The following is a 57,671-nucleotide window of genomic DNA, read 5'->3' on the forward strand; positions in this document are numbered from 1 at the left end:
CGCGAACCTTGCCGGCGCCGATGCGCTGGCCAATGGCACGGCCTTCAACCAGAACGGTGCCCTTTTCCTTCAGCAGGTAGCGTTCCATGACGTTGGCGCTGGAGCGGCTCTTCACGGTTTCAGGACGGGCCTGAACGATGTACAGCTTGCCGTCGTCGCCGTCTTTGGCCCACTCGATGTCCATCGGACGCTGGTAGTGCTTCTCGATGATCATCGCCTGCTTGGCCAGTTCGGCCACTTCGGCATCGCTCAGGCAGAAACGCGCGCGGTCGGCGCGGTCCACGTCGACCACCTTGACCGAACGACCGGCCTTGGCTTCGTCACCGTAGATCATCTTGATGGCCTTGCTGCCCAGGTTGCGGCGCAGGATGGCCGGGCGACCGGCTTCGAGGGTGTTCTTGTGAACGTAGAACTCGTCCGGGTTGACCGCGCCCTGGACCACGGTTTCACCCAGGCCGTAGGCGCCGGTGATGAAGACCACGTCACGGAAGCCCGATTCGGTGTCGAGGGTGAACATCACACCCGCCGTTCCGGTTTCCGAACGGACCATGCGCTGCACGCCGGCAGACAGGGCGACCAGTTTGTGGTCGAAGCCCTGGTGCACGCGGTAGGAAATGGCACGGTCATTAAAGAGGGAAGCGAACACTTCCTTGGCCGCGCGGATCACGTTGTCCACACCGCGGATGTTCAGGAAGGTTTCTTGCTGGCCGGCGAAGGAAGCGTCCGGCAGGTCTTCGGCGGTGGCGGACGAACGCACGGCGACGGCCATGTTGTCGTTGCCCTGGGCCATTTCGGCGAAGGCGGTACGAATTTCTGCGTCGAGACGCGCCGGGAACTCGGCGTCCATGACCCACTGACGAATCTGCGCACCGGTCTTGGCCAGAGCGTTGACGTCATCCACGTCCAGCGCGTCGAGCGCGGCGTGGATCTGATCGTTCAAACCGCTCTGTTCGAGGAAATCACGGTACGCCTGAGACGTAGTGGCAAAGCCGCCGGGGACCGATACACCGGCGCCCGCGAGGTTACTGATCATCTCGCCGAGGGATGCGTTCTTGCCCCCCACGTGCTCCACATCATGGACGCCGAGCTTATCGAGGGAAACTACGTACTCTACCAAGGTGATCTCTCCACTAACTGTGTTGGAAAAGCTCAGGACGCCGGCGTACCCCTGTGGGATCGACCGGGCGCTTGTGGCCTGGACCTGGAAAATAAGTGAGAATGCCGACGATCTCGTTCGGCAAACCGAACCTATCATATCCAAGATTCGTCACCAGCTTAAGGCCCATGGCGCAAATGAAACGATCTGCTTTCTTCATTTCCGACGGCACCGGCATCACTGCGGAGACCCTCGGGCAAAGTCTTCTGGCGCAGTTCGAGAACATTCCGTTCAATAAATTCACGCGACCCTACATCGATAGCGTGGAAAAAGCGCGCGTCATGGTACAGCAAATCAACGCCGCCGCTGAGCGTGACGGCATGCGCCCGATCATCTTCGACACCATCGTCAACCAGGACATTCGCGAGATCCTGGCGACCTCGAACGGGTTCATGATCGACATCTTCTCGACCTTCCTGGCCCCGCTGGAGCAAGAGTTGACTGCCCATTCGTCGTACTCGGTGGGCAAATCCCACTCGATCGGCGGCAACTCCAACTACATGGAGCGCATCGAAGCGGTCAACTTCGCCCTCGACAACGACGACGGCGCCCGCACCCACTACTACGACAAGGCCGACCTGATCCTGGTTGGCGTGTCCCGCTGCGGCAAGACCCCGACCTGTCTGTACATGGCAATGCAATTCGGTATTCGGGCGGCGAACTATCCGCTGACTGAAGATGATATGGAGCGGCTGCAACTGCCAACGGCGCTGAAGAATCATCAGCACAAGCTGTTTGGGTTGACGATTGATCCGGATCGGCTGACTGCGATACGGCATGAGCGGAAGCCGAATAGCCGGTACGCCAGTTTCGCTCAGTGCGAGTTTGAGGTGCGGGAAGTGGAGAATCTGTTCCGGCGGGAGAATATTCCGAATATCAATTCCACGCATTTTTCGGTGGAGGAGATTTCGGCGAAGATTTTGGTGGAGAAAGGGGTGGAAAGGCGATTTAAGTGAATGGCACTGCAAGAGCTGGAGCACTGCGAAATAGCCGTTGAACATTAGTAGCATGGTTATTGGCTAGCATGACAAGCAGGGATGATTAGAATGAAAGATATTGCAGGTAGCGAGGGAGATGTATCAGAAATTTCTTCGTCGAGTCTCGACCTTATCAGAAGCGTTCTCGCAGCGGAGAAAGATGAGTTTGCAGTTTTCAATTCAAAACTCTGCAATGATGTAATGCAGGACATGAGCGGAGAAAGCGCTCAGGAAACTGACTCGTTCTTCTACCTGATGACAGAGCGCTTGGAAGCTGTCGGCGAAATCGAAACCTCTGAACGTGCATCTTTTAACGTTTCAATTGGCAACAAAACCTTACGAGTCGATGGTAGCGGCGGCGACCCGCGGGACTCGGATGGTGTTTTAAGTCTAATCATCGCTGACTTTCATGGAGATGAGCTAAGAACTATTAATGCACAAGATGCAAAGAAAGCTTTTGGGCATTTGAAGAACTTCATATCATCCGCATGGAAGGCTGACTTCCGCATATCCCTGCCTAGCGGTAGCCCGGCCGCAGGACTCGCATCCACAATAGCGGAGGCATGGAGTTCAACAATAAAAATCAAGCTGATTTATATCACCAATGCAAATTACAGCTCCCGCACAGACGCCGTCACCGCTGGAGAAATAGGCGGGATACCTGCAACTTATAACGTGTGGGATCTTTCGCGATTCTACCGTTATGAAAACTCTCTGCAGGCACGAGAGGTATTGAACATAAATTTCCGTGATTCATTTGGTGGTTCAGTGCCTGCCTTGGTGGCGTCTAAAAACGGCGGAGAGCTGGAAAGCTACCTCCTAGTCATACCAGGCATTCAGCTCGCGGAAATTTATGAAAAATGGGGTGCAAGGCTATTAGAGTCTAACGTCAGAAGTTTCTTGCAAGCCCGCGGCAAGGTAAACCAAAATATACGTGACACTATAAAAACCGACCCCGCCTTATTCTTTTCTTACAATAATGGCTTATCGGCGACCGCCGATAGCGTTGAGTTGGAAAACTCCGCACTTGGCGGAACCCAAGTGATTTCCATGAAAAACCTGCAAATTGTCAACGGAGGACAGACTACCGCCTCAATTCACGCGGCGAAGCGAATAAGCCCTGATACCTTGAAGGAAGTTTACGTCCAGATGAAGCTGACGGTTGTTCCGGCAGCGAGGGCTGAAGAGCTGGTCCCCAAAATATCCGAGTTTGCCAATAGCCAAAACAAAGTAAGCGCGGCCGATTTTTTCTCCAATCACCCATTCCACGTTCGCATGGAAGAGTTCTCAAGACGAACACTCACCCCTATAGGGAGCGCGTCTAGGGACTCTAAATGGTTCTATGAGCGCGCACGAGGTCAGTACCTAGTCGAGCGGGCGAAAAGATCAGATGCAGAGAAAAAGCGCTTTGACATTGAATATCCTAAAAATCAATTTTTCTCCAAGACAGACCTTGCCAAAGCAGAATTTAGCTTCCGCACACTTCCTCACGTGGTCAGTCGAGGAGCCCAGAAAAACTTCTCGGAATTCGCCAAAGAAATTGGTACGCAGTGGCTAAAAGGAGAAGGCTCTTTCAACGAGCTGTGGTATAAGCGCTTAGTTGCAAAAGTGATAGTTTTCAGGCACATGGAAAAGATAGTTCCCAAGCAAGAATGGTATCCAGGTGGATACCGTGCGAACTTGGTTACCTATGCCATTTCCAAATTATCATCAGATTTAACCGAAAAAAAGTTAGCGATAGACCTTGACTCGGTGTGGGCGGCGCATGTGGTTTCGGAAGAACTGCAAAACACATTGCTATCCGCCGCAAAATACGCAGCAGCGATAATCATGAATCCTATCCATGGATTGACAAACATCAGCGAATGGGCAAAGAAACAAGCCTGCTGGGAAGGCCTGAGAACAACGAGTATCGAGTATGGCTCTGCGCTTGAAAAGTGCACTGTTTCTCTAGAGAGCCTTAAAACTGTGGAGAAGGATCTTAAACGCGAAGCGTCCATGATCTCAGGCATCGAGGCCCAATCGCAGGTTATTTCATTGGGTGGTGAGTATTGGGCACGTCTGAGAGCGTGGGGGCAGCACAACAGTGCAATATCAGACAAAGAAGATGGGATATTGAAAGCATGTGCGGCTCTATCGACCCGCTTACCATCTGAACGACAGTGCATCGTCGCCGTCAGAACACTGGAAAAATTCCGAAATAGTGGCTATCGGGACGAAGACGAGCCTCACCGAGTCAAAATCAGGAAATGGATACGCGACCATTAAAAAGAGAAACCGTCGAAACGTGCCCTTCTTTTTCAGACCATCCTAAAAAGAAGGGCAACCGCTATCGCATTTAGTGGAATTAGCAGCCAACGGGCATGCTAGCTCAAGCTATCGAACACTCCATACATAAAGCTATAGGAATTTAATCGGAGCAATCACTCTCAAAATACCATCGCCTGCTTCGACTCAAGCACACTCTCGACCGCTACTTTACCTTTTGCTGCAAGAACCCGGCTCACCATCATTCGTGCCACCGCCTCGAATACCGGAACCGCTACAGAGTTCCCGAACTGCCGGTATGCCTGAGTATCCGACACAGGGATAATGAAACTGCTTTCACCTGGCTTGTCGAAGCCCATGAGTCGTGCGCACTCATGAGGAGTAAGACGCCGAGGCCGACGTTCATGGTTGAACTCCCCATCCAAGCCATGTCTTTCTGAAAAACCACGATCAACAAGAATTTCGGAACCGTCCTTATGATAGCGAGCAGACAACGTACGCGCCACACTGTTTGGGCCAGTCAACCCAAAGCCGAAGCCATTACCCTTCTCCTTATGCTTCTGGGCGTACCTATAGAGATACTCCCACAGTTTGGGAGTAAGGGTATATTTGCTGTCAACATGTTCATCCAAAAGCGCCCCAAATGTAGGCCTGACCTCAGGATAGTGTTTAGCTATATCTTTTAGCGTAAAACCCTGATGGACATTAAGGTCACGCCTAAAACCTACAAGTACTATACGCTCACGATGCTGAGGAAGAAACTTCGCCGCATCAATCACTTTTGGATCTGCACCCTTCGGAGCATTTACATCTGCTACTTCGTAACCAAGCTCATCCAGAGCCTCACAGATAATCCTGAATGTGTTTCCCTTATCGTGACTTTTTAGATTCTTAACGTTCTCAAGCAAAAAAGCCGCTGGACGTTTAACCGCGATGATGCGGGCCACATCAAAGAATAGTGTGCCTTGAGTTTCGCACTCAAATCCATGCTTGCGGCCTAGTGAGTTTTTTTTCGATACTCCAGCCAGAGAGAATGGCTGGCAGGGGAAGCCAGCGAGTAACACATCATGATCGGGGATCTCTCTATCGATATTTCGATATGCCTCTTCCTCACCCACCTCCGGTTTATCAGAGAGGGTCACAGATCGGATATCAAGATTGAATCGATGTCGCGCTGGATCGCAGTAGTGGTTGGCCTTATACGTCCGAACCGCATATTTGTTCCATTCCGAAGTGAACAGACATTCGCCGCCGACTGCCTCAAAGCCTTTACGAATTCCTCCAATGCCTGCAAACAAATCAATGAAGGTGAAGGTGCGTTCACCCTCTACCCTTTGGGGTAACAGAGCACTCAGCCGCGCATACTCCATATATGAGAGTTTCGGCGACGCCTTACCCTTGTACCAACGATTTATGGTCTCGCGGCACCAGTGTCCCGGGCTGGCTTCGTTGAGTACTCCCGCGAGGAACCCTTGGTCATAAATACCCAGCAGTTCCTGAAGCAACGCATGATCGTCGACGTAATTGCTTTCAGCCCGTTCTTGGGAATGCTCGGGGAGGCTCCGAGAGATCGATGGCTCTTTTTTGACGAGGTTCATAGGTGCTCTTCTGGGTCAGATCTGTGACGAAAAATCACTATTTTATCCCACCAGCTCTGAGTGTGAAGCGCTTTCTTCGTGAGACTGGTGTAGCAGGGGGATGCAAAAAGCGAGAACACTGTTTATACGTACAGCATCGTGACAAATCAAGGTTCTTCAAATGACACCCCTCAACCACCTCTAAGCCTGGGAAGCAGGATTCGGAACTAGGGTTTCGTGGACTTTGTCATAATTCGGCCATCAAACGTGGACAAACCGGCTCTCAGGATACCGAAATGGACATTGTGGACACCGCTACCCGCTCCAAGATGATGTCTGGCATTCGCGGTAAAGACACTAGACCTGAAATGATCGTGCGCCGCTTTCTGCACAGCTTAGGTTACAGATACCGTCTTCATCGCAAGGATCTGGCTGGCAAGCCCGACATTGTCATTCCAAGGCTGAAGGTTTGCCTCTTTGTCCATGGATGCTTTTGGCACCGTCACTCAGGGTGCCGGTTCGCCACGACCCCCAAGACGAGGCCGGACTTTTGGAAGGAAAAATTTGAAAAGAATGTTGCAAGAGATGCGACCAACAGAGCAGCCCTCGAAGCAATAGGATGGAGAGTACTTGTCATCTGGGAGTGCCAACTGAAGACTGCCACCTCGACACTCAGCGGCCTTGAGCAAACACTTCAGTTACTGTCCTCAGAGCGGGCGCTATGATCGAAAGCGGACTGGGGCTGACCTGGACCCATCTGGATGTGATTTTCTTTGCTTAAGGCAATGGACACGGTAGCTAGGCTGGCAGAATGCAATTATAGTCGGCTACATAGTGGCCTGCGCAAATGCGACCGCCCCGCTGCCTAAGGGCAGCCGTCTAGGAAAAAGGATTTAGAAGTGAGTAATTTGATCAATGAGCCCGATGCCCCCCGCCTTATCTTCGGCCTAAGGGATACCGGCTACAATGTCAAAACTGCTGCTGCGGATATTATTGATAATTCAATCGCTGCGAAGGCTGATCAGATAAACATTGAGATCACGCTAACCGCAAACGGACGCAAGCTTGTCTACTTTGGCGATAATGGTGAGGGGATGGATGCTGCCGGCATTCATCGTGCAATGCGATACGGCGCACCGGAGCGCGAGAACCTCGAAAGCCTAGGAAAGTTTGGCCTCGGTTTAAAAACGGCTTCTAGCTCTGTTTGCCTCAGATACACTCTAATCTCTCGTAAAGGCCCGGACCAAGAGCTAGCAAAGCTTACGTGGGATTTGGATTATGTAGCTCATAAGAATGCTTGGGAGATGCTCAGAGAGCCCATCACTTCTGACGAAAAAGAAATGTTTGAGGAGCTGTGCGGAGAAAAAGGCACTCTTCTTATATGGGAAAAATGTGATCGAATCCTCACAAAGGACTATGAGCCAGGATCTACTCAAGAAAAGGCAGCAATAAAGCGCTTGGCCGACAACCTATTAGAACATCTATCTCTTGTATATCACCGTTTCCTTGATACTGCGGACCAACGTGAACGGAACATTTCTATTTTCGTTAAAGGGACTGCAGTTCAACCGTGGAACCCATTTTATCCCGCTCGCTCTGAGCAGGTTCTTGCGGAAGCGAAGCAAAAACTCGTCATAGAAATGCCAGACGGCTCCGAGGAAATCGCGAATATTCGAGCATGGATACTGCCTCATCGCAATGATATGACCAAGGAAGAAGAAAAGAAGCACGCAAGAATATCCAACCGCGCCCAAGGCTTCTATGTTTATCGTGAAGGACGATTGATCCAGGATGGTAGCTGGATGAGCGTCTTCGGAGCTAACGAGCCTCACACCAGCTTGCTACGAGTGGAATTTGATTTCGGATACAAACTCGACGACGCATTCCGCATAGATGTGAAGAAGTCCCGCATTCTGTTCCACCCAGATCTTGAGGATGGACTCAAGGAGCTGTTATTTCCGATCTACCGGGAAGCTGGCCAGCGAGCGAGAAGGCACAATCGAGAACAGACCAACACCAACAACATTGACCACACAAGCGCAAATAAAAACATCAGCGACACTAATGGCGCAAGTAAGGCGCAAGTAACTTCTGTAGATACCGAGAACCAGTCCGCTGTTATTTCCAACAACATGGGCCCCAAGATACAACTAAAACTTACAATACAGAGCAATGTAAGCCCAGAAACTGTTCACATCGACGCCGTGGAAAACATTAACACTGGCGAGTTGTGGCAGCCAGCACTTCGTAGTGCAGGAGAAAACGGGCACGTACCCGCTGTGTTGCTGAACAAACATCACGATTTTTATCAGAAAATCTATAAACGCGCTGCGAGCAACGGGTTTGCTGTAGAAGGCATGGATCTTCTTCTCTGGGCATTTGCGGCAGCTGAGCAAAACAATACGAACGAAGAGCTAGAGCCTATCTTTGAGGATATCCGTGCCGAGATCTCTAACAACCTTCGTAAGTTGCTGCGAAATATTGCTGAGCCCAGCCTCGCAGAGCTGGCGAGCGATGAAGATATATAAGGATGATTGCCGGAAAGAAAAGCCTCATCCTTAGAGAGCTGGAAGAAGGCACCGGAGCCGCTATTGAAGCGGCGGTTGACACTAGCGGCCTGAGATCTGCGCTGAAAATCTGGTTTGGGGATCTCGACGAAAAGCACGGTCCAGTCGCAGAGCTTCGGCCTTTTGGACTGAAGGGACACAGCATTGTCCTTTCATTTGGAAACTTTTCTGGTGAAATTATTGACCAGATACGGAGAGCGGCTCCGGAGGACGTCCAACTAGCACGCGCGCTAATCGCATCCATCAAGCCCGATACAACAGTTACTGTCGCTGGTCAGGATATCTCTGAGTGGAGCATAACGTCGGGCTCTTTCCGCATGACCGCGCGAGTCCGCGACCAAAATCATCCACACGAGGACTTCGCAATCATCGCCATTTGTCGGGATGTGATCGTCCCGATGATGGCGGCTATGGCCGAACTCATCGGCTACGACGTAATTGAAGATGAAGTTGACAACGAAGTTCCGGCCTTTGAAGGTGCGGTCCTTCAATCAGTCGTTAAGCGGCGAGAGCGAAATCCACGCAACAGGCTTCTGTGCATTCGCATCCATGGTGAACGATGCCTCGTATGCGGGCTAGAGCCGAGGCGGGTTTATGGGGATGCTGGAACATTCATCGAAGTTCATCACCTGGAGCCGTTAGCGTCGCTTACTAAGCCACGGCCCTACGATCCACGGACTGATCTAGTCCCGCTATGCCCAAACTGTCACCGTGCGCTCCACACAAGGCGACCGATACCCTTGAGCATAGAGGAGCTGAAAGCACTGAGAGATTGCTATCATGACTGAGCCCGTCGAGCTGCCTACCACTTTCGACGCATTGCGCGAATGCCCACCACCAGGTTTTTCGCTTTCGGATCGTTTGGTTGACCCGATTATCATACTCAGCAGGGTCGCCGACCGCATCGTTGCACGACTTGGCGGTTTTCGACTGATCAGGGGTAGTCGGTTCCTGTATCTCGCGCCCAGCAGCCGTCATGCCTGGATCATTGATGGATCCACAATTCGGCCACTTCCGCATGATGCTGTTTGCCTTTTCGAGAGAATGCTCAAGAGCTTATCCCCCGATAACCTTTCGTACAGTCAAGCGATCAACCTTCTTCGAAACCCAACAGACCTGCTAGTCGAGGCTGACAATGAGCTTCTTCAGGCAGGCGGAACCAGCGCTGATACCTTCGATAGTGAAATCACGGTTCAAGGGCTAGCTGCTACGCTTTTCCCCTACCAGGCGCGCGGTGTCCGCTGGATGTGGGCCACAATTAGACGCACCGGTGGATTGATCCTCGCGGATGAAATGGGTCTGGGAAAGACACTTCAGATTATTGCACTGCTGCTCATAGACCCTCCCAAAGCAGATGCTCCCGCATTAATAATTTGCCCTACCAGTTTGATAGCAAATTGGGTTCGCGAATTCGAGCGCTTCGCACCTGGGGTCACAGTGATGGTACACCGTGGCGCCAAAAGAGCTGGTATCTATCGAGAACTCCAAAGAACCAGTGTAGTAGTGACAACCTACGACACTATGGTGAATGACATCTCGATATTCACTTCGTTTGAGTGGTCGTGGGTAATCTGCGACGAGGCACAAGCAATCAAAAACCCAGACTCGAACCGCAGAAACGCAGCCATCTCAATACCACGTCGGCGAACGATTCCTATGACCGGGACGCCCGTGGAAAATAGCCTTTTGGATCTTTGGTCGTTAGCAGACTTTGCGATACCTGGTCTACTAGGTTCAAGACGAGAATTTGAAGCAAACTACCCCGACAGCCTTGAGGCTGCGCAAACAGTAGGCCATTTCACAGACCCAATCATTCTTAAACGCAGAGTGGTTGACGTAGCAGGAGATCTCCCCGAACGAATCGATATCGATGTTCCACTGGAGCTGGACGATGCACTCGCCAATCATTACCTCACGGTACGCGCAGCTACCCTAGCGAAATATCCTGTAGCAGGTGCCCTAGTTGCAACGCTGCAGCTGCAATTGGTCTGCGCACATCCTTGGCTACGGCGAGATGACGAAAGCGGCGATGAATACGAAGACTCCAACCTAATCCGGTCAGACGCCTATCCACTTATTACGCCTAAAATGGAGCGCGCCGTAAGCTTGCTGCGCGAAGCATTCTCAAACGGACGAAAGGCACTTGTATTTGCGATGTTCAACAAGATTGGCGATCTGGTAATGGAGGCTACCAAAAGCGCTACAAACGTTTATTGGGGTGCAATCAATGGCTCGACCCCACAGCAAGAACGTCAAGCGATCATTGACGAATTCACAAATCACGATGGCCCTGGGTGCTTAGTATTGAATCCCAAAGCCGCAGGCGCTGGTCTAAATATCACAGCAGCTACGGTAGTAGTCCATTTTACTCCGGTATGGAATCCTGCTTTGGAAGCTCAAGCCAGCGCTAGGGCACATCGCCGAGGCCAGACGCTGCCCGTGACAATCTATCGGCTTTTCTATAAAGATACCGTAGAAGAAGTTATGATCGAAAGGTCTCTCTGGAAAAGCGAGTTAGCGAACGAAAGCGTGCCAATTTCAACCAGAGATGTAAACGACCTGAAACGAGCCCTAGAGATAGCACCGGAAAAAACATGACTAACAAAGCCTTTCGTAAGACATTGAGCGCCAATGATGTTGGCTCTACTGGAGGGCACCAGGGTGGTATCCTTATTCCTAAATCGGAAACAGAGCTTTTAGCATTTCTTCCTCCACTCGACCCTGACACCAAGAATCCAAATGCGTGGATTGATTGTGAAGACGAGACAGGCAAAATCAGAAGATTTAGGCTTGTTTACTACAATAACAAATTTCATGACGAACGCGGCACGCGTAATGAGTACCGTATAACTCATATGACAAAATACCTTCGCGAAGTTGACGCCAAAGAAGGCGAGGCAATAGAGATCTATAGAAACGGACCATTGCCCCCTTACAGAATCCGCCTAATACGCTCGAGGCAACTAACTGAAACAATTGATAACAAGGACGGCTTTAGAATAAAATTAAAGTCAAATTGGTCGCGAGCCCATTGACGGTAACAGGATTAAGAAACAGCGTCACACAACCAAAAATTCCCGATTCAAATTTTTCATCACCATATCGAAAACTGACCAACCCAGCAACTCATGGGAATACCCTGCACAATCACTTAATAAGTTACTCCAATCCCAAAAAAACCAGAAGACCAAGGAGAGTTAAGATTGACTAGCTTTAAAGACAAAGGGAAATGTCCTTTCTGCGAAAAAACCATGACACCAGATATTTCCGAGAAAAATAATATCCGCCGAGACAAATGCGAATGCACCAACTGTCGCCGAGTAATTTACGTGTGCCGCGCGCCAGGATGTCGAGATTACGCCAGAGGAGGGAGCCTCTATGATGATGAATTCTGCATTTCATGCTCAGATAAAATTGCAGAGTTTGGTAAAAAATCATCTGAACAGTTCGGAGCGGCAGTTGTATTAGGTGGTGCTGCCTTAGTCACCGGCTGGTTAGCATCACTAAATAAAAAATAACTCCAAAATAAATCAAAATATCGGACCAGATAGTAAAAGTCTTCAATATTTTTGTAGTTACTGATTGAAAGCTGCTCTAAGCCTGTCAATTGACAATGGGCCTGGCCCAGTTAGAAAACGCGAAAACTCCGCCAACACCTCGATCTTTTTGAGTGCCTGTAGAGGTGCCACCCTTTAGCATAGGACTCTACCAAGCCCGATCAGCGATACGAAATTTCTGTAATTGCCCACAGTTCTACCGCCCCAAAGCACTTGCTGCTCTCGGCCTACTATAGACGCGGAGGGAGTAACCTCACCCTCCGCCTCAACCCACTTTCAGCACGTCTCCCAATGAGCAATGCCTGGTCGGTGCCCAGCACTGCCATTACGAATCAGAATGCAATGAAGCCGGCGTTGCCCGTCATAGCCAATGATGACGTTATCCCCTGCTTGGGCATGCTCCATAACACAGTTATTTTGGAAGTAGAGTCGATACTCGGAACGAGTGGGGTGCTCCTCACGTGCATCGTACCAAGTGACATTAGCCTGCTCAGAAATGTTTTCACCTCTCACTGAGAATTGGACACTGAATTCCGCCCGATTGGGCCCGAACACGTTTTTGAGCGCAGACACTCCGTTAAACTCATGCTGGTTGGAATGCTCAGTACTAGCCTCCACAGCAGACAAGGTCTTGATACAAGCAGGGTTCAGCACCACAGGCCGAGTCGACATCGCCTTCAATCCTTCTGAAAATCAAACAGGGAGTTTATCGCCAAGCCCCTCCACAGCTCGCAGCCTGGCAATGTGCCGCTAGTACATGATGGCAGCATGACACCATTTCAAGGGGCAAGTGCAACAAATCCCCCGCGACGGAGGATTGACACTAAAAACCGCGCCCAACAAAATTTCCACAACTGAAACCTACTGATCAATACCGAAATCAAACCAACTCAAAAAGATGACAAAAGCGCACCAAGCACTTCATTTGAAAACAAAAGGACAAAGTTTTTGGAACATTCGGCTTCGACCCGCTTGAGTCGAAGACAGAGTCCGTTGCGCTCCAAAACCACGCCTTAATGTAATTACGAGCTTTATGAAAAATGGCAAGCTCGGGATCGAACACGGCAACTTTCACACTCACCTCGACCTAGCCCTATACGAAATGTATTCGAGCGAAGGCCAGGCAAGGCGAAAACAGGCGAGGAAGCGCCAAGATACGTAGCACCAGCTCAATCACCCCGACTCGGACAAATCCAAGTCGAGAGGTCGATTTAAGTAAACATGGAGAAACACCTCAACCCAAGAAAAAAAGCCCCGACATCACTGCCGGGGCCTCTTCATTTCACTTCAATGGATCAGGACGGCAACACCGTCGCCTGCCCACTCAACGCCAAATCCACCAACTCCCGATTCGCCACCGCATACATAGCGTAATCCGTCCCAGTAGCAGCCCTCAGCTCATCAAGCATCGCCTTCCACCGCTCCACCATCACCCGGTGCTGCTCCATCCACAGCGCCACCCGTGCATCCATATCCTCCGGCGCATCCGCCATCTGCAATACGGAAATGGTGATCGCGCGCTGTTGCAGGTCGATGTCGTCGCGGAAGGCTTCGCGGGCCAGGGCCTGCCAGTTGTTTTCCACCGGCAGGTTGCTGATTTCCTGCAGGTACCAGGTCAGCTCCAGCGCGCTGCCCACGGCGAAGAACGCCTTGGCCACCTGTGCCGGATCGTGGCCGGTGACATCCGACGCCTCGATGATCGGCAGCAAGGTGTACAGGTGCGTGGTGCCTGCGACCATGCGCGCCAGCAATTCCGGCACGCCGGCTTCGACGAAGCTCTGGTAGCGGGTCTGCCAGCGGTCGCGGGTCGGGCCTTCGAGCAGTTCGTCGAGTTTCAGGCCCAGCGCGGCGATCTGTGGACCGAAGTGCGCGACATCACGCCCGGCGTCCTGTTCGTTGCGGCGGCTGCGCAGGAACCAGCGGGTCGCACGGCGGCCCAGGCGCATCAGTTCGTCCATCAGGGTCAACTGGACTTCGGCCGGCACCTGGTAATCCAGCGCCTCGATCTGACGGAACCAGTGCGGCAGGTGGAAGATGTCACGCACGATCACATACGCCCCGGCCACGTTCGCCGGGCTCATGCCGGTGGACTCTTTGAGGCGCTGGACGAAGGTGATGCCCATGTTGTTGACCAGGTCGTTGGCGATCTGGGTGCTGACGATCTCGCGTTTCAGGCGGTGACGACGCATGGCGTCGGCAAACTTGTGCACCAGCGACGGCGGGAACGCGGTTTCCATGTCGCGCGTCAGGTAGTCGTCATCCGGCACCAGCGACTTGAGCAAGGCTTCCTTGAGGTCGATCTTGCTGTAGGAGATCAGCACCGACAGTTCGGCGCGGCTCAGGCCCTGGTTGGCCGCCAGGCGCTCGGCCAGTTGTTCTTCCGACGGCAGGAACTCGATCGCCCGGTCCAGCTTGCCGCGGCTTTCCAGATCGGCCATCAGGCGCTTGTACTCGGCGATGCGCTCTCTGGCCCGACGCGCAGCCAGGGACAGGGCCTGGGTCTGCTTGTAGTTGTTGCCCAGCACCAGCGCAGCCACTTCGTCGGTCATGCTGCCGAGCAGCTGGTTGCGCTGCTTCTCGGTCATGTCGCCAGCCTGCACCACTTCGTTGAGCAGGATTTTGATGTTGACCTCGTGGTCGGAGCAGTCCACGCCACCGGCGTTGTCGATGAAATCGGTGTTGGTGGCGCCGCCGTTGAGGCCGAACTCGACCCGGCCCAGTTGGGTCATGCCCAGGTTGCCGCCCTCGCCCACTACCTTGCAGCGCAGTTCGTTACCGTTGACCCGCAGCGCGTCGTTGGCCTTGTCGCCGACATCGGCGTGGCTTTCGCTGCTGGATTTGACGTAGGTACCGATACCGCCGTTCCACAGCAGGTCCACCGGCGCTTTGAGCAGTGCGTTGAGCAGCTCGGTCGGGGTCAGCTTGTCGGCTTCGATGGCGAAGCGTTCCTTCATCTGCGGGGTGATGGCGATGCTCTTCGCGCTGCGCGTGAAGATGCCGCCACCCTCGGACATGATGCTGGTGTCGTAATCGCTCCAGGCCGAACGCGGCAGGTCGAACAGGCGCTTGCGCTCGGCGAAGCTGGTGGCCGGGTCCGGCGTCGGGTCGATGAAGATGTGCAGGTGGTTGAAGGCCGCCACCAGTTGCAGGGTCTCGGACATCAGCAAGCCGTTGCCGAACACGTCGCCAGCCATGTCGCCGACGCCAACCACGGTGATGCTGTCTTTCTGTACGTTGATGCCGCGTTCACGGAAGTGGCGCTGCACACCGACCCAGGCGCCACGGGCGGTGATGCCCATTTTCTTGTGGTCATACCCGGCCGAGCCGCCCGAGGCGAAGGCGTCGCCGAGCCAGAAGCCGTAGTCGATGGCAATGCCGTTGGCGATGTCGGAGAAGGTCGCGGTGCCTTTGTCGGCAGCCACCACCAGGTACGGATCGTCTTCGTCATGCCGCACCACGTTGGCCGGTGGCACTACGCCGCCGTCCTTGAGGTTGTCGGTGATGTCCAGCAGACCGGAGATGAAGATGCGGTAGCAGGCGATGCCTTCGGCGGCGATGTCATCACGACTGCCGCCCAGCGGCAGGCGACGCGGCAGGAAGCCGCCCTTGGCGCCCACCGGCACGATCACCGAGTTTTTCACCTGCTGGGCTTTTACCAAGCCCAGCACTTCGGTGCGGTAGTCTTCCTCGCGGTCCGACCAGCGCAGGCCGCCCCGCGCCACGTTGCCGAAGCGCAGGTGCACGCCTTCGACCCGCGGCGAGTAGACGAAGATCTCGAAGCGCGGCACCGGTTTTGGCAGTTCGGGGATCAGCTTGGGGTTGAACTTGAAGCTGAAGTAGGACTTGTTCTGACCGTTGGCGTCCGGCTGGTAGAAGTTGGTACGCAGGGTCGCCTTGATCAGGTCCAGGTAGCGCCGCAGGATGCGGTCTTCGTTGAGCACCTGGACGTCGTCCAGCGCCGTGAGAATCGCCTGCTCCAGACGCTGCTGCTTGTCATCGAGGTCTTCGCTGGTGAGCTTGCGCGCCAGGTAGAAGCGGGTCTTGAACAGGCGGGTCAGCTCGCGGGCGATGTCGGTGTGGTTGTTCAGGGTGCTGGCGATGTAGCCGAGGTCGAAGCCCAGGCGGATCTGCTTGAGGTAGCGCGCGTAGGCACGCAGCAGCGCCACGTCGCGCCATGGCAGGCCGGCGGTCAGGACCAGGCGGTTGAAGGCGTCGTTTTCCGCATCGCCGTTGACGATGTGGACGAAGGCGTCCTGCAGGGTGTCGTTGAGCTGCTGGATATCCAGCTCGACGCCTTCGGCAGTGGTGAAGGCGAAGTCATGAATCCAGAACTCGCGGCCATTGCTGTGGCGCAGGCGATACGGGAACTCGCCCAGCACGCGCAGGCCGAGGTTTTCCAGGATCGGCAGCACGTCGGACAGGGCCAGCGGGGTATCGGCGTGGTACAGCTTGCAGTGCAGTAGCTGTTTACCGGTCTGGGTCAGCGGCTGGTAGAAACTCATCACCAGCGGCTTGCCCTCGGACAGGTTGAGCAGGTGCTGCATGTCCACCACCGCCGAATGCGCGGCGAAACGCTCGCGGTAGCCGGCCGGGAAGCCTTTCGGGAAGTCCGCCAGGACGTTGGTGCCCTGGGCTTCGCCGAAGTTCTCGACGGTCAGCGCGGCGTAGTCGTCCTGCCACGAACGGCAGGCCTGGATCACTTCGTTTTCCAGTTGTTTCGGGTCGATATCGATGCGGTTCTTCGGATCGACCCGCAGGATCAGTTGCACCCGCGCCAGCACCGATTCGGAGAAGAAGGTCCAGAACTCGCAGTCACTGGCCTTCAGGCGCTCCATCAGGACCTGCTGAATCTTCTGCCGCACTTCGGTGGAGTAGATGTCACGCGGGACGTAGGCCAGGCAGTAGCAGAAGCGGCCGTACGGGTCTTTGCGCAGGAACACGCGGATCTTGTTGCGCTCCTGGATCTGCACGATGGACATGACGGTGCTGAACAGCTCGTCCACCGGGGTCTGGAACAGGTCGTCGCGCGGCAGCACTTCAAGGACCTGGGCCAGTTCCTTGCCCAGGTGCGCCTTGGCGTCGAAGCCCGAACGGCGCTCGACTTCGGCGACCTTGCCGCGAATGTACGGGATCTGGTGCACGCTCTCGCCGTACACCGACGAGGTGTACAGGCCCATGAAGCGGCATTCCTTGATGACCTTGCCATCGGCGTCGAGCTGGCGGATCGACACGTAGTCCGGATAAGCCGGACGGTGCACGCGGCTCGGGTGAGCGGCCTTGGCGAAGGACAGCAGCAGCGGTTCGTTCAGGTAGTTGACCGCGTAGTCTTCGATACGCAGGTCTTCGGTGGTCAGGCCGGCGCGCAGCAGGCGGGTCAGGCCGAGGAACGACTGCTCGTCGTAGACCAGTTGGCCGCCCTGGGCATCGCCGTTGACCACGAATTCTTCATAGCCGAGGAAGGTGAAGTGGTTGCCCACCAGCCATTCCAGGAAGCTCTGGATCTCGGATTTCTCGGTTTGCGCCGGCGCATACGGGGTCTGCTCCACCAGCGCCAGCAAGTCGCGGACCTTGGCCTTCATCGGCTCGAAGTCGGCCACGGCGACGCGCACTTCGGCCAGCACCTGGGTCAATTCGTGGGTCAGCACGCCGAGTTCGGCGTTGTTGGCGCAACGGTCGATCTCCAGGTACATCAGCGATTCTTGCAGCACATCCTCGCCGTGGGTGCCCTTGGGCAGGATTTCCAGCAGTTCGCCCTTGGCCCCACGACGCGTGCTCAGCACGGTGGTCTGCAGGGTGTGGATGCTGTAGCCGCGACGGTTCAGCTCGGTACGCACCGAGTCGACCAGGAATGGCAGGTCATGGTGCAGGACTTCCACAGCGGTGTGGGTCGACTGCCAGCCATGACGCTCGTAATCGGGGTTGTAGACGTTGACCTGAGGTTGGCTGTGATCGAAGCGCTCGATCATGCGCCAGGCAGAGAGGGTGCAACCGACCAGGTCGGACAGGCGCCGCTGGGTGAGTTCGTCCAGAGAGATGATGCCGAAGAACTGTTCGGCGAACAGCGCCACTTGTGGCAGTGCCTGCTCGCTGATGTGCTGGGCCAGGGCCGCTTTCAGTTGATGCTGGAAGTCGGCTTTGCTGGCTGCGGTGAAGAACGCCATCTGTGGTACTCCGCTTGGGCTTTGTTATTGAGTGAAGCGTCGCGCGTGTCCGCTTTATCCCGCATCAACCATAGCCAATGACGGGCAAAGCGCAGAGGAAATCCGAAAGAGCGGGTGCCGGGATGACCGATTGGTCACACCGGGATGGACATCTGCAAAAACCACTGCCACTGAAGCCGGCTGCGTCTTTACGGGTGTCCATCGACAACGCAGCTTAACGACAGCCCACCCGGCCCTGCTTGCGGCGCTGCGACATATTCGGACAACGAGGAGCAACGGAAGATTTATCCCGTGAGCGAACACTGGCACACTCGCGTTTCAATTCCTTTATCGAGCCGCCCATGCAACTGACCGCCCAACTGGCCTTCGCCAACCCTTGCGATGATGAAGAAGACAACCTGGCCACCGTCGGCTGCCACAGCGACAAAGGCCAGTTGTTCATCATCAGCCGCTACCCGGATGAAGACAGCGTGGACCTCATGTTCGACGAAGAAGGCGCCACCGTCCGCGACCTGAAAGTGACGCTCAGCGCTACCCGCCTGCTGGTCGAGCTGGCGGCCGGGTCTACCGACCTGTTCGAAGACGATGTGCTGGAAATCCGCCTGGACAACGCCATCATCGACGCGGATGAAGTCGAACAGACCCTGCGCGTGATCCTCGACGGCACCGGCACCTTCATCAGCGAGCGCTGAGCCGAACAGGGCCGGGCAGCGCGCTCGGCCCCTTGCCCGGACTCCCCCCGAAGAATTTCCCCCGGCACCGTTAGTCGGCGACCCCACGGATGGATTAAAGTATCAACCCCTGCCCGGGGCCGTTCGCCGGCCCCGCGCGTCATTCCAGGAACCGTCGACGATGGAACACCGTGAAGCGCTGGTCGCGCTGCGCACCTTTCTTTCAACCCAGATCCTTGGCCAGGAAAAACTGGTTGAACGCCTGCTGATCGTGCTCCTGGCCGACGGCCACATGCTGGTCGAAGGTGCTCCGGGCCTTGCCAAGACCAAGGCCATCAAGGAACTGGCCGACGGGATCGAGGCGCAGTTCCATCGCATCCAGTTCACCCCCGACCTGCTCCCCGCCGACATCACCGGCACCGAGATCTATCGCCCGGAGACCGGCAGCTTCGTGTTCCAGCAGGGGCCGATCTTCCACAACCTGGTGCTCGCCGACGAAATCAACCGGGCCCCGGCCAAGGTGCAATCGGCGCTGCTCGAAGCCATGGCCGAGCGCCAGGTCAGTGTCGGCCGCAGCACCTACGAGCTGTCGCCGCTGTTCCTGGTGATGGCCACGCAAAACCCCATCGAGCAGGAAGGCACCTACCCGCTGCCCGAAGCCCAACTCGACCGCTTCCTGATGCACGTGAAGATCGGCTTCCCGGACGCCTCGGTAGAGCGACGCATTCTGTCGCAAGCCCGCGGCGAAGCCCTCAACGGCAGCACCAAGCCGGAACGCCGGGTCACCCAGCAGGCGATCTTCGCCGCCCGCAAGGAAATCCTCGGCCTGTACATGGCCGACGCGGTGGAGGAATACCTGGTGCAACTGGTGATGGCCACCCGCAACGGCGCCAAGTACGACGCCGAGCTGGGTGACTGGATCGCCTACGGCGCCAGCCCGCGCGGCTCGATCGCCCTCGATCGCTGCGCCCGGGCCCACGCCTGGCTGGCGGGGCGCGACTTCGTCAGCCCGGAAGATATCCAGGCGGTGCTGTTCGACGTGCTGCGCCACCGCGTCATTCTTTCCTTCGAAGCCGAGGCCGCCGGTATCGACCAGGACCGGGTGATCCAGCGCGTCCTCGACGTCGTCGCTGTCGCCTGACCCCATGCCCAGTCAACTGTTGAACGCGCCCGGCATCCGCATCAGCCTCGCCGAGCTGATCGAGATGCGTCACCGGGTGCGTGAAGTGCGCCTGTTTTCCGCCCCCGGCCAGCGCAGCCCGCTGGTCGGCCTGCACCACTCGCGCCTGCGCGGGCGCGGCGTGGACTTCGACCAGGTGCGGGTCTACCAGGCCGGCGACGACGTGCGCAACATCGACTGGCGCGTCACCGCGCGCACCCAGGAGCCGCACACCAAGCTGTTCCACGAAGAGCGCGAGCGGCCGATCTTCATCCTCGTCGAACAAAGCCGGCGGCTGTTCTTCAGCTCGGGCCTGATGTTCAAGTCGGTGCTCGCCGCCCAGGCTGCTGCGCTGTTCGGCTGGGCCGCGCTGGGCCACAACGACCGGATCGGCGGGCTGGTGTTCGGCGACAACGAGCACTACGAAATCAAGCCGCGACGCAGCAAGCAGAGCCTGCTGCAACTGCTCAACCGGCTGGCCCGGGTCAATCAGTCGCTGCACACCGAAGCCGTGCCCCAGGGCGACAACCTCGGCACCGCGCTGCGCCGCGCCCGCGAGGTGCTGCGCCCCGGGAGCCTGGCCATCATCATTTGCGACGAGCGGGCGCTGAACCCCAGCGTCGAGCAGCAACTGGGCCTGCTGTCGCGGCATTGCGACCTGCTCCTGCTGCCGCTCTCCGACCCGCTCGACCATGCCCTGCCCGCCGCCGGCCTGCTGCGCTTCGCCCAGCGCGGCGCGCAACTGGAGCTGGACACCCTCGATGCCAACCTGCGCCAGAGCTACCGTCAACTGAGCGAAGCGCGGATCGCGCGCTGGGAACTGCTCGCGCAGAAACTGCGGGTGGTGTTGATGCCCTTGAGCACGCAAAGCGAAATGATCGAGCAATTGCGCGAATACCTCGACCCCCAACGCGCCGGCAAGCCGCGATGAACCCTCTGGCACAACTGCAACCGCTGATCGCCCCCGAGCCGATCAGCGCCTGGCCGCCCGCCCCCGGCTGGTGGGCGCTGCTGCTCATTCTGCCGTTGCTGGGCTGGGGCCTCTGGCGGGTGCGCCACTGGCGACCGCGCAAAGCGCCGCTGCCACGCGCCGAACAACCGCTGGACCCGATCCGCGTCGCCGCCCTTGCCGAACTGGCGCAACTGCCCAAGCCCTATGACGGCGCGCCGGCCGGCGCCTGGCTGCAGCAGATCAACGCGCTGCTCAAGCGCCTGTGCCGCAACCACTATCCGGAAAGCCACAGCCACACCCTCAATGGCCGGCAGTGGCTGGCATTTCTCGACAACCGTTGCCCGGCCGCCGGGCTGACCCGCTGGATGGTGCTGGTGGAAGGCGCCTACAAGCCCGAATGCCGGCTGGACGACAAAGCCATCGCCGGGCTCAACCAGTCCGTCGAAACCTGGATTCGCAAGCATGTTTGAACTGGCCTGGCCCTGGGTCTTCGCCCTGCTCCCGCTGCCCTGGCTGGCGCGCCTGGTGCTGCCGGCGGCGGACAGCGGCGAGCCGGTGCTCAAAGTCAGCTTCCTCGACGAACTGGAAGGTCTGGCCGGTCGCCGCGCGCGCCTGAACCTGCCGACCTGGCGCCAGCAGGCGCCGTTCGTGCTGATCTGGCTGCTGCTGTTGCTGGCCGCCGCCCGCCCGCAATGGCTGGGCGAGCCACTGCCGGTGGCCGCCAGCGGGCGCGATCTGCTGGTGGCGGTGGATGTCTCAGGCTCCATGGACTTTCCCGACATGAGCTGGGAAGGCGAAGACGTCAGCCGCCTGGTGCTGGTCAAACAACTGCTCGGTGACTTTCTCGAACAGCGCGAAGGCGACCGCGTCGGGCTGATCCTGTTCGGCAGCCAGGCCTACCTGCAAGCGCCGCTGACCTTCGACCGGCGCACCGTGCGCAGCTTCCTCGACGAGGCGCAGATCGGCATCGCCGGCAAGAACACCGCCCTCGGCGACGCCATCGGCCTGGCCGTGAAACGCCTGCGGATGCGCCCGACCGACAGCCGCGTGCTGATCCTGGTCACCGACGGCGCCAACAACGGCGGGCAGATCCACCCGCTGACTGCGGCGCGGCTGGCGGCCCAGGAGAGCATCCGCATCTACACCATCGGCATCGGCGCCAGCGCCGAAGAAAACGGCACCGCTGGCCAACTGGGGCTCAACCCCAGCCTTGACCTGGACGAAGCCTCGCTGCGGGAAATCGCCCAGATCACCCATGGCGAATACTTCCGCGCCCGCGATGGCGCCGAACTCAAGACCATCGGCGAAACCCTCGACCTGCTGGAACCGGTGGAACAACAACCGACCCAGGCGCGGACCGCCGAAGCGCTGTATGCCTGGCCACTGGCGGCGGCGTTGCTGCTCAGCCTGGCGTTGGTGCTGCGCGAACGCTGGCCCGACCATCTGGTGCAAAAGCTGCTGCAACGCCTGCTGCGCCGCCCGGACTTTCTCCAGCCGCACCCGGAATGGCGCGAACGGCTGAAACGCCTGCGACTGCGGAGGCGCCGATGACCGACTTCTGGCCCTACTGGCTGCGTCCGCTGTGGCTGCTGTTGCTGCCCGTGCTCGGCTGGCTGCTGTGGAAACTCTGGCACCGGCAGAAACGCGCCGGCCGCTGGCAGATGATTCTGCCGCCGGCCTTCCACGGCGTACTGCTCGGCGGCGGCAGCGGCCACGACAGCAAACTGCCGTGGGTCGCCCTTGGCCTGGCCTGGCTGCTGGGCGTGCTGGCGCTGCTCGGGCCAAGCTGGCAGCGCCTGGAAGAAACCCGCCAGCGCCCCGCCGACCCGCTGGTGATCCTGCTCGAACTGACCCCGGCGATGCTCGCCGAAGACAGCCCGCCCTCACGCCTGGAACAGGCGCGGCGCAAGATCCTCGACCTGCTGGAACACCGCAGCGACAGCCAGACCGCCATCGTCGTCTACGCCGGCAGCGCGCACACGCTGGTGCCGCTGTCGGATGACCTGGGCACCAGCCGCAACCTGCTCGAAGCGCTGGAACCGGGCATCATGCCGCAACCCGGACAACGCGCCGACCTGGCGCTGCGCAAGGGCCTGGCACTGCTGGCCCAAGGCGCACTCGGCCAGGGCCGGGTGCTGCTGATCGCCTCGTCCCTCAGCGAGGAAGAACGCCAAGGCATCGCCCAGGCGCTCGGGCGCAACGGCCCGGCGCTGCTGATGCTGGGCGTGGGCAGCGCCGAAGGCGCACCGGTGAAACAGGCCAGCGGTGAATTCATCAAGGGCGCCGATGGCGCGATTGTCCTGCCGCGACTGGACAGCGCCAGCCTCAAGCCCTTTATCAACGACCTCGGCGGTCGCTACCGGCATGCACGGATCGATGATCTCGACCTGCGCGGCCTCGGTCTGTTCGACAAACCCCGGGCCCTGAGCAGCAATGGCCAGACCGTGCAGCTCGACAACTGGGCCGACCAGGGTTACTGGCTACTGCTGCCGCTGTTGCTGCTGGCCGCCTGCGCCGGGCGGCGCGGCTGGTTGTTCTGTCTGCCGCTGTTGCTGTGCCTGCCGCAGCCGGCCAACGCCTTCGAATTCAGCGAGCTGTGGCGCCGCCCAGATCAGCAGGGCCAGCACCTGCTGGAAAAAAAGCGCCCGGCCGAGGCCGCCAAGCACTTCAAAGACCCGCAATGGAAAGGCTGGGCCCTCTACGAAGCCGGTGACTACGCCGGCGCCGCCCGCCAGTTCGCCCTCGACGATAGCGCCAGCGGCCACTACAACCGTGGTAACGCCCTGGCCCGCGGCGGCGAGCTGGAAGCCGCGGTGGACGCCTACGAAGAAGCGCTGGAGCGTCAGCCCGATCTGCAACCGGCGCTGACCAACAAGGCCCTGGTGGAACAACTGCTGCAACAACGCCGGCAGGAACAACCACCGGAGCAGAAGGAACCCGAGCCGGAAGACGCGCAACAGTCCGGCCAACAGATGCCCGGCGACAGCAACGAGAACAGCCAGCAAAACAGCAACCAGAGCGAAATCGGACAGCCCGGCGATGAACCGGAAGAACACCAGGAACCCGGCGACAGCCAGACGCAGCAGAACAGCAGCGGCGATGACGACGAATCCGTGACCCAGCCGCCGCAGCGCCCTACTGGCAGCAATCTCGACGTCGAACAGCGCCAGGCGCTGGAACAATGGCTGCGGCAGATCCCGGACAATCCGGCGCAACTGCTGCGGCGCAAATTCTGGTACGAACAGCAACAACATCAGGAAACCCATCGATGAGCCGCGTCTGCGCCTTCGTGTTCTGCCTTCTTTTCGGCCCGCTGGTTCAGGCTGCGGAGCTCCATGCCAGCGTCGACCGCGCCCGTTTGAGCACCGCCGAGACCCTGGAACTGACCCTGGAAATCCAGGATGTCACCCAATTCGGCAAACCAGACCTGACGCCCCTGCAGGCCGACTTCGAAGTCCGCGGCACCCGCCAGCTCAACAGCCTCAACACCCTCGACGGGCAAAACGAAGCCACCACCCGCTGGGTGGTCACCCTGATGCCGCGACGGGCCGGCACCCTGCAAATCCCGCCGCTGCACCTGGGCGAGTTGCACAGCGAAGCCATCGAATTGCAGGTCGAGGCCGCGCAGGACTCCCCGGCGACGATCCTCGCCCCGGTGTTCATCGAAGCCAGCCTCGACCAGAACGACATCTACGTGCAGGCCCAGGCCGTACTGACCCTGCGCATCTACCACTCGGTGTCGCTGTACGACGACAGCAGCCTTAGCCCGTTGCAGATCGACGGAGTGAAGATCGAGCCGCTGGGCGAGTCGCGCACCTACGAAAAACTGATCAATGGCATCCGCCACGGCGTCATCGAGATGCGCTACGCGCTCTACCCGCAGCGCAGCGGCGAAGTAACGGTGCCGACCCTGACCTTCAGCGCCACCAGTGCCGGCAGCGACAGCGACAACCCGGGCAACCCCGGCAACAGTCAGGTGCGGGTCAGCTCCAGTGAGTTGCCGTTACAGGTGCGCCCGATCCCCGCCGACTACCCGGCGGGACAGGCCTGGTTGCCGGCACGCAGCCTGACCCTGGAAGAACACTGGAGCCCGGACCCGGGCCAGGGGCCGACGCAGATTGGCGACTCGCTGACCCGCAGCGTCACGGTCAAGGCCGAAGGGCTTTCCAGCACCCAGTTGACGCCCCTGCCCGGCACCGAAGTGCCGGGACTGCGGCGCTACCCGGACCAGCCGCAACTGCGCAACCAGATTGACGAGCGCGGCCTGATCGGCAGCCGCGAAGAACGCGAGGCCCTGGTGCCGACACACAGCGGTGCCCTGGAGTTGCCCAGCCTGGAACTGGTCTGGTGGAACACTCGCGAAAACCATCTGGAGCGCAGCAGCCTGCCTGCGCGCAGCCTCAACGTGCAGGACAACCCGGCGCTGAGCGCGGAAACCCCGAGCGCGACGCCGGCAAGCGACGGCCAGCCGCTGTGGCCGTGGCAACTGAGCACACTGGTTTTGGCGCTGACTACGCTGGCCGGTTTCGCCCTGTGGTGGCGTGCCCGTTCGCAGCCGGCGGTGCTGCGTGCCGCGCAGACTGGACCGAGCCCGCGCACCCTGCTTGACGACCTCAAGCGCGCCTGCCAGGCCAACGACTCCCACGCCACCCGCCAGGCCCTCGACGCCTGGGCCCGGCAACAACCGCAGACCCTGGCGGACATGGCGGCGCGCTTCGTGCCGCTGTCCGATGCCCTCGACGGCCTGAACAGCGCGCTGTACAGCGAGGCGGGACAGTACTGGCAAGGTGATGAACTGTGGCGCGCAATCAGCACCATCCCCACGGCGGAACAGGCGCAGCCGGCGCAGGGTGAGAATGGCGGGTTGCCGCCGTTGTATCCGAAATAGGGAGTCTGCACATCTCAGGATTGTGTGAAGACCACCAGTGGCTAGCCGATAGATCTTGTGCGCCCTTGAGACCGAGCGCCGCCTGCGCGGCGCATCGCGAGCAAGCTCGCTCCTACAATTGGTTGCAACGCTCCATGGCCTGTGAGAGCTGGGTTGCCACCCCTTGGCGCTTGACGATTTTCAGCTGCGGAGCTGTGCGTTGGATAAACAGGGCCGTCAACCATGGCCTGACAGGCAAAGGCACGTTGCAACCAGCGTAGGAGCGAGCTTGCTCGCGATGCGCCGCGCAGGCGGCGCTCGATCTCAAGGCCGCTAAAACCCTGTCGGCTGGCACATAGAGGCCATGACCAGCCCCCCTGACAGCCACCTCATCCCCCTCACACGATTCCACCCCCAAAACCCTGACCCAATCACCGGACCCATCCCACATTCGGGTACCATATCCGGCTTTTAGCCGGCTCCCGTCACAGGATTACCAATGCGTCTGTTTCACACCTCCGACTGGCATCTGGGACAAACCCTGCACGGCCAGGAGCGCGATTTCGAACATGCCTGCTTTCTCGACTGGCTGCTGGGCCAACTGAAGCTGCGCGAGCCCGATGCCCTGCTGATCGCCGGCGATGTCTTCGACACCGTCAACCCGCCGGTCAAGGCCCAGGAACGGCTCTACGACTTCATCGTCAAGGCCCACGAGCAGCAGCCGGGGCTGACCATCGTGATGATCGCCGGCAACCACGATTCCGGCTCGCGCATCGAACTGCCCGCAGCCCTGATGCGACGCCTGCGCACCCACGCGGTGGGCCGGGTGCAGTGGCTGGACGAAGGCCAGCTCGACAGCGAGCGTCTGCTGGTGCCGCTGACCAACGCCAAAGGAAAAGTCCTGGCCTGGTGCCTGGCGCTGCCGTTCCTGCGGCCAGCAGAAGTCACCGGCCCGCACCTGGGCGAGGACTACCTGCGCGGCATTGGCCAGGTCCATGAAAAACTCATCGCCGCTGCCCTCGAACGCCGTGACCCGAAGCAGCCGCTGATCGCCATCAGCCACGCGCACATGGCCGGCGGATCGATTTCGGAAGACTCCGAGCGCAGCCTGATCATCGGCAATGCCGAAGCGCTGCCGGCCAGTCTGTTCGGCGCCGAGATCGGCTATGTCGCCCTCGGTCACCTGCACAAGCCGCAAAAGGTCAACGGCGAGGACCGCATCCGCTACTGCGGGTCGCCGCTGCCGCTGTCGTTCTCGGAAATCAAATACCCGCACCAGATCCTCGAAATCGAGTTCAAGGGCAACAAGTTGCTCAGCGTCGAAAGCCGTCACGTGCCTCGCGCTGTGGCCTTGCAGCGGCTCGGTCCGGCGCCGCTGGCGGAGCTTCTGACGCAACTGAACGAGCTGCCGGCGGTCGATCTGCTGGACGATCCGCAACGCCAGCCCTGGCTGGAAGTGCGGGTGCAACTGGACGAGCCGCAAGCGGACCTGCGCCAGCAGATCGAAACCGCATTGCAAGGCAAGGCCGTGCGCCTGATCCGCATCGCCGCCGAATATGCCGGCCGCGTCGGTGCCGACGGCGACGACGACACCCGTCTGGTGGAACTGGGCCAGCTCAAGCCCGAAGATCTGTTCGCCCGCGCCTGGGAACAGGCCTATGGCAACGCCGCCGATGAACAGACCCTGGCCGACTTCGCCCTGCTCTTGCAGGACGTTCAGCAAGAGGAGGAGCAGCCATGAAGATTCTCGCCATCCGCCTGAAAAACCTCGCCTCGCTGGCCGGTCCGTTCGAAATCGACTTCACCGCCGAACCCCTGGCCAGCGCCGGCCTGTTCGCCATCACCGGGCCCACCGGCGCCGGCAAGAGCACCCTGCTCGACGCCCTGTGCCTGGCGCTGTTCGGCTCGGTGCCGCGGCTGGACAATATTGGCCGGGAAACCAAGGTCCCCGACGTCGACGGCGAAATCCTCACCAACGACCCGCGCACCCTGCTGCGCCGCGGCACCGGCAGCGGTTTCGCCGAGGTGGACTTCGTCGGCATCGACGGCCGCCGCTACCGCGCCCGCTGGGAAACCAACCGCGCCCGTGACAAGGCCACCGGCAAGCTGCAAGGCAGTCGCCAGAGTCTGCACGACCTCGACAGCCAGCAACTGCTGAGCAACCAGAGCAAGCGCGAGTACGAACAACTGATCGAGTCCCGCCTGGGGCTCAACTTCGCCCAGTTCACCCGCGCGGTGATGCTGGCGCAGAGCGAGTTCAGTGCCTTCCTCAAGGCCGACGACAAGGAGCGCAGCGAACTGCTGGAAAAGCTCACCAACACGGCGATCTACAGCCAGTTGGGGCGTCGCGCCTTTATCAAGGCCAAGGACGCGTCCGACAGCTACAAAGCCCTGGAACTCGAAGCCAGCGGCGTACTGCCGATGAACGCGGAAGAGCGCGCGGCCCTCGATGAGCGCCTCGGCGAAGCACAACAGCAACTCAAGGCCGAACAGGCGCAACTGCGCCAGCTCGAACAGCAACGCACCTGGCTCAACGAGCTGCACGCCTTGCAGGCGCAGCAAAGCGCCGCAGCTGCCGACCTGAGCAACGCCCGCCAGGCGTGGGAACAACTGGCCGGCGAACGGCTGAACCTGACCCGTCTGGAACAGCTCGCGCCGCAGCGTCATCAGTTCGCCCGACGCCAGGAGCTGCTCAACCAGCTCACGCCGCTGGCCAGCGCGCTGGAACAGCAGCGCCGGCAACAGGCCGAACTGGGCAACCGCCAGCAGCAACTGGAACAGGACCTGAACGGCGCCCGCGAAGCCCTCACCCGCGCCCTCGGCGCACAGACCGACAGCGCCCCGCGCCTGCGCCAGGCCTTCGACACCCAGCACAACCTCGCCCACCTGGAGCAGGAACTGACCCGCGACCGCGCCCTGACGCTGCAAGCGCAGCAAGCGTGCGAAGAAGGCCGCAGCCAACTGGCGAGCCTGATCGAACACCAGCAACGCCACGAACAGACCCTCGCCAGCATCGCCGGCCAGCTTGAACAAAGCGCCGCGCTGGCGAACCTGGGCAGCGCCTGGAACGCCTACCGCAGCCAGCTGCAACAGGTGATGCTCACCGCCAACCGCCTGGGCAAGGGCCGCGAAGAACTGCCGACCCTGCGCCAGACCGCCGAAACCCGCGCCCGTCAGTGCGAGGAATTGCGCGCCGAACTGGCCGTGCTGTTCCAGGAAGCCGGCGCCGAACCGCAGGCCCTGGCCGAACAGATCGGCCTGCTCGGCACCCTGCTGCAGGACAACCGCAAGCTGCAACGGGGCTTCGAGGAACTGGCGCGGCTGTGGGGTCGTCAGCAGGACGTCGAGCAGCGCCTGCTGGCCCTGCGCGAACGCCAGGCCGGCGCCCAGCAAGAGCGCGCGCAACTGATCGCCGCCGGCTTGCAGGGCAAGCAGGAACTGGAAGCCGCGCAGCAAGCGCTGACCCTCACCCGCCAGTTGCTGGAACGCCAGCGCCTGGCCCGCAACGCCAGCGTTGAAGAACTGCGCACGCAGTTGCAGGACGAGCAACCCTGCCCGGTCTGCGGCAGCCTGGAACACCCCTACCATCAGCCGGAAGCGCTGCTGGAAAACCTTGCCCGCCATGACGAAAGCGAAGAGGCCAACGCCCAGAAGGCGGTCACCGAACTCACCCAGAAACTGGACGAGCTGCGCTCCCAGCTCGGCGGCGTCAACGGCCAGCTCAAGGAATACCTGCACCAGCAGGAGCAACTGAACAGCCAGCTCCAGGCCCTGGCCCCGGAACTCGAAGCCCAGCCGCTCTACCCGCAACTGGCGGAGCAGAACAGCGCCTCCCGCAGCCAGTGGCTCGACCTGCAACTACGCCGACTGAACGACGACATCGCCCGCGACCAGCAGCGCCAGAACGCCCTGCTGACCCTGCAACAGGACGCCGCCCGCCTGCAGCAACAGCTCCAGGCCGCCAACGACGCCAGTCAGCAGGCCACCCAGCAACTGAACCAGCAACAAGACGCCCTGCACGCCGACGAACAGCGCCTGCAACAAGAACTGGCCCACTTCGAACCGCTGCTGCCGGCGGATATCTTCGCCGCGCTGCGGGACAATCCAGCGGAAACCTTCCTGACCCTCGATCAGCAACTGAACACCCGCCAGCAACTGCTCGACCAGCAGAAAGACGAACAGCAGGAGCTGAACGAACGCCTCAAGCAGCGCGAAGCCCTTGAGCTGAAACAACAGGCCCGCCAGCAGGAACAGGACAAGCTGCAACAGCAACTCGTCGCCAGCGAGGCCCAGCAACAACAGGCCCGCGAAGCCCTGACCGCGCTGATCGGCGAACATGCCGACGCCGAGGGCTGGCAGCGTCATCTGGAGCTGGCCGTGGAACAGGCGCGCAACGCCGAAGCCGCAGCCAACCAGCAGTTGCAGGAAGCCCGCACCCAGGCCGCGGCCATCGCCAGCGAACTCAAGGCCCGCGAAGAGCAACACGCTCATCTGGAACAGGAAAAGCAGCAACTGGACGCGGCCATCGCACAATGGCGCGAAGCGCACCCGGAGCTGGACGAACAGGGCCTGGACGCCTTGCTCGGCATGGACGACGAACAGGTCGCCAGCCTGCGCCAGCGCCTGCAAACAGCGGAAAAAGCCATCGAACAGGCCGGCGTGCGGGTGCAGGAGCGGGATGAGCGCCTGCAACAGCATCAAGCGCTGAACCTGACCGAACAACTGCCGGAAGCACTGGAACTGGCACTCCAAGGCAGCCAGCAGCAACTGGACCAGCATGAACACCACTGCGCCGAACTGCGCGCACAGCAGGCCGAAGACCAGCGCCGTCAGCAGGCCAGCCAGGCGCTCGCCGAGCGCATCGCCGAGGCGCGTGGGGAATGGCAGCGCTGGGCGCGGCTGAGCGAACTGATCGGTTCGGCCAGCGGCGACACCTTCCGCAAGATCGCCCAGGGCTACAACCTCGACCTGCTGGTGCACCACGCCAACCAGCAACTGCGCCAACTGGTCCGACGCTACCGCCTCAAGCGCGGCGGTAGCCAGCTCGGCCTGCTGGTGCAAGACACCGAGATGGGCGACGAGCTGCGCTCGGTGCATTCGCTGTCCGGCGGCGAGACCTTCCTGGTTTCGCTGGCCCTGGCGCTGGGCCTGGCCTCCATGGCGTCCAGCACCCTGCGCATCGAATCGCTGTTTATCGACGAAGGCTTCGGCAGCCTCGATCCGGAATCCCTGCAACTGGCCATGGATGCTCTTGACGGCTTGCAGGCTCAAGGCCGCAAGGTCGGGGTGATTTCCCATGTGCAGGAAATGCACGAGCGGATCGGCGTGCAGATTCAGGTGCGCCGCCAGGGCAATGGCCTGAGCACCCTGGAGGTGGACGGATGATCCTCTACTCGTTCCGCCGCTGCCCCTACGCCATGCGCGCGCGGCTGGCGCTGCGCTACGCCGGGGTGGCGGTGCGCATCGAGGAAGTCAGCCTGAAAGCCAAGCCCGCCGAGATGCTGGCGCTGTCGCCCAAGGGCACGGTGCCGGTGCTCAGCGTTGAGGGTCGGGTGCTGGACGAGAGCCGGGACATCATGCGCTGGGCGCTGGCGCAGAACGATCCACAGGACTGGCTGCTCAAGGACGGTCCATCAGCGGCGATCGAACAGTTGATCGCCCGCAATGACAGCGAATTCAAGGTGCACCTGAACCACTACAAATACGCTGAGCGCTACCCGGAGCAATCCCGGGAGCACTATCGGCGGCAGGCGGAAGTGATTCTTGCGGATCTGGAACAGCGCTTGAGCGAGCACGCTTACCTGTTGGCGAGCCACCCGAGCCTGGCGGATGCCGCCTTGCTGCCGTTTATCCGCCAGTTCGCCGGGGTCGAACCGCAGTGGTTCGCCGAGGCGCCCTACCCGCGCTTACGCGCGTGGTTGCAGGGCTGGCTGGAATCGGAGTTGTTCAAGGCGGTCATGGCGCGGTGAACCGTCGCAAAGGGCTGCAACGCAGCCCCCAACTACATCCCGATCAATGACTCACCTTGTGATCCAGCGCCGCATAAAAATTGGCACTCTGGCGCAGATAATCAGCGGTATAGCTGGGCGTCACCGATTTGCGCTGGTTGATTTCAACATGGGCATGGGCGGCCTGGACCACGGATGCGGAAATGGCTGAAGCGGCGATCACGGGAAAGAGATTGAAGTTCATGGCAAGGCTCTCGAAGTCGGTAGTGTGAAGAGGCCGTCTGGGGCCGTGGTTCAAAACTACGCCGCTACCGCTGCGAGAAAAAATTCATTGCACCAGTAACCGATATCGATGCCATTGATAGTCAGTCGATAAACTTCAGGTCCGACGGCGCCGCCTGTTTGAACCGCTGCACCACCTCACCCAACAGACCGCTGGCCGGATCGCGGCGGATCACCACGATGGTGTCGCTCTTCTGGTTGGCCACCAACACAAAGCGCTGCCCCGGGTCGAGACTGAACTCCCGCGGGTGATCGCCTTCCACCGAGCGCCGTTGCAGCAGGGTCAGCCGTCCATCATCGGGATTGATGGCGAACACCAGCAGTTCATTGGCGCTACCGCGATTGCTGATATAGAGAAAACGCCCGTCCGCCGAGCCATGCAACGCGCCACCGGCCTTCGCCGCAGGATCGTCGCTGTCCGTCAGCGCCACGGTCTGGACCAGCCTGAGATGGCCGTCGTGGTAGTCGAACGTCGCCACCTGCGCGCTCATTTCCAGGGTCAGCCAGGCGTGCCTGCCATCTGCACTGAACAGCAGATGCCGCGGCCCGCTGCCCGGCGGTAGCGCCACAGAATCGAACGCGCTCAGCGGCTGCGCGGCATTGCCGTCATAGCGATAGCTGAAAACCCGGTCCGCGCCGAGGTCGCTGGCGAACAGAAAGCGGCCGTCCGGCGACGACACCAGCGAATGAACGTGAGGCGCAGCCTGGCGTTCAGGATTGACCTGGCTGGCGGCGTGGCGCAGTCGCTGCACCGCCGCGCCCAGCCGGCCGTCCGCCTTGACCGGCAGGACACTGAGGCTGCCGCCTTCCGGGGTCGAGCCGCCATAGTTGGCGACGAACAGAAAACGCCCGTCGTGACTGAGGCTGGAATGCGTCGGCTCGCCGCCCTGGCTGCCAACCTGATTGAGCAGCGCGAGGTGATGAGCCGAATCGACGCTGAACGCCGACACCTCGCCCGCCGCCTGCTCGTTGACCGCAAACAGGTGGCGGCGGTCGGCAGACAGCGTCAGCCATGACGGGTTGCTCGCCGCCTGCACCTGCAAGGGCGTCGCATCGATCTGCCCGCTGGCGCCGTCGAAACGGTAGCGATAGATACCTTGGCTGGCGCCGTCGGTGTAACTGCCCACCAGCACTTCATACCCGTGGGCCGTCGCGGTCAGCAGCATGGCACTAGCGATCAGCCGGTTCAGCAGTGCTTTCATCGTCGGCTTCCTCGCCTTCGTCATCTTCCGAGGCCCGCAGCGCGCTCAGACACACCAGGCGGTGCTCGTCGCTGTCACCGACGATCAGCCAGTCCTCGCCCTCGGCACGGGCGGCGGCGATCTGCTCGGGGGTGAAGGTCCAGCGCTTGAGCGCGCGGCCGTCCATGCACTCGATGCGCAGGCTGCTGTCGTCGTAGGTGAAGTCAAAGGCATGCAGGCCGTCGATCAGCAACATGTCGCAGGCTTGCAGGGCTTGGGAAAGGGTGGTCATTACGCAACTGCCATGAATGGGGAAAGGCGCAATGATAGCCCAAATGCACCGCGGGCCAGACGTTGTGGCGTCTGGCCCGCGGTTTCACTCAGGCGTGGATCAGTGAGCGAAGATCGATTTGCTCTGCTGTCCGGCCATTTTCTCCGGCTTGATCAGGAACCGCGCCAGCGCTGGCAGCAGCCACAGGGCGCCGAACATGTTCCACAGCAGCATGAAGGTCAGCATCAGGCCCATGTCGGCCTGGAACTTGATGGCCGAGAAGATCCAGGTGCACACGCCGATCGCCAGGCACAGCCCGGTGAACAGCACGGCCTTGCCGGTGGAACGCAGGGTCTGGTAGTACGCCTCCTGCAACGGCAAGCCCGCCCGCAGGAAACTTTCCAGGCGGCTGTAGATGTAGATCCCGTAGTCCACGCCGATGCCCACGCCCAGCGCCACCACCGGCAGAGTGGCGACCTTGACACCGATGCCCATGAAGGCCATCAGTGCGTTGCCCAGCACCGAGGTCAGCACCAGCGGCAGGACGATGCACAAGGTGGCGGCGAAGGAGCGGAAGGTGATCATGCACATCACCGCAACGCAGATGTACACCAGAATCAGGATGGTCAGTTCGGCAGACTTGATCACCTCGTTGGTGGCCGCCTCGATGCCGGCGTTACCCGCCGCCAGGAGGAACTCCAGGCCTTCCTGGTTATGCGTGTCGGCGAAGGCCTTGACCGCCGCGACCACGCCATCGAGGGTTTCCGCCTTGTGGTCGTTGAGGAACACCAGCACCGGCGCCAGCGAGCAGTCGCCGTTGTACAGGCCATCGGCGCGGGATACCGAGGTGTTCAGCACTTCCGGGTTACGCGACAGGCTTTCCCATTTCAGGTTGCCCTCGTTCATGCCCTTGATCATCTGCTTGGACACGGTCACCAGGGAGATCGCCGACTGCACACCCGGGGTGTTTTCCATGGTCCACATCAGCTCGTCGATCGGCGACATGGTCTTGTACACCGAGCACTGCTCCGTCGGCGTCTTGACCATCACCACCAGCACGTCGGAGCTGGTCGAATAGTTGTCGATGATGAAGGCGTTGTCTTTGTTGTAGCGCGAGTCCGGACGCAGTTCCGGCGCGCCCTGGTCGAGGTCGCCAATCTTCAGGTTCTGGCTGTACCAGAGGCCGCCGCCGAAGGCGACCAGCGCCAGAATTACCGACACCCGTGCCACCTTCGGGCTGGCGAAGTTGGACAGCAGGCGCCAGAACGGGTGCTCGCAGGTCGCATCGCGCTTGCTGCGCTCGATCGCCTTCTTGCTGATGCCGACATAGGAAATCGCCACCGGCAGCAGGATCAGGTTGGTGAAGACGATCACCGCCACGCCGATCGACGCGCCGATGGCCAGCTCGCGGATCACCCCGATATCGATGATCAGCAGGGTGATGAAGCCCACGGCGTCGGCGAGGATGGCGATCATCCCCGGCAGGAACAGTTGCCGGAAGGTGCGTCGCGCCGCGGTCAGGGCGTTGTCGGCGTCACTGGATTGCAGGGCGATACCGTTGATCTTCTGCACCCCGTGGGAGATGCCGATGGCGAAAATCAGGAACGGCACCAGCATCGAATACGGATCGAGCCCGAAACCCACCACATGCATCAGCCCGAGCTGCCAGACCACCGCCACCAGGGTGGTGGTGAGCACCGCGATGGTGCTGCGGATACACCAGGTGAACCAGTACAGCAGGACCCAGGTGATGCCCAGCGCGATGGCGAAGAACGCCGCGACCATCATCAGCCCGTCGATCAGGTCGCCGACTTTCTTGGCGAAGCCGACGATGTGAATCTTCACATTCGGGTTCTGCGCTTCGTACTTGTCGCGGATCTTCTCTTCCAGTTCGTGGGAGAACTTCTGGTAGTCCAGCTTGATCTGCCGGCCCTGGTCCTGCGGGTCGGGATAGGACTCTTGCAGCGGAATATCGACGATGCTGGACTTGAAGTTGTTCGCCACCAGGCGGCCAATCTGGCCGGACTTGAGCACGTTGTTGCGCAAAGCGTCGAGGCTTTCCGGCGAGCCGTTGTAGGTGTTGGGGATCACTTCGCCGCCGGAGAACCCTTCTTCGGTCACCTCGGTCCAGCGCACTGCGGGGCTCCACAGCGACTTAAGCGCCGAGCGATCGACACCGGGAATGTAGAAGACTTCGTCATGGATCTGCCGCAGCGTCTCCATGTAGTCCTTGTCGAAGATATCGCCGTTGACCGCTTCCACCGAGATGCGCACGGTGTTGCCGAGGTTGGCCAGGTCATTGCGGTGCTCGAGCATGTTCTGGATGAACGGGTGCTCCAGCGGGATCATTTTTTCGAAGCTGGTGGACGGGCGGATCAGCGTGGCCTGCCAGAACAGGAAGATGCTGACCAGCAGGCAGATACCAATCACCACCGGACGGTTGTTGAAGATCAGGCGCTCGAGCAAGGTCGGCTTGTCCTGATGGTGTTGGCTCATGGTGAACGACTCCCGACTGGTCATGGTTGCGCCCTCTCGGCACCGGTGGCGGCGGCGAAGTGTGCGCCGCCCTGCCCCACCAGGATCAGATTGCCGTCAGGCAGGCCGCTGGCTCCTGCCAGCGCGAGGCGGTCGGCACGGTTGAAGACGCTGAAGGTGACGCCATCGTCGCTGCTGCGCAGGACCGTCCCCCCATTGCCCACAAGTACCAGACTGCCATCATCGAGAAGCGTAGCGCTTGAGAGGCCGAATTCGAGCGTCCCGCGTGTGGCTTTCAAGCTGATCTGCTGCCAGGTGTCACCAAAATCGCTGGAGCGGTAAAGGTTTCCGCGCAAACCATAGGCCAGCAGGGTCTGCGGCTGAGCGGTGCCGATCACACCGAAGAACGAGCCCTCGTAGGGGCTTTCGACTTTCTGCCAGGTCTGCCCGACGTCACTGGAGCGGAACATGGTGCCCTGCTCACCGACGATGAACAGGCCGGCGTCCTTGATCTGGGCGATGCCGTTCAGGTGCAGGCCGTCGGGGTTGTCCAGGCGCTCGCTGATGTCCTGCCAGTGCTGGCCGCCGTCGGTGGTTTCGAGAATTGCGCCGTAGGCGCCAATGGCCACGCCATGCTGGGTGTCCTGGAACCAGACGTCCAACAGCGGGGCTTCGCGGGAAAGGTCTTCGAACTGCTTGGTCCAGGTCGCGCCGCCATCGGTGCTGGCGAGGATCTGTGCGTCGTGGCCGACCGCCCAGCCGTGCTTGTCATCGACAAAGGTGACGGCGGTGAGCAATTGACGGGAAGGCACCTTGGCCTGTGTCCAGGTCGTGCCCTGGTCATCGGAGAACAGAATGTGGCCGCGGTCGCCAACCATTACCAGCCGTGAACCGGCCTTGGCCACGTCCAGCAGCAGACTCTTGTCAGCCTTGGCCGAAACCGTGGACCAGACCTCAGCCTCCGGCGTTGCCGCCTCGACGCTGTTGGTCCACATGCCCACTGCCAGCAGCAATGCCGCACTGGCGGCCAGTGCCCATGGGCGCGCACGGAGCGCGTTACCAGTACCCGCCATTCCAGGCTCCGTCATAGATCTGTTCCCCGATTATTGTTATTTGGGTCAATCCATTTGCAGGTACTGCGAAAAACCGTGTTCCAGAGCCCTGCAATAGCTGAGGGCCATCCTATCGGGGATTGCGAAGGGCTGACAACGAACGGGACGTTATCTTTTGTTAAGCGGGGTGAGCGCCGATCGCGAGCAAGCTCGCTCCTACCCAATCCTGTAGGAGCGAGCTCGCTCGCGATGGACTCAAACTGGCAGAATCAGGCCAGGCTCTTGCTCACAACTTCAAACACATCACTGGACAACGTCCCGGAATCACGGATGCGCTCCAGCTCGCCCTTCATCAGCGCCTGACGCGCCGCGTCGTATTTGCGCCAGCGGGTCAGCGGCGCCAGTTGCCGCGAGGCGATCTGCGGGTTGAGGGCGTTGAGTTCGATGACGATGTCCGCCAGGAAGCGATAACCGGAACCGTCCGCCGCATGGAAGTTCACCAGGTTCTGCCCGGCAAAGGCGCCGATCAGGGCACGGACCTTGTTCGGGTTCTTCAGGGTGAACGCGGGGTGTTCCATCAGCGTGCGGACCCGCGCCAGACCACCCGGCATCGTGCTGCCGGCCTGGACGCTGAACCACTGGTCCATCACCAGCGGGTTGTCCTTGAAGTGCTCGGCGAAGGACGCCAGCGCCTTGGCCCGCTCGGCTTCGAACGGCGAATTGACCAACACCGCCAGCGCGGTCAGGCGCTCGGTCATGTTGTCGCACGCGTCGAACTGTTCCAGGGTCGCTTCCAGCACCTGCGGTTTGCCGCTGAGCATCAGGTACGACAGGACGATGTTCTGCAGGCTGCGGCGGGCGAAATGCTCGGCTTCGGCGACATAGGCGGTCTGCCGGGAGACGGCGCGATTGGCCTGGTAGCGCGACCACAGCGCCTCGAACAGGTGCTCGGCCAGTTGCTGACGAGCGAAATCACGCGCGGCGTGGATCGCATCGACATCGGCGATTTCGCTGATTTCGGTGAGGTAGGCCTCGCTCGGCAGCGAGAGCATCTCGGCGACCATGGCCTGGTCGAGCTGGTCATTGCCCAGCACGCTGCCCAGTGCGGTGACCAGACGCTGGTCGAGCACCAGCGCGGCGCCTTGCTGGTGCTGCGCGATCAGGTCCTGCAGCACCTGCACCGACAGTTGCTGGCCCGCTTCCCAGCGATTGAAGCCGTCGCTGTCGTGCTGCATGAGGAACATCAACTGGTCGCGGTCGTACGGGAAGCTCAGCTTGACCGGCGCGCTGAAGCCGCGCAGCAGCGACGGCAGCGGCTTGGCCGCGATACCGACGAAGGTGAAGGTCTGCTCGGCCTCGGTCACCGACAGCACGCGGGAAGTGCCGGCAGCAGCAGCTTCGCCGCTCAAGCGCAGCGGCAGGTCGTTGCCTTCGGCGTCGAGCAGGCCCAGTTCGACCGGGATCACGAACGGCTTTTTCTCGACCTTGTCCGGGGTTTCCGGGCAGCTCTGGCGGAAGGTCAGGCTGTAGGTCTGCGCGGCGGCGTCATACGACTCGCTGACCGCCAGGCGTGGCGTGCCGGCCTGGCTGTACCAGCGCTTGAACTGGGTCAGGTCGACGCCGTTGGCATCTTCCATGGCCTTGATGAAGTCGTCGCAGGTCACGGCCTGGCCGTCGTGGCGCTCGAAATACAGGTCGCTGCCCTTGCGGAAGCCTTCGGTGCCCAGCAGGGTGCGGACCATGCGCACCACTTCCGAACCCTTCTCGTAGACGGTCAGGGTGTAGAAGTTGGAAATCTCGATGAAGCTGTCCGGGCGCACGGCGTGGGCCATCGGACCGGCGTCTTCGGCGAACTGGTGGGTACGCAGGTAGGCGACGTCTTCGATGCGCTTGACCGTGCGCGAGTTGACGTCGGCGCTGAACTCGGCGTCGCGGAACACCGTGAAGCCTTCCTTGAGCGAGAGCTGGAACCAGTCGCGGCAGGTCACGCGGTTGCCCGACCAGTTGTGGAAGTATTCGTGGGCCACCACCGCTTCGACCCGCTGGTGCGCGGCGTCGGTGGCGGTTTCGGCGCGGGCCAGCACGCAACTGGAGTTGAAGATGTTCAGGCCCTTGTTTTCCATGGCGCCCATGTTGAAGTCGTTGACCGCGACGATCATGAAGATGTCCAGGTCGTACTCGCGCCCGTACACCTCTTCGTCCCAACGCATGGACTTCTTCAGGCTGGTCATGGCGTGCTGGCACTTGTCGATGTTTTCCGGCTCGACATAAATACGCAGGGTCACGTCACGCCCGGACTGGCGGGTGAACTTGTCTTCGACACACCACAAATCGCCCGCCACCAGGGCGAACAGGTACGCGGGTTTCTTGAACGGGTCTTCCCAGGTCGCCCAGTGCCGGCCGTCTTCCTGCGGGCCGCTGCCCACCGGGTTGCCGTTGGACAGCAGGACCGGATAGCGGTGCTGCTCGGCGATCACCGTGGTGGTGAACACGCTCATCACGTCCGGGCGGTCGAGGTAGTAGGTGATCTTGCGGAAGCCTTCGGCCTCGCACTGGGTGCAGAACATGCCGCTGGACTTGTACAGCCCTTCCAGCGCGGTATTGCTTTCCGGATGGATGCGCACACTGGTGTCGAGGGTGAACTGCTCCGCGCCCGGCTGCAGGGTCAGGTGGCTGTCGCTCAGCTCATAGTCGGCGGCGGTCAGTTCGCGGTCATCGAGAACCACGCTCAGCAGTTCCAGGTGCTGGCCGTCCAGCACCAGCGGCGGCAGGCCCGCGCCACGCGCCGGGTTGCGGCGCATGACCAACTGCGCATGGACCAGCGTGTGGTCCTCGAACAGCTCGAAGGTCAGGTGGGTTTCGTCGATCAGGTACTCGGGCGCCTGATAGTCCTTGAGGTAGATCACTTGCGGCTGTTCGGTACGCATGTGGCGGTCCTTTTTACTGATGCACGGCCAGTTGATAGGCCGTGTACTTGCGAATGTTGATCACGCCGGTGTCGAAAATCAGGTACTGGCCCTTGATGCCCAGCAGCGTGCCTTCGGCCACCGGGTTCTTGTCCAGGTTGAAGCTGACGATCTTGCTCGGGTAGGCCTCGACCGGGTAACGAATTTCCAGGGGCTGGCCGTCGTGCAGCGGCTGGATGGCCTGCAGGCCGAAGCGCTCCTGCAACGCCTTGAGGCCATCGGCACAACTGTCGAACAGTTGCTCGCGCACGGCCACCAGGTCCACCGCCTCGGCGTCACCCTTGAGCAGGGCGCGCCAGTTGGTGCGGTCGCCCACCTGGCTGCGCAGCAGGTCTTCGACCAGGCCGGACTGCTGGCGCGTGGCGACCCGCAGGATCGGCAGCGCCTGGCTGGCGCCCTGGTCGAGCCAGCGGGTCGGCAACTGGCTGGCGCGGGTGATGCCGACCTTGATGCCCGACGAGTTGGCCAGGTACACCACGTGGTCGGTCATGCAGAACTGCTCGCCCCAGGACGGCTCGCGGCAGGTGCCGGCGTCGTAGTGGCAGCGCTCCGGGCTCATGATGCAGACGTCGCACTGCGCCAGTTTGGTCATGCACGGGTAGCAATAGCCCTGGCTGAAGCTGGTCTTGGTCTTGCGTCCGCAATGGCTGCAGTGGATGGCGCCCAGGTATTCGAGGCGCACGGTCTGGCCGAGCATGGGGTTGACCGGAACTTCCACATCATCGAGGCGGAAAGCGTATTGCACGACCGGCGTCTCGAGACGCGCGGTCATTTTGCGAATGGAACCACGGCCGACTTCGATCAATGGATCGCATCCGACTTGAACAGGATGTTCGGCACGGTGATGGACTTCGACGCGCATTCCTGCGGGCCCATGTAGCCGGTGCGCTGCTCTTCGGGCAGGTTCTGGATTTCCCAGGCGATGACCGCCTGCAACGACAGCTCGCGCTGCTCGGCGGTGAGCTTGCGGCCGTCGGACCATTTACCGATTTCCACGGCCAGCTTCAGGCTTTCGTAGATTTCCGGGGTGATGTTTTCGATCATTTGCGCAAAAGTGGACATAGCGTCTCCCAAATCAAGCGGTCAGTTTACGCCGGGCCAGCGCCCCGCCCAAGAGCCCGCTCAGGCATCCGACCAACAACCCACCCACATGGGCGGCGTTGGCGATCTGGCCGAAACCGAGCAGGGTAATGAATCCGGTGAGGCACAGCAGCAGCCAGATCAGCATCATTGCCACCGTGCCCCGCGGCAGGCGGAATGCAGTGTCGGGGGCCAGCCACTGATACAGCCAGACATGCCCGAGCAAGCCATACAGCACACCCGACAGCCCGCCGAACAGGCTCGCGCCTTCAAACAGGTATTGGGCCGCGTTGGACACCAGGCCGAACACCAGGGTCAGGCCGAGCAAGACCCAGCGGCCTTGTCGCTGCTCGATACGCCGGCCCAGTTCCAGGTACCAGAGGCCGTTCATGGCCAGGTGGAGGAAGCTGAAATGCACCAGCATCGGGGTGATCAGGCGCCACCACTGGCCGGCCTGAAGGCTGACGTCCAGCGGGGTGAAGTAGACATAGTCGCCATTTACCTGGAAATCGAGGAAGGTCAGCCAGCGCAGGGTCGCGAGGTTGTCACCCAGCCCGGTGACGACCGCCACTACTACGCTGAGCAGCAACACGGCGGCGGTGGCCTTGCTGCTGCGCAGTTGCTCGACAAAGCCAGGGCGTGACGGCCTCGCGGGCGCCGGCGGTAACGGCTCGGCGCGCTGCACTTCGCCGTTGGGGTCGCCTTCAGGGTAATGCTGGTACAGGGTGCGAATCTGCTCGGCCATCGGCTCCGCGACCCACAGCACCTGCTCGTCGCCTTCGACGGAAACCCGGTGCCATACCTGAAGGCGCTGCAGCATCTCGACAAAACCGCCAAGGTCGATGTCCAACGGCAGGCGCAGCACCTGAACCACATTCATTGACTGGCCTCCGGCCGTTCCACATCGACCCAGACGAACTTGCGCGGGTCGATCCGGGTTTCATCGTCCAGCCGGTACGCCACCAGCTTTCCGTACAACACGGCACTGTAGTCGAGGCAGGCCAGGTTGGCGCGGATCGGCGCCGGCTTGCCGCTGCGCCAGTAATGCCCGACGAACAGCATCGGCTCGTTTTCGGCGTAGCGCAGCAAGGCGTTTTTCTGGCTGCGGCTGAGCGGCGCGCTGGCGACCGCATCCGGCAGCGCATCGGGCTGGAACACGATGTCGCCGTAGGTCTGCGGGTCTTCTTCCCAGAACTTGGTGCGGAAGAATGCGCGCGTCAGGCCATCGCCACCGGTCAGGGTCAGGCCGTCCGGCAGGCGCATGTCGGTGCCGCGCAGCAGGCGGTTGCACACCAGGTGGGCGAAGCTGTCGGGCTCGGCCGATGCCTGGACAAAGGCCTGGTCGATCACGCCCGCCGGATGCTGCTGGCGCAGGGCGTCGATCAGTCGACCGTCCCAACACGCATGCACCAGGCGGAAACGCCCGGCGTCGATGAACAGCGGCAACTGGTAGAACCAGCCGAGGAAATCGTGCCAGTCACCGGGGTGGTGCTCGAACTGGGTCAGGGTTTCGTCGATCAGCCGGGCATGGCGCGGCGTGTGCTCGCGCACCCAGGTCTTGCCGGTGCCGGGGGCAGCCGGGGTGGTCCAGCCGAGGGCGTTGTATTCATGGTTGCCCATGATGCAATGGGCCTGCCCGGCCTCGACCATGTCGTGGACGATGTGCAGGGCCTCGCGAATTCGCGGGCCGCGGTCGATGATGTCGCCGAGAAACAGTGCCTGACGCTGAGCATGCCGCCACACGCCGCCCAGCCGCTTGTAGCCAAGCGCGTCGAGCAAACGTTCGAGGGTGTGGGCACATCCGTGTACATCGCCGATCAGGTCGAAACTGCGCGCTGGATCGAGCATCAGTCGCCTCCACCACCCAGACGGCTGCCCCAGCCGAGCTTGGTCCGGCAGACCTCGTAATAATTGTGGTCCAGCGGATGGATCAGGCGCAGTTTCTGCGGTTTCTTGTTCACCGTGATGGTGTCGCCGGGGGCGCAGGTGAAGTGGTTCTGTCCGTCACAGGAGACTTGCGGGTAGATCTGCAGGTCCTGGGAGACGACGATTTTCAGCTCGCTGTTGCCGTCCACCACGATCGGCCGCCCGGACAGGGTGTGCGGGTACATCGGCACGATGACGATGGCGTCGAGTTTGGGGTGCATGATCGGCCCGCCCGCGGACAGCGCGTAGGCGGTGGAACCGGTCGGAGTAGCGACGATCAGGCCGTCGGCCTTCTGGCTGCAGACGAACTGGCCGTCGATGTAGATCTCGAATTCGATCATCCGGGTCGATTTGCCCGGGTGCAGGACCACGTCGTTGAGCGCATCGCCCTGACCGATGGCCTCACCGTGGCGGCGTACTTCGGCCTGGAGCAGGAAGCGGTTCTCGACCAGGTAATGACCGTCGAGCACTTCGGCGACCTTCACTTCCAGCTCATCGGGCCGGATATCGGTGAGGAAGCCCAGGCTGCCGCGGTTGATCCCCAGCACCGGAATATTGTGTCGTGCCAGCGCACGCGCGGCGCCGAGCAGGCTGCCGTCGCCGCCGACGACGATGACCAGGTCACAGACCTCGCCCAACAGCTTGCGCGAGGACGTCTGCAGGCCGTGGCCCGGCAGGACTTCGGCGATGGTGTCCTCGAGAATGACGTGCAGGTGCCGGTTCAGCAGGAATTTTTTCAGACGGCGAATGGTATCGAGCACCTGGGAGCTGCCGAGGCGACCGATGATACCGATATTGCGAAATTGCTCCATGGGGCTCCTGCAAGGCTCTGCGGCGGTAAAAGGGCACGGCGGCCAAAGGCCCGATTATGGGCGAAAGCGCCGGCCAGCGGCAAACGGGGCTATGCTCGCTGGATGAATCCGTTCGCCGCCCTGCAAGACCTGCCCCGCCACCTGCGCCAGCCTGCGGTCCGCGACCTGGCCTGGGCGCTGCTGTCGCCGCCGCTGCTGGAAACCGCGCCGTGGCCGCAGCGCCATCCCCTCAGCGGCAGCGACTGGCGCGAAGACCCGGATGGCCTGCGCGACTGGCTGCTGCGCCTCGACCTCGATCCGGCGCCGCTGCTGGCCTGGCTGGCGCGCTCGGTCAGCCGGCGGCTGGGGCTGTATTACGAACGGCTCTGGCAGTTCGCCCTGACCCAGGCGCCCGGCGTGGAGTTGCTGGCCGCCAACCTGCCGATCCGCCAGGGCGGGCACACTCTCGGCGAACTGGACATCCTGCTGCGCGACCGCGAAGGCGTGCATCACCTGGAACTGGCAATCAAGTTCTACCTCGGCCCCGGCAATGGCGACGGCGTCGACCCGGCGCACTGGCTCGGCCCCGGCTGCCACGACCGGCTGGACCGCAAACTGAGCCATCTGGCCGAACACCAACTGCCGATCTCGGCCCGCGCGGAAAGCCGCGACGCACTCGCGAGCCTTGGCCTGGATCAGGTGCAGGCGCGTTTGTGGCTGGGCGGTTACTTGCTCTATCCCTGGCCCGCCCACGCCGATTCTCCCCACGGTGCACACCCGCAGCACCTGCGCGGACGCTGGCTGCATCAGCGTGACTGGCCTGCATTCCACGCCAGCCACGCCGACGGGCGCTGGCAATTGTTGCCCCGCCAGGCTTGGTTGGGGCCGGCCCGCATTACTGCGGAAGAACTGTGGAGCGAGGAGCGTCTCCAGCTCTGGCTCGCGGCCCTCGATCCATTGGCTCAGGCCCAGTTGCTGGTGCGCCTGGAGCCGGGGGACGATGGCGACTGGCAGGAAGCCGAGCGTTTGTTCCTGGTTGCGGATCGCTGGCCCGACCTGCCCGAAACCTTGACCCAGACGCCTTGACCACGGCTTTATTTGCCGACTTCGCCTATCGCAATGCCGCGCAGCGATTAGAGTTGAAGATCAGCGCCAGCAAGAGCGCACTCCCTGATCTGACGAGGAATCCCCATGACCCTGACCAATACGCGAGAGCGCTACGGCAGCCTGTCCATCGCCCTGCACTGGCTGATGCTGGTTCTGCTGGCCGCGGTGTACGCCTGCATCGAATTGCGCGGCCTGTTCCCCAAGGACAGCGCCGAGCGGGAACTGATGAAAACCCTGCACTTCATGCTCGGCCTGACCGTGTTCGTGCTGGTCTGGTTGCGGCTGGCCCTGCGGCTGATCCGCCCGACACCGCGCATCATCCCCGCCCCGCCCGCCTGGCAGACCGGCCTGGCGCACCTGCTGCACGCGGTGCTGTACGCGCTGATGATCGGCTTGCCGCTGGCCGGCTGGGTCATCCTCAGCGCCGCCGACAAACCGATCCCCTTCTACGGCTTCGACCTGCCCGCGCTGGTGGCGCCGGACAAGGACCTGGCGCGCTTCGTCAAAGGCTGGCATGAGTGGTTTGGCGCGCTGGGCTACTGGCTGGTGGGGCTGCACGCGGTGGCCGGGCTGTATCACCACTATGTGCGCAAGGACAATACGTTGCAGCGGATGCTGCCGGCCAAGGACTAGGCGAGACCGCGTCGGCCCTGCAACCCGCCAGTGTGGATAAAGATCAACCGGGTGCCCGCTTCGAAGGCCCCGGCTTCCACCCGCTGCTTCAGTGCCAGCAACGCTTTTCCGGTGTACACCGGCTCCAGCGGCACGCCTGATTCGGCCTCGCTTTGATCGATGAAGGCCAATAATTCATCGTCAACCTTGGCAAAGCCGCCGCGGCTGGCATCGTGTAGGTGATAGTCGGCGAGGCTGCCGGTCAACGCCGGCACGCCCTCTTCCACGCCATATCCCGGTGGTACGGCCAACGCGCCATGCACCGGATGAGCGCCCTCTTCTGCCAGGACCAACCCGGCCAGGGTAGTGCCGGTACCGACTGCCAGCCACCAAGCGTCGTAATCGCTCCAGCCGAGGGCCGGCAATTGTGCCCGTGCCTGCTCGACGATCAAGGCACAGCCGCTGGCGCCCAACGCACCGCCGCCGCCTTCCGGCACGCAATGCCAGCCGGGGTAACGCGCTTGCCAGGGCTGCCAGAAGTCCGGTTCGTTGCGGGCGCGATAGCCGCCATAACCGAGCCAATGCAACTGCATGCCGAAGGCTTCGAGATCACGGGTGGTGGGCGTGTCTTGCGGATGACCGCGCAGCAGCCCGACGGTGGCGAAGCCGAAACGCTGACCGGCAGCGGCCAGCGCATGGAGGTGATTGGAGTGATTGCCGCCCAGGCTGATGATCCCCGGCGCGCCGCTGCGTCGGGCGATTCGCAGGTGTTCGAGCAGCTTGAACCACTTGTTGCCGCTGATCATGGGGTCGATCAGGTCGAGACGCAGAAGGGCGACCTGAATACCGGCTTTGGTTATCCAGGGCAGGGAAAGTGTTTGTAGAGGGGCTTGGGGGAGATTGAGCATGCCGCCGATTCTACAGGCGGCATCTACCGCGAGGGAGCAACTGTCTTGCTCGAAATCTGAACGTTTGCTCGCGCCCTTGTGGGAGTGGCTTCAGCCGCGAACGGCGGCGAAGCCGTCGTAAAACCTGAATCCCCGAGCAGGCTGATACACCTCGGATACCGGTTTTGTGGCCGCTGCGCGGCCAATCGCGGCTCAAGCCGCTCCTACCAGGTCTTGTGTCAGGCAATAAGCCCGGCCAACTCCCACAGAGCAAGCTACCCGTCAGAGCTCAGCGGCCAACCGCGAACCCTGGTTGATCGCGCGCTTGGCATCCAGCTCCGCCGCCACGTCCGCGCCGCCGATCAGGTGCACCGACTGCCCCGCCGCCACCAGGCCGTCATGCAGTTCGCGCAGCGGGTCTTGGCCGGCGCAGATAACCACATTGTCCACCGGCAGCACCTGCGGCTCACCTTCGCCGATGCGGATATGCAAACCGGCATCATCGATCCCCAGGTAATCGACGCTGTTGAGCATCTGCACCTGCTTGTTCTTCAACCCGGTACGGTGAATCCAGCCGGTGGTCTTGCCGAGGCCGTCGCCGACCTTGGTTTTCTTGCGTTGCAGCAGGTAAACCTGACGCGCCGGCGCATGCGGTGCGGGCTTGATCCCGGCGACACCGCCACGGGCTTCGAGACCGGTATCGATGCCCCACTCCTTCCAGAACGCTTCGCGGTCCTGGCTGGTGGCGACACCCTCGTGAACGAGGAACTCGGAGACGTCGAAACCGATGCCACCCGCGCCGATCACCGCCACGCGCTGCCCCACCGGTTTGCGCTCCAGCAGTACGTCGAGGTAGTTCATCACCTTGGGATGGTCGACACCGGGAATGGCCGGCAGACGCGGAACGATGCCGGTGGCGAGGATGATTTCGTCGTAGCCGCCGGCCGCCAGTTGCGCCGCGTCGACCCGGGTGTTCAGGCACAGCTCGACGCCGGTGGTCTGCAACTTGCGACCGAAGTAGCGCAGGGTCTCGTAGAACTCTTCCTTGCCCGGCACGCGTTTGGCGACATTGAACTGCCCGCCGATCTGGCCAGCGGCATCGAACAGCACCACCTGGTGGCCGCGCTCGGCCGCCACCGTCGCCGCCGCCAGACCCGCCGGGCCGGCGCCGACCACAGCAATGCGCTTGACCTGGGTTACCGGCAGGTAATTGAGCTCGGTTTCATGGCAGGCCCGCGGGTTGACCAGGCAGGTTGTCAGCTTGCCGCCGAAGGTGTGGTCCAGGCAGGCCTGGTTGCAGCCGATGCAGGTGTTGATTTCATCGCCACGCCCCGCCGCCGCCTTGTTGACGAACTCCGGGTCGGCGAGGAACGGCCGCGCCATCGAAACCATGTCGGCATCGCCCTCGGCCAGCACCTGTTCGGCAACTTCCGGGGTGTTGATGCGGTTGGTGGTGATCAGCGGGATCTTCACCGCGCCACGCAGCTTGGCGGTGACCTTGCTGAAGGCCGCGCGCGGCACCTTGGTGGCGATAGTCGGGATACGCGCTTCGTGCCAGCCGATACCGGTGTTGATGATCGTGGCGCCGGCCTGTTCGACGGCCTGGGCCAGTTGCACGATTTCTTCCCAGTTGCTGCCGCCTTCCACCAGGTCGAGCATCGACAGGCGGAAGATGATGATGAAATTCGGGCCTACCGCCTCGCGGACACGGCGGACGATCTCTACCGCCAGGCGCATGCGGTTCTCATAGCTGCCGCCCCAACGGTCGGTACGGTGGTTGGTGTGGGCGGCGAGGAACTGGTTGATGAAGTAGCCTTCCGATCCCATGATCTCGACGCCGTCGTAGCCGGCGCTCTGCGCCAGTTGGGCGCAGTTGACGAAGTCGGCGATCTGTTTCTCGATGCCCTCTTCGTCCAGTTCCTTGGGTTTGAACGGGTTGATCGGTGCCTGGATGGCGCTCGGCGCGACCTGCTTGGGGCTGTAGGCGTAGCGACCGGCGTGGAGGATCTGCAGGCAGATCTTGCCGCCCGCTTCGTGCACCGCCTCGGTGACGATGCGGTGTTTCTCGGCTTCTTCCGGGGTGTTCAGCTTGGCCGCGCCGGAATACACACCGCCTTCCACGTTAGGGCCGATACCGCCGGTCACCATCAGGCCAACGCCGCCACGGGCGCGCTCGGCGAAATAGGCCGCCATGCGCTCGAAGCCATCGGGCTTTTCTTCAAGGCCAGTGTGCATCGAGCCCATCAGGGTGCGATTGCGCAGGGTGGTGAAGCCGAGGTCCAGGGGAGCGAGCAGGTGCGGGTAGTGAGCGGCGGTCATGATGATCTCCACAAGCGGTGCGAATCACGGAATGCAGGGCCTCTCGTACAAACAGCGGGCCCCGTCGGTTTGTATGGAGCCGACATTAAAGTGCACCCCGTCGGCGCTCAATGACCGAAAGTGACAAGTTATTGATCCAACTGCACCGGGACGACTAACCTAGTGTCCGAATTCTTACCCGGCCTTGTCCGCCACATGCGAAAACTTCTGTCAGGCGCCCTGGCGCTTGTTCTCCTCGCCGCCCTTGGCGGCTACCTGATCTGGGCCGAGCAGCGCCCCGAAGGTCATTACCTGTCCGATCTGCGGATCGAGCTCGCGCTGAGCGAAGGCATTCCCAGCGGCCAGGGCAACCTGCTCGGCATCGAGCCGCTGCTCTACCCCGGTGACTACCAGAACCTCACCCGCCTGCACCGCAAACTCGCCGCCTATCTGGAGCAAGCGCGGGTCCAGGGCCTGGTCAATGAGCGCACCGTTGTGATCCTGCCCGAGCATATCGGCACCTGGCTCTGGGCCCGTGGCGAGAAAAAAGAGATGTACCAGGTCACCCACCTGCGCGAGGCGCGCCAGTGGCTGGAACTGAGCAACCCGCTGCGCTACGGCCTGGCGATGGTCGCGGCGCAAGGCGACGACCGCCGCGCCGACGCCCACCTGCGGATGAAGGCCGGGCAGATGGCCGCCGATTACCAGCAACTGTTCGGCGGGTTGGCCAAGGAATTCGGCGTGACACTGGTGGCCGGTTCCATCGTGCTGCCCGAGCCGTACCTAGACCACGGCATCCTGCGTGCCGGTTCCGGTGCCCTGTACAACAGCAGCCTGGTGTTTGCCGGCGACGGTTCCGTGCTCGGTCAGCCGCAACGCCAGCAGTACCCGGACGGCAGCACCCGGCGCTTTATCGAGCCGGGCACCGCATATCCGCCGCAAGTCCTGGACACTCCGGCTGGGCGCCTCGGCGTACTGGTCGGCAGCGATGCCTGGTACCCGTCCAACTACCAGCAACTGGCTGGCCAGCACGCACAGATCATCGCCAACCCGGCATTCGTCGATGGCAAGGGCGCCTGGGCCGGGCCCTGGCGCGGTAACCGCCATCAACCGCTGGCCGCTGACCTGAGCCTCAAGCCGGGCGAAGTCAGCGAGGATCAGGCCTGGTATCGCCTGAGTTCCGACGGTGTACCGGCCGGGATCGCCAGCATGAGCGTGTTCCTGCGTGGGCAGTTCTGGGAGGTCCGCGGCGAAGGCCTGGGCTTCGCCAACCTCAATGGCCTGCACCTTGCCAGTGCTGGCCATGGCGCACGGCTGCTGAACCTGTGGCTGTAGGTCCGTGAGCCGGCCACGGGTACGTCTGGGTGACCTTTCGGTCGGCTTTATCCAGAACCTGGAACAGGCGCTAACCGAACGCGGCCAGAACCCTGCGCCGTTGCTGGAGCGCTATGGCCTGACCCCGCAGCGTCTGGCCGAACCCGGCGCGCGGCTATCGATTCCGCGCTACATGCACCTCGGCCACGCCGCCATCGAACAATCCCGCGAGCCGGCGCTGGGTCTGCATATGGGACGCCTGAGCCGGCTGGGTCAGGCGGGGCTGGCCGGCGTGACCGCGGCCCAGGCGCCCAACGTGGGCGAAGCGGCGCGCACATTGCTGCGCTTCGAACCGCTGTACGCCGCCAACTACCGCGGCCAGTCGAGTTTCGAGGAAGACAGTCATGGCGCCTGGCTGCGTTTCTATTCCATCAGCCCGTACAACGCCTACAACCGTTTTGTGGTGGATTCGCTGCTGTCCGGCTGGCTGGCGCAACTTTCGGGCCTGGCCGGCCAGCCGCTGCAGGCCGAGCGGATCGAAATCGAGTTCGATGTCCCGGCCTACGCCGAGAGCTATCAAGCGCTCAGCCTGGCGCCGGTGCAGTTTGGCGCCCAGACCAACCAGTTGCGGTTGAGCCGCGCGGTGCTGGAACTGCGCAACCCCGCGCATTGCCCCAGCACCTGGCAGCACCTGCTGCAACTCTGCGAACAGGAACTGCTGGAACGCACCCGCATCCGCAGCCTCGGCGAACGCATCGCCCACCTGCTCGGGCCGCTGCTCAACGGCGGGCGGGAGCCGGACCTGGAAGAAGTGGCGCGGCGCCTGCAACTGCCGACCTGGACACTACGGCGCAAACTCGCCGAAGAAGGCACCCAGTTTCGCGCCATTCTCAACGACACCCGTCGTGACCTGGCCATGAGTTATATCCGCGATACCGAACTGGCGTTTGGCGAGATTGCCTATCTGCTGGGGTTTGCTTCGGCGGAGGCATTTCAGAGGGCGTTCAAGCGCTGGAGCGGGGTGACACCGGGGGAGTTTCGGCGGAGTCAGCGGCGGTCGGAAAAGATCAGCGTCTGACGGTTTGGTTTGTGGACTTATCCATTTGATTTGGCGAGGCTGCCGGCCCCTTCCGCCTTTACGGCGGCCAACTTTTCTGCTTGGGAAAAGTTGGCAAAACCGCTCGCTCCCACATACGGCCCTACGCTGCGCTTCGGGTCCCCTCCCTCCGGCGCCTTTCGGGGCCACGCGGCCTACGACTCGCTTCGCAAGTCTACATCTCGCGTCTTCGGCTGCGCCGAAGGTGCTGCGCACTGCCCCTACAGGCACCTCCGCTCGGCCTCCTGAAGTCGCGAAGTTACGGGCGGCGTCTGTGATGACGGATCTTCGAAATCAAAATCTAACTAACAGGCGCGCCCCAAGGCGCTCTTGATCTTCGTGCGCGAAAGTCCAGACGACACAAATTGCGACGTCAGAAGGCCGAGTGGAGGTGTCTGAAGGGGCAGGTGCGCAGCACCCTTCGGCGTAGCCGAAGACGCGAGATGTAGACTTGCGAAGCAAGTCGTAGGCCGCGTGGCCCCGCAAGACACCGGAGGGAGGGGACCCGGAGCACAGCGTAGGGCCGGATGCAGGAGCCAGCGGTTTTCGTCCATTTTGCCAAGACAAAAGGACCCGCCGTAAAGGCGGAAGGGGCCGGCAGCGCCGCAGCATCGAATGGATAAGCTCGCAAGACCAAAGCCAAAATCCAAAGATCACCGTCCCCACCATTCAGCTACAACCAAACAAAAAAAGGCCAGTGCAAAAACACTGGCCCTTTCATTTCAATCCCCGCGTCATACCGCTCAGGACGCTGTTCAAAGCTCGGTAGCATCATCGGCTGGCTCTGGTGGGTCCAGTTCGAAGGCTTGGTATTCGAGAAGTTCTTCCTGGTAATCGTCCATTTTCACCTGCTCCGTTTCGGTCTGTTCATCTCTGGTTCAAGGTTCACCCTAAAGTGCACCGGTGAAGAAAAAATGACAACATCGTGTAGGAAAATAAACGTAGCAGGTGTTACAGGATTTATCCCGGGCTAGAGGGCTGCGGGCGTTTCGCCGCTGGTCGGGGCGGGTGGCGTTTCCGAGGTCGGTACGCTAGTGGCCGGGGCCGCAGTTTCGGTCACGACTGGCGCAACAACCGGCTCGGCGTTGATCGGCGCGGCCTCGGCAGGCGGCGCGATAGGCTGCGAGCCTTTGCTGTCATCGATCAGCGGCGCGGCCTGGGTTTCCACCACCGGTGCAGCGACCGGTACGGACGCGGCTTCCGGCGCGGCGGCCTGGGCGGTAGGCGCGGCGGCGGCAGGCATTTCCGGCACGCCCAGCTCGACGGCTGGCTTGGCTGGAGCAGCGGCTTCAGGCGCGATAGCTTCAGGCGCCACGGCCTTCTTCTTGGTCGGCTTGGGCAGGAAGCTTTCCACCAGGGCGAAGTAACGGTCGTAGAACTGGGTCGAGGTCACCGTCTCGCTGGCCACCTTGACCATGGAGTCGTCGGACGAGCCGATCGGCATCGACACCGAGCCAAGCACACCGACACCCAGGCTCGCCGAGGTGTTGGACTTCTTCAGCGCGTAGCGGTCCTGCAGGGCGTTGGCGAACATGGTCGAGCGCTGTGCGCCGCTCATGTCGTTGGCGCAAACCACGTTGAAGGTGATCTGCAGGTGGCTATCGCCAGTCTGCTGGAAGCTTTTGTTGCCGTTGACCTGGCCTTTGTCGCTGGAGGTGATGATGTAGCCCTGGCTCAGCAACGCGCGACGGGCCGCTTCGCAGGAGCCGGACTCGCTGACCGGGAAGCTGCGGGAGAAGGTCCCGGAATCATCGAAATTCTCGTGTTCGTAGACAGCGGCTTTCTTCGAGGAACAGCCGGCGACACCCGCCAGCACAAGGGCCAGCCCGAGCGCACCGAGGACGGTTGACTTTGACATTGCAAATCCTGGAGGGGAGAAACGGCGCCTATTGTGCAACACATGGCGAGTCACTGAAACCGCCCGTCGGTGAATCAGCGACAGAATTCATCTGTCCGACAGATGGCAGGGCTTCTCCACCCTTTAAATTTCCTCTGTTGCACCTCGTCCTCTCCCTGACGGCAAAAACCCTCAGCGACCCGAGAGACCACCGCATGACGCTCAAAACCGAAAACCTGACCGGGGAAACCCTGCGCATCCTCAAGCCGTACTGGTGGCTGGTGGTGCTCTCCACTGTGCTGGGGATCGTCAGCGGCCTGAGCGTCACCGGCCTGCTGGCCACCCTCAACAACGCCATGACCCAGGACGGCGGGCCGAACGTCAATTCAGCCCTGATGTTTGCCGGTCTGCTGGTGCTCACCCTCGCCTGCTCCACGCTGTCGAGCCTGTTGAGCAACAAGGTCGGCCAACGGGTCGTGGCCAACCTGCGCCGCGAACTGGCGGCCAAGGTGCTGGTGGCGCCGATCGAGCAACTCGAGCGCTATCGCTCGCACCGGCTGATTCCGGTGCTGCTCAATGACGTCACCACCCTGAGCAACTTCGCCCTGTCGGTGGCGCCGATGGTGATCGCCTTTACCGTGACCCTCGGCTGCCTGAGTTACCTGGCATTCCTCTCGTGGCAGATCCTGTTGCTGACCCTGGTCACCGTGGCGATCGGCAGCGGCGCCCAGTACCTGGCGCACAAGGCCGGCATGCGCAGCATCCTCGCGGCCCGCGACGGCGAAGACGAGTTGCAGAAGCACTACCAGGCACTGTCGGCCGGCGCCAAGGAACTGCGCATCCAGCGCCGTCGCCGCCAGCACATGCTGGATGAAAAGATCTTCACCACCACCGAACGCATCTGCACCTCGAACATCCGCGCGGCCAATATCTTCGTCAGCGCCGAGACCTTCGGTTCGATGCTGTTCTTCGCCGTGATCGGGATGGCTGTCGCCTTCCAGGCCCTGTGGCCGGCGGCGGAAAAAACCGTGCTGGGCGGTTTCGTGCTGGTGATGCTCTACATGAAAGGCCCGCTGGAGCGACTGGTCACCGCCATGCCAATCATCTCCCGGGCCAAGATCGCCCTGGGTCGGATCGCGGAGCTGTCGTGGAAGTTCTCCTCGCCGGAACCGCACCTGCTGGTCAGCGACCGCCCTTCTGCCCTGCAGAACATGCAGACCCTGGAACTGCGCAACGTGCGCTACGACTACCCGCCGGTGGAAGGCAGCGAGTCCTTCCACCTCGGCCCGATCAACCTGAGCATCAAGCAGGGCGACATCGTGTTCATCGTCGGCGAGAACGGCGGCGGCAAGACCACCCTGATCAAGCTGCTGCTCGGCCTGTACACCCCGCAACAGGGCGAAACCCTGCTTAACGGCGAGGTGCTGCAACCGGAGGAACTGGACGACTACCGCCAGTTGTTCACCACCATCTTCGCCGACTACTACCTGTTCGACGATCCGCTGCCGGGGGACGCGCCGCTGACCGGCGATGCCGCGAAATACCTGGAGCGCCTGGATATCGCCCACAAAGTCAGCATCCGCGACGGCGCGTTCACCACCACCGACCTGTCCACCGGCCAGCGCAAGCGCCTGGCGCTGATCAGCGCCTGGCTGGACGAACGCCAGTTGCTGGTGTTCGACGAATGGGCCGCCGATCAGGACCCGGCCTTCCGCCGGGTGTTCTACACCGAGCTGCTGCCGGAGCTGAAACAGCAAGGCAAGACCATCATCGTCATCTCCCACGATGACCGGTATTTCCCGATTGCAGATCAACTCGTCCGAATGGAAGGTGGACGGATCAGGGTCGAGCAGGTGGAAGAGCAGGCAATGCCCGCCTGACAACTGCAGTTAACCTGGCGCTCGCGCCTTTCAGACCGGTTGCCGGAGGGGGTGGTGGTAGGCAAGTGCCATCACATGCCAGAATGTGATACTCCACACAAATGGATATCATTTTCTTTGGCATCCCGACCCTCCTCATCTTCCTTTGCGTTACTGCTGAAGCTCGTCCTGCGGGTAAGGAAACCCGCCCTGACAGCCGCCGTTTCGCTCCTTGCCCTGTCGCAGAACACTCAGGTTCACGCTGCGGAAAAGGACTTCAACATTCCTGCGCAACCCTTGTGGAGTGCCCTGCAGGAGTGGGGGCGGCAAAGTGACCTGCAAGTGCTGGTCAACCCGGAGCAGATTCAGGGCGACGTCAGCCCGGCGTTACGTGGCCGCTACTCTCCCGAACAGGCCGCCCGCCTGTTGCTGAAAAACTGCAGCCTCGACTACAGCCTGCAGGGTGACACCCTGACCCTGGGCCCGGCCGCCGGTCCCACGGTACTGGACATGGCGCCCACTTCGATCAGCGCCGAGCCGCTTGATGCCACCAGCGAATTCACCCGGTCGTATGCCGCCTCGGCGGTGACCCTTGGCAAATCGACACAGACCCTGCGGGAAACCCCTCAGTCGGTGACCGTCATGACCCGTCAATTGATGGACGACTGGCACCTCACCAGCCTCGACCAGGTGCTGGCGCAGACGCCGGGCATGACCTTCGGCCAGCGTAATTTCGGCTCTCATCTCTACCAGTCGCGCGGGTTCGTGCTGGGGGACGAGAGTTACCTGATGGACGGGATTTCCGGTCAGGCCTACAACATCACCGCCTGGCTGCCGGTGGACATGGCCATCTATGACCGTGTCGAAGTGCTGCGCGGCGCCTCGGGGCTGCTTATCGGCCCCGGCAACCCGGGCGGCGCGGTGAACCTGGTGCGCAAGCGCCCCACCGCCGAGCCGCGGCTCACGGTCATGTCCCGCGCTGGCTCATGGGATGGCTACCGGCTCGATCTGGATGGCAGCGGCAAGCTCAATGAAGAAGGCACGCTGCGCGGACGCTTTATCACCGCCTATGAGGACAAGGGCTCCTACATCGATGAGAAGAAATCCACGCAACCGCTGCTGTACGGCATCGTGGACGCCGACCTCGACGACGACACCGTCCTGACCGGCAGCCTTCGCTACCAGTCTGGACAGTTCAAGGGCTACTCGATCTATGGGCTGCCGCGCTACAAAGACGGCAGTTCCCTGGACATCTCCCGCTCCACCGCGCTGGTTCAGGACTGGAACGAACACGAAGCCGAGGTCACTGAAGCCTTCACCGAACTCACCCATCGCTTCAACGACGACTGGAGCGCCACAACCTCGGTGATCCACTCCCAGGGCAGCTTCAACCTGGCAGTGGCCTATGCCCGCGGCGCAGTGGACCCGATTACCCAGAGCGGAACAGCGTTCAGGGGCGTTGAGTTCCGCCACACCGACATCGACAGCACCGGCGTGGACAGCCATGTCGAAGGCCACTTCGAGTGGTTCGACCTGCCGCAGCAGATCACCCTCGGCGCGAACTGGTCCCGCCAGGACGTTCTGGAAAAACGTGTACCGGTGGCCGTGAACGTACCTGTGGATATCTTCGACGTCGATCACCATGCCTTCGCCAGGCCAGAACGCCCCGCCTGGACCTCGATCAACCAGTCGGTGGACCAGCGCAGCGGTGTTTACGCCAACGCCCGCCTGCGCCTCGCCGAACCCCTGACCCTGGTACTGGGCACACGGCTCAGTTGGTACAAATACGATTTCAACTACAAGCTTGCCAGCGGCGACTTCACCGCCCGCCAGGATCACCGGCTGACGCCTTTCGCCGGCCTGATCTATGACCTCGATGAGCAATGGTCCTGGTACGCCAGCTACGCCGACATCTACCAGCCACAAAGCGTCTATCGCACCTCCAGCGGTTCGACCCTCGACCCGGCAGTGGGCACCAACTACGAAACCGGGATCAAGGGCGAGTTGCTGGACAAGCGGGTGAACCTGTCGCTGGCGCTGTTCTTTATCCGTCAGGACGACGTGGCCGCCCTCGACACGGCCAGCCTCGACAAATGCCTGACCAACGACCCCACCGGCACTTGCTACGTCAATGGCATCACCCAACGCAGCCGCGGCGTCGACTTCGAAGTCAGTGGTGAAGTCCTGCCGGGGCTGCAGGTGATGGCGGGCTACACCTTCAACACGACCCACAGCAGTGCCGGCGGCCCGGTCTCCAACGAAACCCCGAAACACCTGGCACGGCTGACGACCAGCTACACCCTGCCCGGCGAGTGGAACCGGCTGACGGTGGGCGGCGGCGTCTCGGCGCAGTCCGGTTATTCCTGGAACAACAGCCCGAACCAGAACTATGGCTCACCGGGGCGGGCGATCTGGGATGCGCGAGTCTCATGGAAACTGGACGAACACTGGACCCTCGGCCTGAGCGGAGAAAACCTGCTGGACCGCAAGTACTACTACTCCGCCAATGCCCTCGATCGCGGCAATCTGTTCGGCGATCCCCGCAGCTACATGGCCACCCTGCGCGGCGATTTCTGAGCCGCCCTACCCTGCCTTTTTGCCTTCCTCCAGAGCTGCTGAGGCCCTCGCCCCAGCAGCCTTCCTGCGCCAGTAAAAAAGCGCCATAAAAACAGCGAACCTCTTTAAAAGCGCAGATTTCCGACGATTTTTCATGATCTCTCAGAAAGTGAAAATTCCGTTAAATCCATGCAGGTGCAACTCGTTCTCTTCAACGACGA

The 57,671-nt window shown here is 61.3% G+C and carries 41 protein-coding genes (1 of these 41 only partly in view); 24 read left to right on the top strand and 17 right to left on the bottom strand.

From position 1 onward, the window contains the following. On the bottom strand, nt 1–1,117 hold the 5' end (the start) of the coding sequence (gene ppsA, locus HWV67_RS29900) for a phosphoenolpyruvate synthase (protein ID WP_095155695.1). The gene continues 1,259 nt to the left of window position 1, outside the view; 1,117 of the gene's 2,376 nt are visible here — the first part of the coding sequence; the start codon lies at nt 1,115–1,117; its stop codon lies off the left edge, out of view. A 176-nt stretch (nt 1,118–1,293) separates the two neighbouring features. Between ppsA and ppsR the strand changes: the two genes are divergently transcribed. Together ppsR and HWV67_RS29910 are read left to right on the top strand one after the other, a co-directional pair. Continuing rightward, complete coding sequence (ppsR, locus tag HWV67_RS29905) at nt 1,294–2,112, top strand: posphoenolpyruvate synthetase regulatory kinase/phosphorylase PpsR (protein WP_095155729.1); 819 nt, start codon at nt 1,294–1,296, stop codon at nt 2,110–2,112. Between the two features lie 90 nt (nt 2,113–2,202). Next, a complete protein-coding gene (locus tag HWV67_RS29910; RefSeq protein ID WP_175653828.1) occupies nt 2,203–4,401 on the top strand; it encodes an AIPR family protein in 2,199 nt (732 codons plus the stop codon). Nucleotides 4,402–4,562: 161 nt separating this feature from the next. Here HWV67_RS29910 and dcm read toward each other — a convergent pair whose 3' ends face one another. Next, nucleotides 4,563–5,999 carry a DNA (cytosine-5-)-methyltransferase gene (gene dcm, locus HWV67_RS29915; RefSeq protein ID WP_175653829.1) on the bottom strand — a complete coding sequence of 479 codons (1,437 nt, stop codon included), beginning with the start codon at nt 5,997–5,999 and terminating at the stop codon, nt 4,563–4,565. Between the two features lie 275 nt (nt 6,000–6,274). On the opposite strand from dcm, the gene HWV67_RS29920 reads away from it, so the two are divergent. From HWV67_RS29920 to HWV67_RS29945, 6 genes are all read left to right on the top strand, one after another. Then, on the top strand, nt 6,275–6,703 hold the full coding sequence (locus tag HWV67_RS29920; protein ID WP_175653830.1) for a very short patch repair endonuclease: 429 nt from the start codon (nt 6,275–6,277) through the stop codon (nt 6,701–6,703). Nucleotides 6,704–6,877: 174 nt separating this feature from the next. Beyond that, nucleotides 6,878–8,506 carry an ATP-binding protein gene (locus HWV67_RS29925; protein WP_175653831.1) on the top strand — a complete coding sequence of 543 codons (1,629 nt, stop codon included), beginning with the start codon at nt 6,878–6,880 and terminating at the stop codon, nt 8,504–8,506. Between the two features lie 2 nt (nt 8,507–8,508). Further along, the gene (locus tag HWV67_RS29930) at nt 8,509–9,333 is read left to right on the top strand and encodes an HNH endonuclease (protein WP_175653832.1); all 825 of its coding nucleotides are present in this window, start codon (nt 8,509–8,511) and stop codon (nt 9,331–9,333) included. Continuing rightward, nucleotides 9,326–11,143 (top strand): DEAD/DEAH box helicase, encoded by a 1,818-nt coding sequence (locus tag HWV67_RS29935; RefSeq protein WP_175653833.1) that lies wholly within the window; start codon nt 9,326–9,328, stop codon nt 11,141–11,143. The genes HWV67_RS29930 and HWV67_RS29935 overlap by 8 nt, the downstream gene beginning before the upstream one ends. After that, the gene (locus HWV67_RS29940) at nt 11,140–11,580 is read left to right on the top strand and encodes an EcoRII N-terminal effector-binding domain-containing protein (RefSeq protein WP_175653834.1); all 441 of its coding nucleotides are present in this window, start codon (nt 11,140–11,142) and stop codon (nt 11,578–11,580) included. The genes HWV67_RS29935 and HWV67_RS29940 overlap by 4 nt, the downstream gene beginning before the upstream one ends. 168 nt (nt 11,581–11,748) lie before the next feature. After that, nucleotides 11,749–12,063 (top strand): hypothetical protein, encoded by a 315-nt coding sequence (locus tag HWV67_RS29945; RefSeq protein ID WP_175653835.1) that lies wholly within the window; start codon nt 11,749–11,751, stop codon nt 12,061–12,063. A gap of 1,334 nt (nt 12,064–13,397) precedes the next feature. On the opposite strand, the gene HWV67_RS29950 is transcribed toward HWV67_RS29945, so the two are convergent. Next, nucleotides 13,398–18,263, bottom strand: coding sequence for an NAD-glutamate dehydrogenase (locus HWV67_RS29950; protein ID WP_110971261.1), 4,866 nt, complete (start codon nt 18,261–18,263; stop codon nt 13,398–13,400). A 341-nt stretch (nt 18,264–18,604) separates the two neighbouring features. On the opposite strand from HWV67_RS29950, the gene HWV67_RS29955 reads away from it, so the two are divergent. The 10 genes from HWV67_RS29955 to HWV67_RS30000 all read left to right on the top strand — a co-directional run bounded on the left by HWV67_RS29955 (nt 18,605) and on the right by HWV67_RS30000 (nt 31,881). Next, nucleotides 18,605–18,955 carry a hypothetical protein gene (locus tag HWV67_RS29955; RefSeq protein ID WP_110971260.1) on the top strand — a complete coding sequence of 117 codons (351 nt, stop codon included), beginning with the start codon at nt 18,605–18,607 and terminating at the stop codon, nt 18,953–18,955. Nucleotides 18,956–19,115: 160 nt separating this feature from the next. Next, a complete protein-coding gene (locus tag HWV67_RS29960) occupies nt 19,116–20,075 on the top strand; it encodes an AAA family ATPase (RefSeq protein ID WP_110971259.1) in 960 nt (319 codons plus the stop codon). A gap of 4 nt (nt 20,076–20,079) precedes the next feature. Then, complete coding sequence (locus tag HWV67_RS29965) at nt 20,080–21,024, top strand: DUF58 domain-containing protein (protein ID WP_175653836.1); 945 nt, start codon at nt 20,080–20,082, stop codon at nt 21,022–21,024. Continuing rightward, nucleotides 21,021–21,515: a DUF4381 domain-containing protein gene (locus HWV67_RS29970; RefSeq protein ID WP_110971257.1), complete on the top strand. Its 495-nt coding sequence runs from the start codon at nt 21,021–21,023 to the stop codon at nt 21,513–21,515. The genes HWV67_RS29965 and HWV67_RS29970 overlap by 4 nt, the downstream gene beginning before the upstream one ends. Beyond that, a complete protein-coding gene (locus HWV67_RS29975) occupies nt 21,508–22,596 on the top strand; it encodes a vWA domain-containing protein (RefSeq protein WP_175653837.1) in 1,089 nt (362 codons plus the stop codon). The genes HWV67_RS29970 and HWV67_RS29975 overlap by 8 nt, the downstream gene beginning before the upstream one ends. After that, nucleotides 22,593–24,317, top strand: coding sequence for a VWA domain-containing protein (locus tag HWV67_RS29980; protein WP_175653838.1), 1,725 nt, complete (start codon nt 22,593–22,595; stop codon nt 24,315–24,317). The genes HWV67_RS29975 and HWV67_RS29980 overlap by 4 nt, the downstream gene beginning before the upstream one ends. After that, nucleotides 24,314–25,933, top strand: a complete 1,620-nt coding sequence (locus HWV67_RS29985) for a BatD family protein (protein ID WP_175653839.1) — start codon at nt 24,314–24,316, stop codon at nt 25,931–25,933. Before HWV67_RS29980 ends, HWV67_RS29985 begins: the two co-directional genes overlap by 4 nt. 478 nt (nt 25,934–26,411) lie before the next feature. Then, nucleotides 26,412–27,653, top strand: a complete 1,242-nt coding sequence (locus HWV67_RS29990) for an exonuclease SbcCD subunit D C-terminal domain-containing protein (RefSeq protein ID WP_175653840.1) — start codon at nt 26,412–26,414, stop codon at nt 27,651–27,653. Next, complete coding sequence (locus tag HWV67_RS29995) at nt 27,650–31,297, top strand: AAA family ATPase (RefSeq protein ID WP_175653841.1); 3,648 nt, start codon at nt 27,650–27,652, stop codon at nt 31,295–31,297. Before HWV67_RS29990 ends, HWV67_RS29995 begins: the two co-directional genes overlap by 4 nt. After that, on the top strand, nt 31,294–31,881 hold the full coding sequence (locus HWV67_RS30000; protein WP_175653842.1) for a glutathione S-transferase: 588 nt from the start codon (nt 31,294–31,296) through the stop codon (nt 31,879–31,881). The genes HWV67_RS29995 and HWV67_RS30000 overlap by 4 nt, the downstream gene beginning before the upstream one ends. A gap of 43 nt (nt 31,882–31,924) precedes the next feature. Here HWV67_RS30000 and HWV67_RS30005 read toward each other — a convergent pair whose 3' ends face one another. The 11 genes from HWV67_RS30005 to HWV67_RS30055 all read right to left on the bottom strand — a co-directional run bounded on the left by HWV67_RS30005 (nt 31,925) and on the right by HWV67_RS30055 (nt 43,905). After that, nucleotides 31,925–32,104 carry a hypothetical protein gene (locus HWV67_RS30005; RefSeq protein WP_110971250.1) on the bottom strand — a complete coding sequence of 60 codons (180 nt, stop codon included), beginning with the start codon at nt 32,102–32,104 and terminating at the stop codon, nt 31,925–31,927. Between the two features lie 121 nt (nt 32,105–32,225). Beyond that, the gene (locus HWV67_RS30010; RefSeq protein ID WP_256680235.1) at nt 32,226–33,344 is read right to left on the bottom strand and encodes a lactonase family protein; all 1,119 of its coding nucleotides are present in this window, start codon (nt 33,342–33,344) and stop codon (nt 32,226–32,228) included. Next, nucleotides 33,313–33,615 carry a DUF5629 family protein gene (locus tag HWV67_RS30015; protein WP_175653843.1) on the bottom strand — a complete coding sequence of 101 codons (303 nt, stop codon included), beginning with the start codon at nt 33,613–33,615 and terminating at the stop codon, nt 33,313–33,315. The genes HWV67_RS30010 and HWV67_RS30015 overlap by 32 nt, the downstream gene beginning before the upstream one ends. Before the next feature lie 99 nt (nt 33,616–33,714). Next, nucleotides 33,715–36,090 carry an efflux RND transporter permease subunit gene (locus tag HWV67_RS30020; RefSeq protein WP_175653844.1) on the bottom strand — a complete coding sequence of 792 codons (2,376 nt, stop codon included), beginning with the start codon at nt 36,088–36,090 and terminating at the stop codon, nt 33,715–33,717. A gap of 20 nt (nt 36,091–36,110) precedes the next feature. Next, on the bottom strand, nt 36,111–37,142 hold the full coding sequence (locus HWV67_RS30025) for a WD40/YVTN/BNR-like repeat-containing protein (RefSeq protein ID WP_256680236.1): 1,032 nt from the start codon (nt 37,140–37,142) through the stop codon (nt 36,111–36,113). 248 nt (nt 37,143–37,390) lie between these two features. After that, nucleotides 37,391–40,048 carry an aminopeptidase N gene (gene pepN / locus HWV67_RS30030; RefSeq protein WP_175653846.1) on the bottom strand — a complete coding sequence of 886 codons (2,658 nt, stop codon included), beginning with the start codon at nt 40,046–40,048 and terminating at the stop codon, nt 37,391–37,393. 13 nt (nt 40,049–40,061) lie between these two features. Continuing rightward, nucleotides 40,062–40,892 (bottom strand): DUF2797 domain-containing protein, encoded by an 831-nt coding sequence (locus tag HWV67_RS30035; RefSeq protein ID WP_175653847.1) that lies wholly within the window; start codon nt 40,890–40,892, stop codon nt 40,062–40,064. After that, nucleotides 40,889–41,149 (bottom strand): YeaC family protein, encoded by a 261-nt coding sequence (locus HWV67_RS30040; RefSeq protein ID WP_095155678.1) that lies wholly within the window; start codon nt 41,147–41,149, stop codon nt 40,889–40,891. Before HWV67_RS30040 ends, HWV67_RS30035 begins: the two co-directional genes overlap by 4 nt. Nucleotides 41,150–41,162: 13 nt before the next feature. Then, nucleotides 41,163–42,047: a rhomboid family intramembrane serine protease gene (locus tag HWV67_RS30045; RefSeq protein ID WP_175653848.1), complete on the bottom strand. Its 885-nt coding sequence runs from the start codon at nt 42,045–42,047 to the stop codon at nt 41,163–41,165. Further along, a complete protein-coding gene (locus HWV67_RS30050) occupies nt 42,044–43,018 on the bottom strand; it encodes a metallophosphoesterase (RefSeq protein ID WP_175653868.1) in 975 nt (324 codons plus the stop codon). The genes HWV67_RS30045 and HWV67_RS30050 overlap by 4 nt, the downstream gene beginning before the upstream one ends. Further along, nucleotides 43,015–43,905 carry an NAD(+) kinase gene (locus HWV67_RS30055; RefSeq protein WP_095155675.1) on the bottom strand — a complete coding sequence of 297 codons (891 nt, stop codon included), beginning with the start codon at nt 43,903–43,905 and terminating at the stop codon, nt 43,015–43,017. The genes HWV67_RS30050 and HWV67_RS30055 overlap by 4 nt, the downstream gene beginning before the upstream one ends. Nucleotides 43,906–44,007: 102 nt before the next feature. Between HWV67_RS30055 and HWV67_RS30060 the strand changes: the two genes are divergently transcribed. Both HWV67_RS30060 and HWV67_RS30065 read left to right on the top strand, forming a co-directional pair. After that, a complete protein-coding gene (locus tag HWV67_RS30060; protein WP_175653849.1) occupies nt 44,008–44,970 on the top strand; it encodes a DUF1853 family protein in 963 nt (320 codons plus the stop codon). 105 nt (nt 44,971–45,075) lie between these two features. Beyond that, on the top strand, nt 45,076–45,624 hold the full coding sequence (locus HWV67_RS30065; RefSeq protein WP_175653850.1) for a cytochrome b: 549 nt from the start codon (nt 45,076–45,078) through the stop codon (nt 45,622–45,624). On the opposite strand, the gene HWV67_RS30070 is transcribed toward HWV67_RS30065, so the two are convergent. Then, entirely contained in the window at nt 45,621–46,511 is an 891-nt protein-coding gene (locus tag HWV67_RS30070; protein ID WP_175653851.1) for a 1-aminocyclopropane-1-carboxylate deaminase/D-cysteine desulfhydrase, read from the bottom strand. The genes HWV67_RS30065 and HWV67_RS30070 overlap by 4 nt on opposite strands. Before the next feature lie 261 nt (nt 46,512–46,772). Further along, nucleotides 46,773–48,809 carry an NADPH-dependent 2,4-dienoyl-CoA reductase gene (locus HWV67_RS30075; protein ID WP_175653852.1) on the bottom strand — a complete coding sequence of 679 codons (2,037 nt, stop codon included), beginning with the start codon at nt 48,807–48,809 and terminating at the stop codon, nt 46,773–46,775. Nucleotides 48,810–49,004: 195 nt separating this feature from the next. On the opposite strand from HWV67_RS30075, the gene HWV67_RS30080 reads away from it, so the two are divergent. Both HWV67_RS30080 and HWV67_RS30085 read left to right on the top strand, forming a co-directional pair. After that, nucleotides 49,005–50,123: a carbon-nitrogen hydrolase family protein gene (locus tag HWV67_RS30080; protein ID WP_175653853.1), complete on the top strand. Its 1,119-nt coding sequence runs from the start codon at nt 49,005–49,007 to the stop codon at nt 50,121–50,123. 4 nt (nt 50,124–50,127) lie between these two features. Next, nucleotides 50,128–51,180: an AraC family transcriptional regulator gene (locus HWV67_RS30085; RefSeq protein ID WP_175653854.1), complete on the top strand. Its 1,053-nt coding sequence runs from the start codon at nt 50,128–50,130 to the stop codon at nt 51,178–51,180. 988 nt (nt 51,181–52,168) lie between these two features. On the opposite strand, the gene HWV67_RS30090 is transcribed toward HWV67_RS30085, so the two are convergent. After that, entirely contained in the window at nt 52,169–53,056 is an 888-nt protein-coding gene (locus HWV67_RS30090) for a DUF2242 domain-containing protein (protein ID WP_175653855.1), read from the bottom strand. Between the two features lie 194 nt (nt 53,057–53,250). On the opposite strand from HWV67_RS30090, the gene HWV67_RS30095 reads away from it, so the two are divergent. Continuing rightward, nucleotides 53,251–54,915, top strand: coding sequence for a cyclic peptide export ABC transporter (locus HWV67_RS30095; protein ID WP_175653856.1), 1,665 nt, complete (start codon nt 53,251–53,253; stop codon nt 54,913–54,915). A gap of 156 nt (nt 54,916–55,071) precedes the next feature. After that, nucleotides 55,072–57,471, top strand: a complete 2,400-nt coding sequence (locus HWV67_RS30100) for a TonB-dependent siderophore receptor (protein ID WP_371929358.1) — start codon at nt 55,072–55,074, stop codon at nt 57,469–57,471. Nucleotides 57,472–57,671 lie beyond the last annotated feature (200 nt).

This window comes from Pseudomonas sp. Marseille-P9899 (assembly GCF_903166565.1).
Taxonomy (GTDB): Bacteria; Pseudomonadota; Gammaproteobacteria; order Pseudomonadales; family Pseudomonadaceae; genus Aquipseudomonas; species Aquipseudomonas huaxiensis.

Bases quoted from the DNA above. Each gene is read 5' to 3' on its own strand.
- HWV67_RS29950 (WP_110971261.1), bottom strand. From the start codon at position 18,263: ATGGCGTTCTTCACCGCAGCCAGCAAAGCCGACTTCCAGCATCAACTG.
- HWV67_RS30090 (WP_175653855.1), bottom strand. From the start codon at position 53,056: ATGTCAAAGTCAACCGTCCTCGGTGCGCTCGGGCTGGCCCTTGTGCTG.
- HWV67_RS30020 (WP_175653844.1), bottom strand. From the start codon at position 36,090: ATGAGCCAACACCATCAGGACAAGCCGACCTTGCTCGAGCGCCTGATC.
- HWV67_RS30055 (WP_095155675.1), bottom strand. From the start codon at position 43,905: ATGGAGCAATTTCGCAATATCGGTATCATCGGTCGCCTCGGCAGCTCC.
- HWV67_RS29920 (WP_175653830.1), top strand. From the start codon at position 6,275: ATGGACATTGTGGACACCGCTACCCGCTCCAAGATGATGTCTGGCATT.
- HWV67_RS30010 (WP_256680235.1), bottom strand. From the start codon at position 33,344: ATGAAAGCACTGCTGAACCGGCTGATCGCTAGTGCCATGCTGCTGACC.
- HWV67_RS30005 (WP_110971250.1), bottom strand. From the start codon at position 32,104: ATGAACTTCAATCTCTTTCCCGTGATCGCCGCTTCAGCCATTTCCGCA.
- ppsR (WP_095155729.1), top strand. From the start codon at position 1,294: ATGAAACGATCTGCTTTCTTCATTTCCGACGGCACCGGCATCACTGCG.
- HWV67_RS29980 (WP_175653838.1), top strand. From the start codon at position 22,593: ATGACCGACTTCTGGCCCTACTGGCTGCGTCCGCTGTGGCTGCTGTTG.
- HWV67_RS29930 (WP_175653832.1), top strand. From the start codon at position 8,509: ATGATTGCCGGAAAGAAAAGCCTCATCCTTAGAGAGCTGGAAGAAGGC.
- HWV67_RS29990 (WP_175653840.1), top strand. From the start codon at position 26,412: ATGCGTCTGTTTCACACCTCCGACTGGCATCTGGGACAAACCCTGCAC.
- HWV67_RS29940 (WP_175653834.1), top strand. From the start codon at position 11,140: ATGACTAACAAAGCCTTTCGTAAGACATTGAGCGCCAATGATGTTGGC.
- HWV67_RS30015 (WP_175653843.1), bottom strand. From the start codon at position 33,615: ATGACCACCCTTTCCCAAGCCCTGCAAGCCTGCGACATGTTGCTGATC.
- pepN (WP_175653846.1), bottom strand. From the start codon at position 40,048: ATGCGTACCGAACAGCCGCAAGTGATCTACCTCAAGGACTATCAGGCG.
- HWV67_RS30080 (WP_175653853.1), top strand. From the start codon at position 49,005: ATGCGAAAACTTCTGTCAGGCGCCCTGGCGCTTGTTCTCCTCGCCGCC.
- HWV67_RS29960 (WP_110971259.1), top strand. From the start codon at position 19,116: ATGGAACACCGTGAAGCGCTGGTCGCGCTGCGCACCTTTCTTTCAACC.
- dcm (WP_175653829.1), bottom strand. From the start codon at position 5,999: ATGAACCTCGTCAAAAAAGAGCCATCGATCTCTCGGAGCCTCCCCGAG.
- HWV67_RS29910 (WP_175653828.1), top strand. From the start codon at position 2,203: ATGAAAGATATTGCAGGTAGCGAGGGAGATGTATCAGAAATTTCTTCG.
- HWV67_RS30025 (WP_256680236.1), bottom strand. From the start codon at position 37,142: ATGGCGGGTACTGGTAACGCGCTCCGTGCGCGCCCATGGGCACTGGCC.
- HWV67_RS29965 (WP_175653836.1), top strand. From the start codon at position 20,080: ATGCCCAGTCAACTGTTGAACGCGCCCGGCATCCGCATCAGCCTCGCC.
- HWV67_RS29995 (WP_175653841.1), top strand. From the start codon at position 27,650: ATGAAGATTCTCGCCATCCGCCTGAAAAACCTCGCCTCGCTGGCCGGT.
- HWV67_RS30000 (WP_175653842.1), top strand. From the start codon at position 31,294: ATGATCCTCTACTCGTTCCGCCGCTGCCCCTACGCCATGCGCGCGCGG.
- HWV67_RS29970 (WP_110971257.1), top strand. From the start codon at position 21,021: ATGAACCCTCTGGCACAACTGCAACCGCTGATCGCCCCCGAGCCGATC.
- HWV67_RS30060 (WP_175653849.1), top strand. From the start codon at position 44,008: ATGAATCCGTTCGCCGCCCTGCAAGACCTGCCCCGCCACCTGCGCCAG.
- HWV67_RS29955 (WP_110971260.1), top strand. From the start codon at position 18,605: ATGCAACTGACCGCCCAACTGGCCTTCGCCAACCCTTGCGATGATGAA.
- HWV67_RS30040 (WP_095155678.1), bottom strand. From the start codon at position 41,149: ATGTCCACTTTTGCGCAAATGATCGAAAACATCACCCCGGAAATCTAC.
- HWV67_RS30075 (WP_175653852.1), bottom strand. From the start codon at position 48,809: ATGACCGCCGCTCACTACCCGCACCTGCTCGCTCCCCTGGACCTCGGC.
- HWV67_RS29935 (WP_175653833.1), top strand. From the start codon at position 9,326: ATGACTGAGCCCGTCGAGCTGCCTACCACTTTCGACGCATTGCGCGAA.
- HWV67_RS29985 (WP_175653839.1), top strand. From the start codon at position 24,314: ATGAGCCGCGTCTGCGCCTTCGTGTTCTGCCTTCTTTTCGGCCCGCTG.
- HWV67_RS30070 (WP_175653851.1), bottom strand. From the start codon at position 46,511: ATGCTCAATCTCCCCCAAGCCCCTCTACAAACACTTTCCCTGCCCTGG.
- HWV67_RS30095 (WP_175653856.1), top strand. From the start codon at position 53,251: ATGACGCTCAAAACCGAAAACCTGACCGGGGAAACCCTGCGCATCCTC.
- HWV67_RS29975 (WP_175653837.1), top strand. From the start codon at position 21,508: ATGTTTGAACTGGCCTGGCCCTGGGTCTTCGCCCTGCTCCCGCTGCCC.
- HWV67_RS30045 (WP_175653848.1), bottom strand. From the start codon at position 42,047: ATGAATGTGGTTCAGGTGCTGCGCCTGCCGTTGGACATCGACCTTGGC.
- HWV67_RS30065 (WP_175653850.1), top strand. From the start codon at position 45,076: ATGACCCTGACCAATACGCGAGAGCGCTACGGCAGCCTGTCCATCGCC.